Here is a 55,811-nt window from a genome sequence, read left to right as displayed (position 1 = left end):
GCGTAAGGTCGCCCTGTTCGTCCACGGGTGCTTCTGGCACGGCCACGACTGCCCGCGCGGCGCGCGTCAGCCGAAGGCCAACGCCGACTACTGGACCGCCAAGATCGCCCGCAACCGCGCCCGTGACGCCGAGGCCCAGGCCGCGCTGACAGCCCAGGGCTGGCGCCCGCTCACCGTCTGGGAATGCGAACTACGCGACACGTCCGCGCTGGAGGCGCGGCTGAAGCGCGAGCTCGGCTAGCGGCGCTTGAAATCTCCGGCGTTCGGCGTGCCGGCCGGGGCCCGGGCCAGGGCTGCGGCGGCCTGCTCATCGTTGGTCCCTGTGGCCGAAACGGAGACGGCGTCGTCCGCGCTCATGGAATGCCCCCTCGGCCGCCACTTTCGTGCGCCCTCGTGCCTGTTCGGCGAACGTCGTCATCCGCCGGACCGGCCGAGCCTGTTCGCTCCCGCTAGCCAGCGCCCGAACGCGCTCGTAAGGTTTCCAAAAGAGACCCGGGAGGCCGCCTTGAAGCTCTACGATTTCCCCCGTGCGCCCAATCCGCGCCGCGTACGCTGGTTCATGGCCGAGAAGGGCATCGAGGACGAGATCGAGATCGTCTCGGTCGACATCCTGACCGGCGAGCACAAGTCGCCGGAGTACCGGAGCAAGGCCGGCCTCTCGCACGTGCCGGCGCTGGAAATCGACGACCAGACCTGCATCACCGAGTCGGTCGCCATCTGCCGCTATCTCGAGGCGCTGTATCCCCAGCCGAACCTGTTCGGGCGCGATCCCAGGGAGACGGCGCAGATAGAGATGTGGACCCGCCGCTGCGAGATCTACCTGGCCAACCCGCTGATGCTGGCCACCCGGCACACGCACCCGGCCTTCGCCGCCCTGGAGAGCCCCGTGCCGGCGGTGGGCGAGTACAACCAGACCATGGCCGGGCGTTTCCTGAAGGCGCTAGACCGCCAGCTGGAGGGCCGTGAGTTCATCGTCGCTGACCGCTTCACCATGGCCGACCTGGTCGCGGTCACCGGCCTGGACTTCGCCCGGCTGATCAAGTTCCAGCCGCCCGAGACGCTGGCCAACGTCCAGCGCTGGTACGCGGCCATGCGCGAGCGGCCGGCGGCCGTGGCGGGCGGCGAGCGGCGGCGCAACCTGAACCGCCGCACCCAGGCCTTCGAGGCGGGGGGCGCGACCACGGCGGAGTAGGCCAGGCTCAGTCCTTCGGCCGGAATTTCCGGATCACGCCCGAGAAGGTGAACAAGAGCCGCTCGCCGGCGGTGATCTGGCCGCGGACGAAGATCAGCGAGCGGCCGGCGCGGGTGACCTCGCCGGTGGCCTCGACCAGGTCGCCGACGTAGGCCGCGTCGAGGAAGGTGGAGTCGAGCTGCACGGTGACCCCGCGGCTGCCCTCCATCTCCTCGTAGGCCAGCATGAACAGGGCGATGTCCGCGAAGGTCATCAGGCAGCCGCCGTGCATGCGCTGGCCCGAGTTCATGTGCTTCTGCTCGGCGCGGAAGGCGCAGCGGGCCTTGCCGTCCTCGTCCTTCCGGAAGAAGAAGGGCCCGATCAGGCTGTCGAAGGTTTCGTGGGTGTCGAAGTACCGCCAGCCGGCGAACTCGCCCTCCGTCACGGTGACCACCCTGGGCGGGGCTTCGTCGGCCATGAAACGCTCCACTTCCTTCAGCTTACCGCCGTTCACATATTCCGTCGCGAGCCGCCCGTCATGACCCGATCCGTCGAGGACACCATTTTCGAACTGCTGGACGCCAAGGGCGCCGGCAAGACCGTGGGCCCGGAGGACGTCGCCAAGGCGGTCGACCCCGAGGGCTGGCGGCGGATCCTGCCGCAGGTGCGCTCCACCGCCGTGGGCCTGGCGCGCCAGGGGCGCCTCGTGATCACCCGCAAGGGCAAGCCGACGGACCCCGAGACCTTCAAGGGCGTTTACCGCCTGCGGGCGCCCGAAGCGACGGAGCAAGGACCCGGTGAAGCGGAAGAAACCCTCTAGGTTCTTCAAGCTGGCGAAGCGGCAGATCGACATCTTCCGCTTCGCCGTGAACGATCCACGCACGCCGCGGGCCGCGCGCCTCGCGGGCCTCGGCGTGCTGGCCTACATCGCCAGCCCCATCGACCTGATCCCCGACTTCATCCCGGTGCTGGGCCAGGTGGACGACGTGGTGGTGGCGGGCCTGGGCCTCATGGTCATCTGGAAGATGATCCCGAAGGAAGTGCGCCGCGACGCACGCCGGATGGCCGCCGCTTGAGCCTGGAGCAGGTGCTGAAGGAGATCTCGGCCTGCCGCGCCTGCGCCGGGGAGTTCGGGCACGAGCCGCGCCCGGTGGTGATGGTCTCGCGCCAGACGCGCCTGCTGGTCTGCGGCCAGGCCCCGGGACGGCGCGTGCACGAGAGCGGCCAGCCGTTCACCGACCCGTCCGGCGACCGCCTGCGCGACTGGCTCGGCGTGGATTCCGAGACCTTCTACGGCGACCCGCGCATCGGCGTGGCGGCCATGGCCTTCTGCTTTCCAGGAACGAACCCGGCTGGTGGGGATTATCCCCCGCCCAAGCGTTGCGCCGAGCTGTGGCGCAAGCGCTTGCTGTCCGAGCTGAAGGAGGTCGAGTTGACCCTGTTGGTGGGGTGGCACGCCCAGGTCTGGGCGCTGGGACCGACCGCCAAGGCCAACATGACCGAGACCGTGCGGGCCTGGCGTGAGTACGCGCCCGGCGTGGTGCCGCTGCCGCATCCGTCCTGGCGCAACACCAGCTGGCTCAAGAAAAACCCATGGTTTGATCGCGAGATCGTGCCTTACCTGAGAGCAAGGGTGAGCGGTATCTTGACCACATGATTACGCGCCGGCTCGCGATGTTGGCGGGCGCGTCGGCCCTGACGGCCTGCGCGCCCATGGTGCAGTCAGCCCGGCAGCCTCCGCCGGGATTCGACGGGGCGCGGCTGGAGCCGCGGACCTTCGTCAGTTTCGACGGCGCGCGCCTGCCGCTGCGCACCTGGGCGGCCGAGGGCGAGCCCTGGGCGGTGATCGTCGGCCTGCACGGCATGAACGACTACGCCGCCGCCTTCTGGATGGCCGGGCCGTGGTGGGCCAAGCAGGGGATCACGACCTACGCCTACGACCAGCGCGGCTTCGGCCGGGCGCCGGACCGCGGCGTCTGGGGCGGCCGGGCCCTGATGGCCGAAGATCTGCGCACCCTGTGCGGCCTGCTGCGCAAGCGCCACCCGCACGCCACCATCGCGGTCGCCGGCGAGAGCATGGGCGGGGCGGTGGCCATCACCGCCTTCGCCGACCGGCCGCCCGACGCCGACCGGCTGGTGCTGCTGGCCCCCGCGATCTGGGGCTGGTCGGCCCAGCCGGTGATCAACCGCGTCGCCGTCTGGTTCGCGGCCCACACGGTCGGGGACCAGGCGATCGAGCCGCCGCAAACCTTCGCCCGGCGAATCGTGGCCTCCGACAACATGCCGGAGCTGCGCCGCATGGGCCGCGACCCGCTGATGATCTGGGGTACGCGGCCGGACGCGGTCTACGGCCTGATGAACCTGATGGAGCAGGCCCGCGCGAGCCTGCGCTACGTGCGCGCACCCGTGGCCTATCTCTACGGCGAGCACGACGAGATCATTCCGCACCAGCCCACCTTCCAGGCGGCGCACCAGCTGAAGCCTACCGACCGCTCGGCGTATTACGCAAACGGTTGGCACGTCTTGCTGCGCGACTATCAGGCCGAGACCGTCTGGCGCGACGTGGTCGGCTTCCTGCGTGATCCGGCCGCCCCGCTGCTGTCCGGGGCGCCCGCCATTCCCGGCGCGCCCACGCCCCCGAACGGCCCAACTTTTCGCTGATTAGTCGACGAGCGCGGCTTGCGGGCCTCGCTGTGACAGCGTAACCCCCGCGCAAATTCGTTCCACTCTGCCCGAGGCAGCCGGAAATGACCCTGTTCGATTCCCCCGCTTTCGAGAATCACGAAGGCGTACACTCGTTCTACGACGAAAAAACCGGCCTCAAGGCGATCATCGCGGTGCACTCCACCGCGCGCGGCCCGGCCTGCGGCGGCTGCCGCATGTGGCCCTACGCCAGCGCCGAAGCCGCGCTGGACGACGTGCTGAAGCTCTCCTGGGGCATGTCCTACAAGAACGCCGTGGCCGACCTCGAGCTCGGCGGCGGCAAGGCGGTGATCATCGGCGACAGCCGCACCCAGAAGTCGCCGGCCCTGTTCGAAGCCTTCGGCCGCATGGTCGACAGCCTGGGCGGCGCCTACTGGACCGCTGAGGATGTCGGCATCTCGCCGGCCGACCTGGCCTCGGCCCGCCGCACCACCAAGTACGTGGCCGGCCTGGAAGGCACCCCGGCCAGCTCCGGCGACCCGAGCCCGACGACCGCCGAAGGCGTCTTCCGTGGCGCCATGCTGGTCGCCAAGCGCCTGTGGAACGCCACCGACCTGTCGGGCGTGACCGTCGCCGTTCAGGGCGTGGGCCACGTCGGCGGCTACCTGGCCGAGAAGCTGCACGCGGCCGGCGCCAAGCTGGTGATCACCGACGTCAACGAAGCCACCCTGAAAACGGTGGCCGAGAAGACCGGCGCCACCATCGTGAAGCCGGAAGAGATCTTCGACGTCGACGCCGAGATCTTCGCCCCCTGCGCGCTGGGCGGCGCGATCAACGAAAACACCCTGCCGCGCCTGAAGGCCAAGGCCATCGTCGGCGCCGCCAACAACCAGCTGGCCAGCCACGAGATCGGCCGCCGGGTGTTCGAGCAGGGCCTGATCTACGCGCCGGACTACGTCGTCAACGGCGGCGGCATCATCAACGTGGCGGCCGAGATCAACGCGCTGAAGGCCGGCGGCGCCTACGATCCGAAGTGGGTCGAGGGCAAGCTGGCCCGCCTGATGATCACCCTGGACGAAGTCCTGCAGCGTTCGGTCGGCGAAAAGCGCCCGACCCACGAGATCGCCGGCGAAATCGCCCGCGCCCGCATCGCCGCCGCCCGCGACGCGCGCGCCGCGGCCTAAATCCGAGCGGCGCTCGCGCCGTTCCGCGAACCATGGTCTATGGGGCTCTTCCGCAAGGGGGAGCCCCATGCCGCGTCCGGTCCACTTCGAAATCCAGGCCGACGATCCCGTCCGGGCCAAGGGCTTCTACGAGCAGCTGTTCGGCTGGTCGTTCCAGAAGTGGGGCGAGCACGACTACTGGCTGATCAAGACCGGCGAGGATCAGCCGGGCATCGACGGCGGCCTGCTCAAGCGCATGGGCGGCCCGCTGGACCGCCAGACCCCGCATCCGGTGATCGGGTACGTCTGCACCATGGGCGTGGACGACACCGAGGCCTATGTCGTCAAGGCGCTGGGCCTCGGCGGCGAGATCGCCGTGCCGAAGATGGCCGTGCAGGGCGTGGGCTGGCTGGCCTACGTCAAGGACACCGAAGGCAACATCTTCGGCCTGATGCAGGAAGACCCGAACGCGGCGTGACGGTTGCGCCTTCTCCCGGAGGGAGAAGGACGGAGCCCGCGCACCGGAGCGCGTAGCGCGGAGGTCAGCGCGGGAGGATGAGGGGTTATGGACGGCGGCGGCCTTGGCGCAAGGTCCTGTGCGCTCCCGTTTCCCTCACCCTCCCACGCGGCTGTCGCCGCGCGGGCCCCTCCCTCTCCCGACCGGGAGAGGGACCTTAATTTGCAAACACCGCGCAGAAATGCGGGTCGAGGCCGACGTGCACGGTATCGTCCACCTTTGGCGCGCCGCGCGAGGGCACGTGGGCGTGGGCGACGTGCTCGCCGGCTTTCAGGGTCAGCTCGGTCATCGCGCCGCGGAAGCGGGCGGCGGTCACCCGTGCCGGAACCTCGCCGTCCAGCCGCAGGGCCTCGGGGCGGGCCATGACCGTCGCCGCGCCGTCGCCGACCGAGGGCAGGCGGCCGAACGGAGTCACGGCCACGCCGTCGGTGATCTGGGCGGGCAGGGCGTTGGCCTCGCCCAGCAGGCGCGCGGCGGTCATCGAAACGGGCGCGTGGTAGCAGTCGTGCGGGCTGCCGGTCTGCAGGATGCGCCCGGCGTCCATCAGGGCCAATTCGTCACCCATCATCAGCGCCTCTTCGGCGTCGTGGGTGACGATCAGCACGGCGGCGTTGGTGTGTCGCAGGGCGTGCAGCGTGGCGTCGCGCACCTCCGCCTTCAGTCGCCCGTCCAGCCCCGAAAACGGCTCGTCCAGCAGCACCGCCGAGGGCTCGCGCGCCAGCGCACGGGCCAGGGCCACGCGCTGCTGCTCGCCGCCGGACAGGGCCTGCGGATAGGCGCCCGCGCGATCGGCGAGGCGCACGCGCCGCAGCTGGGTCTGGGCGATCTCCTTGCGCTCCCGCGCAGGCTTGCCCTTCAGGCCGAAGGCCACGTTCTGCTCGACCGTCAGGTGGGGGAACAGGGCGTAGTCCTGGAACACGAAGCCCAGGTCGCGGTGCTCGGGCGGGACCTCGACCGGGCCGTCCGACAGCACCCGCTCGCCCGAGCGGATCAGCCCGCCGTCCAGCGGCTCCAGGCCGGCGATCAGGCGCAGCAGGGTGCTCTTGCCGCAGCCGGAGCGGCCCAGCAGGCAGGTGATGCGCCCGCGGTGCAGCTTGAGGTCGGCGCCGTCGACCGCGGTCTTGTCGCCGTACGCGCGACGGACGCCCTCGGCGGAAATGGCGACGCTCATGAAGGGGCTCCGGGCCGCGAGTGGGCCACGCGGCGGGTCAGGACGATCACCGGGCCGATGGCGACCAGCAGGATCAGCAGGGCGGGCCAGGCCGCCTGGGCCAGGCGCTCGTCGGCGGCGTAGTTGTCGGCCAGCACGGCCAGGGTGTCGAAGTTGAAGGGCCGCAGGATCAGGGTCGCCGGCAGCTCCTTGAGCACGTCGACGAACACCAGCAGAGCCGCGGTCAGCAGTGCGCCCTTGGCGATCGGCAGGTGCACGCGGCGCACCGCGCCCGTCTCCGTCTCGCCCAGGGTGCGGGCGGCCCGGCCCATGGAGGGCGTGATCCGCGACAGACCGGCGTCGATCGGCTCCAGCGCCGAGGCCATCAGGCGGGCGGCGTAGGCGTAGAGCAGCAGGCCCACGCCCGCGCCGAAGCCCGACACCGCGCCCTCGAAGCCGCGCCAAAGCCAGCCGGCCGGAGCCAGCAGGCCGATGGCCATGACCGCGCCGGGCGTGGCGTAGCCGAGGCTGGCGAGCCGCGGGGCCAGCGGGTGGCCGCGCGCGCCGAAGGCGATCACCGCGGCCAGCACGACCGTGACCGCCGCGCCGGCCAGGGACAGGCTTAGCGAGTGCGCGGCGGCCAGCAGCAGGCGCGGGGCCTCCGGCACGGCCGACAGACCGCGCCAGGCCAGCCAGCCGGCCGGCAGCAGCAGGCCCAGCGTCAGCAGGGTCAGGCAGAACAGGCTTGCGCCCCAGGCGCTCGCGCCCTTCAGCTCGAGGGTCGGCAGGGCGCGCCAGCGGGCGGCGCCGCTGTCGTGGCCCGCGCCCTTGCGGTTGGCCCGCTCGATCATCAGCAGGACGGCGGCCGCGCCCATCAGCAGCAGGGACAGGCGCGCGGCGGCGACGGTCGAGCCGAACACCGACCAGGCCCGCACCACGCCGGTGGTCAGGGTCTGCACGCTGAGGAAGTTGACCGCGCCATAGTCTGCCAGGGTCTCCATCACCGCCAGCGCCATGCCGGCGGCCAGGGCCGGGCGGGCCAGCGGCAGGGCCACGCGGAAGAAGGCCTGGCGCAGCGAGCAGCCGAGGGTCCGGGCCGCCTCCAGCGCCGCCACCGACTGGTTCACGAAGGCGGTGCGCGCGGTCAGGTAGACGTACGGATAGAAGGCCGCCGACAGCACGAAGGCGGCGCCCGGCAGGCTGCGCATGTTCAGCGGCAGCTCGGTTCCGAACGCCGCGCGGAAGGCGGTGCGGATCGGGCCGGCGGCGTCGAACAGGTCGGCGTAGGCGTAGGCCAGCAGGAAGGCCGGCGCGGCCAGCGGCAGGGCCAGCGCCCAGGCGAAGAAGCTCCGCCCCGGGAAGCGGTGCATCACCACCAGCCAGGCGGCCAGAGCGCCGGCCGAACCGGCGCCAAGCGCGACCAGGGCGGCCAGGACGGCGGAGTTGAGGGCGTAGCGGGCGATCAGCTCAGGGGCGCTGGCGCGCGCCTCGCCGCCGAACACGGCCAGCGCGATCACCGCGACCAGGGGCGTGATCGCCAGCACCGCCGCGACCAGCGCGCCCCATTGCAGCCCGGTCCACGGCTTGGACAGGCGGCGCAGGCGCGTCGGCGAGAGGGGCTGGACGTCGGCCATCCGCCGTCAGCGCCAGCCGGCCTTGTCGAACACGGCCTGAGCCTCCGCCTGGCGGGCGCCGTAGGTCGTGACCGGCATCGGGTCGGCGGTGAAGTTCGAGTACTGGGCGACCAGGGCCGGCGGCTTCACCGAGGCGACGGCCGGGTACTCGTTGTTGGCGCCGGCGAAGATCTCCTGGGCCTCGTCGGTGGCCAGGAACTCCAGGAACTTCACGGCGGCGTCCTTGTGCGGGGCGTAGCGCGCCACGCCGCCGCCGGAGATGTTCACGTGGGTGCCGTGGCCGTCCAGGTTGGGGAAGGAGAGGGCGACCTTCTCGGCGGTGGCCTTGTCGCCGGCGTCGCCCGAGCGGACCAGGCGCAAATAGTAGTAGGTGTTGGTCAGGGCCACGTCGCAGACGCCGGCGCCGATCGCCTTGATCTGCTCGATGTCGCCGCCCTGGGGCGGGCGGGCCATGTTGGCGACCACGCCCTTGGCCCAGGTCAGGGCCTTGTCCTGGCCCCAGCGCTCGATCAGCGCCGACATCAGCGACAGGTTGTAGACGTTGTCCGAGGAGCGGACGCAGACCTTGCCCTTGAAGCGCGGCTCGGCCAGCGCTTCGTAGGTGGCGACCTCTTCGGGCTTCACCTTGGCCTTGTCGTAGGCGATCACCCGCGCGCGGCGGGAGAAGCCGAACCACTCGTTCTGCGGATCGCGCAGGCCGGCCGGAATCTTCTCGTTCAGCACCGCCGACTGGATCGGCTGGAACAGGCCGGCCTGCTCGGCGCGCCACAGGGCGCCGGCGTCGGAGGTCAGGATCACGTCGGCGGGGCTGGCGTCGCCCTCGGCCTTCATGCGCTCGATCAGCTGGTCGGGGCCCATCTCCAGGCGATTGACCTTGATGCCCGTGGCCTTGGTGAAGGCTTTGTAGAGCTCAAGGTCCGCGTCGTAGTGGCGGGCGGTGTAGAGGTTCAGCTCGCCCTTGGTCGGGACTTCGGCCTCCTTGCGCGGGCCGCAGCCGGCCAGCACGGCGAAAGACAGGACGAGCGCGCTCGCCGTCGACAGGGCTTTTCCAAACTGGCGCATGCTCTTCACCTTGGCCCGGCAGGGGAACGGGGCGTTCCTGACACGGTTGCGAACGGCTCGCAATAGCGTGTGACGCAAGCGCGCAGGCCACGGCGGCGCTGGCGTTCGCCTCGCGATGAGAACATATTAAGAACATGGCCGTTCTCGACTTGAAGCGTAAGCTGGAGATCCTCGCCGACGCGGCGAAGTACGACGCGTCCTGCGCCTCGTCCGGCGCCAAGAAACGCACCTCGCTGGACGGCAAGGGCATGGGCTCCACCGACGGCAAGAGCATCTGCCACGCCTTCACCCCGGACGGGCGCTGCGTCAGCCTGCTGAAGATCCTGCTGACCAACTTCTGCGTCTACGACTGCGCCTACTGCGTGAACCGCGTGTCCAGCAACGTGCCGCGCGCCCGCTTCTCGGTGCAGGAGGTCGTCGACCTCACCCTCAGCTTCTACCGGCGCAACTACATCGAGGGGCTGTTCCTCTCGTCGGGGATCATCCGGGATTCCGACTACACCATGGAGCAGTTGGTGCGAGTGGCGCGCAGCCTGCGCGAGGACCACGATTTCCGCGGCTACATTCACCTGAAGCTGATCCCCGAGGCGAGCGCGCACCTGGTGCAGGAGGCGGGGCTCTACGCCGACCGGCTGTCGGCCAATATCGAGCTGCCGCGCGAGGACAGCCTGAAAGCCTTCGCGCCGGAGAAGGACGTCCGCACCATCAAGCAGGCCATGGGCCTGGTGCGCCTCGGACGCGAGAGCGCCAAACCCGATCCGAAAACCAAGGCCCAGCCGAAGCGCTTCGCCCCGGCCGGCCAGTCCACCCAGATGATCGTCGGCGCCGACGCGGCCCGGGACGACGAGATCCTGGCCCGCAGCGAGGCGCTCTACGCCGGCTACGGCCTGTCGCGGGTCTACTATTCGGCCTTCAGCCCGATCCCGGACTCCAGCGCCCGGCTGCCGCTGGCCCAGCCGCCGCTCATGCGCGAGCACCGGCTCTATCAGGCCGACTGGCTGATGCGCTTCTACGGCTTCACCCAGGCCGAGATAGCCGGCTCCAGCGTCGACGGCATGCTGGACCTGGCGGTCGACCCGAAGCTGGCCTGGGCGCTGCAGAACCGCGACCGCTTTCCCGTCGACCTGAACACGGCCGAGCGCGAGGTGCTGCTGCGCGTGCCGGGCCTGGGCGTGAAGAGCGTCGACAAGCTGATCGCCTCGCGGCGCTGGCGGCGGCTGCGGCTGGAGGACGTGGCGCGGGTTTGCGCCTCGATCGCCAGGGTGCGTCCGTTCGTGATCGCCGCCGACTGGTCGCCCGGCGGCCTGACCGACCGGGCCGATCTGAAGGCGAAGCTCGTGGCGGCGAAACCGCCCGAGCCCCAGCAGCTGAGCCTGGCGCTGTGAAGATCGTCCGGCTGGCGCACGAGACCGACTTCGGCGGCTGGCGCCGGGCCGCCCGGGCGCTGCGGTCGGCGGGCGTGTCGCCGGAGGCGGTCGCCTGGACGGCCGGCGAGCAGGCGCAGCTGGGCGAAGAGGTAACGGTCGCCGACGGCGACTGCGCCTTCCCGGTCCCGCGCGAGTTCGTCGAGCTGGCGCGCGATGTGGTCCTGCACCGGGACCCGGCGCGCTTCGCCCTGCTGTACCGGCTGCTCTGGCGGCTTCGGAACGAGCCGGGCCTGATGCACGTCGCGACCGACGCCGACGTGGCGCGGGCCATGGAGCTGCGCAAGGGGGTCGAGCGGGCCGCCTACCGCCTCAAGCAGTACGTCCGCTTTCGCGAGGTCGAGGACGACAAGGGGGCCGCCTACGTCGCCTGGATCGAGCCGGAGCACCGGGTGCTGGCGCGCGCCGCGCCGTTCTTCGTGGAGCGGTTCGCCAACATGCGCTGGGCGGTGCTGACCCCGGACGCGTGCGCCAGCTGGGACGGCGAAGCCCTTAGCTTCTCGCCTGGCGTCAGCCGCGAAGAGGCCCCCGCCGACGACGCCCAGGAGGACGTCTGGCGCGCGTATTTCGCCGCGACCTTCAACCCGGCCCGGCTGAAGGTGAAGGCCATGACCGCCCAGATGCCCAAGTCCCTGTGGCGGAACCTGCCCGAGGCCCAGGTCATTCCCCGACTGATCCAGCAGGCCGCGACGAGGGCCGAGACCATGGTCGGCGCGCCCCACACCGAACCGTCCAAGCGCACCGCCCGGGCGGTGGCCAGGAGCGTGCGCGACGGGACCTTCGACGACGCCTACGTGCCGACCTCGGTCGCGGACGTGTGGACCGCGGTGCAGGCCTGCCGGCGCTGCGATCTCTGGCGCGACGCCACCCAGGGCGTCGCGGGGGAGGGGCCGGCGCGCGCGGCGCTGATGTTCGTGGGCGAGCAGCCCGGCGACCAGGAGGACCTGGCCGGCAAGCCGTTCATCGGGCCGGCCGGGCAGATGTTCGACAAGGCCCTGGCCGAGGCGGGCGTGCCGCGCGCCGAGACCTACGTCACCAACGCGGTGAAGCACTTCAAGCACGAGCCGCGCGGCAAGCGGCGCATCCACGCCAAGCCGAACGTCGGCGAGATCCGCGCCTGCCGCTGGTGGCTGGAAAACGAGCGGCGGCTGGTCCGGCCGAAGGTGATCGTGGCGCTGGGCGCGACCGCCGGGCAGGCCGTGTTCGACCGGCCGGTGTCGGTGTCCAAGGACCGGGGCCATCCGTTCGACCTGGGCGACGCGCAGGGCCTGATCACCGTCCACCCGGCCTACCTGCTGCGCCTGCCCAGCCACGAGGACCGGGCCAGGGCGTGGAAGCTGTTCGTGGCCGACCTGCGCGCGGCGTGGGAGTTAGCGGGCGGCTCTCACGCCGAGGGGGCTTCCTCGGGGGCGTGACGACGGCGGTGGGACAGCCGCCAGCGGGTGACGTCATCGGCGCCGGGCCCTTCCATGACCTTCACGTCTCCCGCGCTCACCGGCTGGCCCGTCTCCTGATCGATGAACCCCGGCCGCACGGCGGCCCCCGTGGCGCGGTTCACGAACCGCAGCGGGGGTTCGGCGGCGCCCGACACGCCCCATCGATCGCCGAGCTCGGCGAGCACCGGCATCAAGGCGGCGATGTCCCGCCCCTTCGAGGTCAGCGCGTATTCGTACCGGTCCGGGCCGGTCTGATACCGCCGCCGCTCGATCAGGCCGGCGCCCTCGAGGTGCTTCAGCCGGTCGCTGAGCGTCGCGTTGGTCACGCCGGAAGATCGCCGGAAATCGTCGTAGCGGCTGATGCCGGCGAGGAGGTCGCGCAGGATCAGCAGCGCCCAGCGATCGCCGATCGCCGACAGCGCGCCGGCGATCGGGCAAACCATCCCCTCGAAACTTTTCGAACGCATCGGCGCCAGCCTTCTTGACTCTGATAATGAGAGTTAAGATATCACATCCCGCCTGGTTGTGAAGGGCTGCCGCATGCCTATGACCGTTGGTCACCCAGGCTTACCCTTTTTCGCCGGCGACGCGTCGTGACCAGCCGAGGGCGCGTCTCGGCGTCGTCAGATCTTGCGAACACGAACGGAGCAATGGACCATGTCATCCCAGAACGTCTCCAGGATTTTCGTCATCGGCGCGACGGGCGCGCAAGGCCTGCCCGTCGTCCGCGGTCTCGTCGGCGACGGCAAATACTCCGTTCTCGCCCTCACGCGCGACGCCGGATCGGCGCGCGCCAAGTCCCTTCTCGACATGGGCGAGGTGTCGATCCTGGAAGGGTCGTTCGCGGATGAAGCCGTTCTGCGGGAGGGGTTTCGCGCGTGCGACGGGGCCTACGTCAACATCGACGGCTTCAACACCGGCGAGAAGACGGAAATGTACTGGGCGATCCGCTGCTACGAGATCGCTCTCGAGGAGGGCGTCAAGTTCTTCGTCTACGGCAACCTGGACTACACCCTGAAGAAGGGCGGCTACGACTCCAGGTTCCGTACCGGCCACTATGACGGCAAGGGCCGCATCGGCGAGTGGATCCTGTTCCAGAACCAGGTGAACCGAGACCGGATGGGCGCGGCCCTCTTCACCACCGGCCCGTACATGGAGATGGTCGTCTCGTCGCGCACGCCCATGACGCCGACCGTCGAGGACGGCGTCGTGACCTGGAGGGTGCCGCTGGGGGACGGCGCGGTCGTGCACGTCGCCCTCGAAGACTGCGCCCACTATGTCCGCTGGCTGTTCGACAACCCGGCGCGCGCGAACGGCATGGATCTCGAGGTCGCGATCGAGCCCGTCCGGTATGCCGATCTCGCCGCCGCCTTCGAGCGGGTGACGGGACATCCCGCCAGATATGTCGACACGAGCCTGGACGACTACTTCAACGGCCCGTTGAAGGCGTCCGCCGACAAGCCCGCCGGATACAACGCCGATCCCGACGACAAGAGCACGATGAGCTTCCGGGACAATTTCACCGGGTTCTGGAACCAGTGGAAGCACGACATCATCAAACGCGACTACGCCCTGCTGGACGAAGTCCACCCAGGCCGGATCAGGACCGTCGAGGAGTGGCTGCGCCGGGAGGAGCAACGGGGGAGAGAGGCCGGCCTGGGCGGGCTGTGGGAGCGGGTTCAGCCCGAGACCCTGCAGAAGCACTCGATCCTCAAGATCGGCGAGGACCAGCGACGCGGCAGGTTGTAAGGGGCGCCGCGGGCACGGCGGCCGACGTCAGATCGCCAACGCCGCCGCGGTGAGCTGATCCTCTTCGGCGGGGTGTCGCAAGCCCCGCCGGATCAGCCGGCGCGAGGCGGCCAGCGCCTGGGCGGCGGCTTCGCCGAGGCTGAGCTCGCGGTAGGAGGCCAGCCGGCCGATGAAGGTCGCGTCCCGCTGGGCCCGCGCCAGGGCGGCGTAGCGGCGGTGCAGGGCCAGGTTCTCAGGCGTCGGCACCGGATAGAACGGGTCGCCGGCGCCGCCGGGCTGTTCGTAGGTGATGCTGGTCTTCGGGTGCACCTGGCCGGTGAGGTGCTTGTGCTCGACGATGCGGCTCCAGGCGGTGTCCTCGGACGGAAACTCGACCACGGCGGCCGGCTGATGCCACTCCTGGTCCAGGGTCTCGTGGCGGAACCGCACCGAGCGGAACGGCAGTTCGCCGAACCGGTGCTCGAAATAGCCGTCCAGCGGGCCGGTGAAGACCAGGTGGTCGTAGACGACCTCGCGGCGCACGTCCTCGAACTCGACGTCGAGCTCCAGGTGGATGCCGTCGTGATCCAGCAGGTTCTCGAACATCAGCCCGAACCCCTTGGCCGGCACGGCCTGGAAGGTGTCGGTGAAATAGCGGTCGTCGTCCCCCAGCCGCACTTCGGCGCGGGCGGCGGCGCGCCTGTGCAGGGCGGAAGGATCGACGCCCCAGCGCTTGCGGGCCCAGCCGCGGAAGACGCTCTCGTAGAGCTCCGGTCCCAGCCGGGCCAGGGCCGCCGCCTCGGCGGTCCGGGGCGCGTGCGCGGGCGTCGTGCGCGCGGCCAGGAAGGCGGCCGCCTCCTGCTCGCCGGCCAGGTCGAGGCCGAACAGGGCGTTCAGGGCTGTGCGGTTGATCGGCGAGGGGACCAGCTTGCCGTCGGTGGAAGTCAGCACCCGCGGCGCGCAGGGCCGCCAGTCGGTGAAGCGCGACAGGTGGTGGAAGACGTCGGAGCGGTCGGTGTGCAGCACGTGCGCGCCGTACTTGCCGACCCGGATGCCGGCCGCGTCCAGGTGGTCGTAGGCGGTTCCGCCCAGGTGCGGGCGGCGGTCGATCAGCAGCACGCGCTTGCCGCCTTCGGCCGCCAGCCGTTCGGCCGCGACCGCGCCGGCCATGCCCGCGCCGACCACCAGCACGTCGTAGTGCGACCGGCGCGCCGACGGGCGCACGGCCGGGGCGGAGACGATCTCGCGCAGGAAGGGGGCCGAGACCGGGCGGCGGGCGGACACCACGCCTTCCACCAGCTCCGCCATGCGCGCGTGGGTGAGATCCCAGCAGCTTTCGGCCAGCGCCGTGTCGGCCGGCGCGCGCCAGGCGCCGCCGTCGGGTTCGGCCGACATGTCCAGCGCGGTCTGGCAGGCCTGGACGAACTTCTCCGGTGTGGCGGCGACGCGCACCGCCTCCAGTTCGCCCCAGTGGCGCACCAGGTCGACCAGCGGCGTGGCCACCACCGGTCGGCCGCCGGCGAGATACTCGGCCGTCTGCGGCGGGCAGGCGAAGCGGGCGGCCGCGCCGCGGGCGAAGGGGATCAGGCCCACGTCCCAGCCGGCCAGGTAGGCGGGCAGGTCGGCGTAGGGCTTCGCGCCGAGGTAGTGCAGGTTGGGCCGGCGCGGCAGCTCCTCGTCGGCCAGGCCGATCACCGGCCCGACCAGCACGATGTTCCACGCCGGACGGGCGTCGGCGACGGCGGCGAGCAGGCCGAGGTCCAGCCGCCGGTCGATCGCGCCGAACCAGCCCAGGCGCGGCCCGGGAATGGCCTGCTGGTCGGCCGGCTCGGGAAGCCCGCCACGCGCGGTCGCGAAGTGGGCGCGGTCGACGGCGGGCGGGAAGGGGTGGACGTCTCGGCGGCGCGCCTTCTTGGCCTCGAACAGGCTCCAGCCGCCGGCGAACACCAGGTCGGCCCGGCCCAAAAGCTCGCTCTCCAGCTCGCGCAGCTCGTCCTCGCCCAGGCGCGAGGCGGCGACCGGATGGGCGCAGTCGTAGATCACCGCCGCCGGGTCGCGATGGCGCGAGAACGGCAGCATGGTCGGCGTGCAGTACCAGAACACCGGGTCGGCCGGGACGTGCTGGTCCAGCAGTTCGTCCAGCAGTTGGCGCAGGATCACGTCGCGGCCCCAGCCGTCGAGGCCCGCGGGCAGGCGCGGGGTGGCCACCGAGACGCCCGGCGCGCCCGAGGCCATGTCCAGCGACGGGCCGCGGTCGGGATCGGCCGGCCGCGGCTCCTCGACCACGTAGACCGGGCGGTTGCGGGCGAAGCGGCTCATCAGATGGCCGGTGCGGCTCTGCACGCGGCCCCAGCGGAGATGGGTGAAGCAGATCAGCGGCGCGGCGCCCGGGGGGCACGCGTCGAGAGTTGGGACGTCATGGGCGGCCGGACGGGCGGATGACGTCGAATCGAGCCAGATCATGTTTTCTCAGCACGTCGCGGCCAGGATACTGGCGGCACAACACGGTCGAAGCCGGACCGGTTCCGCACTTGCGAACGGAAAGCGCTACTGTGCGAACGTCCTGAGAGATACTTTTCGAACCTCCCAGATCACTGCGACTCGTCTCCGAGTTGTCCAGAAAACGTCGTTAGGTAAGTTCTGGCCCGGGCGTTGAGAACTGCGGCTGTGGGATTCTGGTCTCAAAGGAACGGCTACGGCCAAGCGACGTTAAGCTGGACCGGACCTGCGCGTTAAGGCTTTGGTCGAGCTCTGGTATGGGTGCGACATGCAGGCTGCGGACTTCCGCATCGATTCGGGGCCGGACGGCGCGACCCTGGCCCTGACGGGCGACTGGACCGCGACGGCGCTCGGCGGGGCGACGGCGCGCCTGACCCGCGCGCTGCGCGGCCGCGCGCCGGGCGCTATCGACCTTCGCGAGCTCGGTCGCTTCGACACCGCCGGCGCCTTCGCCCTGCTGAAGGCCACCGGCGGCCATGTGGACCCCGCCGATTTCCGCGACCGTCCGGAAGCGGAGCAGATCCTCACCCTGGTCGCCGGCGTCGAGTGCCAGGCGCCGCCCCCGCGCCGGCGGCTGGACCCCGTTCAGGGCTCGCTGCAGAAGATCGGGCGCGGGGTCACCGACTTCGGCGCCGAGTTCTATCGCAACCTGGCCTTCAACGGGCGCCTGGGCCTTGTCGGCCTGCGCACCCTGGTCGATCCGCGCCGGATCCGCTGGGCCGCGTGGTTCAGCCTGGCCGAGCGCGCCGGACTGGACGCCATCCCGATCGTGGCGCTCACCACCTTCTTCATCGGCGCGGTGGTGGCCTTCCTCAGCGCCGACCTGCTGATGACCTTCGGGGCGTCGGTGTTCGCCGTCGAGCTGATCGGCATCGCCGTCCTGCGCGAGTTCTCGGTGGTCATCGCCGCCGTTCTCTTGGCCGGGCGCTCCGCCTCCAGCTTCGCCGCCGAGATCGGCGCGATGAAGATGAACCAGGAGGTCGACGCCATGAAGGTCATGGGCGTCGATCCGTTCGAGGCGCTGGTGATGCCGCGGGTGGCGGCCCTGCTGCTGATGACGCCGCTGCTGACCTTCGTGGGCGACGTGACCGGCCTGATCGGCGGCGCCCTGGTGGTCTGGGCCAAGCTGGACCTCAGCCCCGCCTTCTTCCTGCAGCGCATCGAGGAGAACGTGGGCGCCATGCACTTCTGGGTCGGCATGTCCAAGGCCCCGGTGTTCGCCCTGATCGTCGCGGCCATCGGCTGCCGCCAGGGCATGGCCGTGGGCGGCGACGTGGAATCGCTGGGCCGGCGGGTCACCTCGGCGGTCGTGCAGGCGATCTTCGCCATCATCGCCGTCGATGCGGTGTTCGCGCTCATCTACCTGGAGGCGGGGATTTGAGCGACCCCGGCCTCGATCCCGACGCGCCGCCGGTGGAGGTGCGCGGCCTGGTCAACCGTTTCGGCGATCAGGTCGTCCACAACGGCGTCGACCTGACGGTCGAGCGCGGCGAGGTGCTGGGCGTGGTCGGCGGCTCCGGCACCGGCAAGACCGTGCTGCTGAACAGCATTCTCGGCCTGCACCGGCCCGACGCCGGCGAAATCCGGGTGTTCGGCCGCGAGCTGTCGAGGCTGAAGGCGCGCGAACGCGCCGAGATCGAGGAGCGCTGGGGCGTGCTGTTCCAGCAGGGCGCGCTTTTCTCCGCCCTGACCGTGCGCGAGAACGTGGCCGCGCCGATGGCCGAGCACACCACCCTGCCGCGCGCCATGGCCGACGACCTGGCCGAGATGAAGATCGCTCTGGTCGGTCTCGGCCCGGAGGCGCTGCATCGCCGTCCGGCCGAGCTGTCGGGCGGCATGCGAAAACGCGTGGGCCTGGCCCGCGCCCTGGCGCTGGATCCGGACCTGCTGTTCCTGGACGAACCGACCGCCGGCCTCGACCCGATCGGGGCGGCGGCGTTCGACACGCTGATCCGCGAGCTGGCGACCAACCTGGGCCTGACGGTCTTCATGATCACCCACGACCTCGACAGCCTCTACGCGGTCTGCGACCGGGTGGCGGTGCTGGCCGACGGCAAGGTGGTCGCGGTGGCGCCGCCGCGTGAACTCGAACAATCGACCCATCCCTGGATCAGGGAGTATTTCTTGGGCCCGCGCGGCCGAGCCGCCGCACGCGCCGCAGGGGGAACCCGCTGATGGAAAGAAACGCCCACTACGCGGCGGTCGGCCTGGCCACGCTGGTGCTCCTCGTGGGCATGGCGCTGTTCGCCGTCTGGCTGGCGCGCTTCCAGTTCGCGCGCGACTACGACGTCTACGACGTGCTGTTCCACGGACCGGTGCGCGGCCTGTCGGAAGGCGGCGAGGTGCACTTCAACGGCATCAAGGTCGGCGAGGTGACCGACCTGAACCTCGATCCACGCAATCCGGACCGGGTGATCGCACGCGTGCGCATGACTTCCGACGTGCCGGTGAAGACCGACTCGCGCGCCCAGCTGGAGCCGCAGGGCATCACCGGCGTGAACTACATCCAGATCACCGCCGGCACGCCCGAGGCCAAGCTTCTGAAGGCGCTCTACCCCGAAAACGTGGTGCCGGTGATCCAGAGCCAGCCCAGCCCGATCAGCGAGCTCCTGACCGGGGGCGGCGACGTGCTGGCCCGCGCCATCGACGCGCTCAACCGCGTCAACCGGGTGCTGTCGGACGAGAACATCGCCGCCTTTTCCTCGACCATGGCCCATGCGCAATCGATCAGCGCCGAGTTGGACGAACGAAAGGCCGTGCTGGCCAAGGCCGAGGCGGCCATCGAAAAGGCCGGCGTCGCCGCCGACGAGTTCGCCGCCCTGGCCAAGTCGGGCCGCAGCCTGACCGACGGGGAGGGCAAGCGCGCCCTGGCCAACATCGAAAGCGCCGCGGCTGAGATCAACGCGGCGGCCAAGGACATCCGCGCGGTCACGGCCAAGCTGGAAGGCCCGACCACGGAGTTCGCGACGACCGGCCTGCCCCAGATGACCGCTGCGGCGACGTCGCTGCAGGAGGCGGCCGACACCCTCAACCGTCTGGCCTCCGAAGCGCAGGCCAGCCCGCAGACGCTGATCAGCAAGGCTCCGGCCAAGGAAAAAGAGGTGCCGCGGTGATGAAGAAGCTTTCCCTGCTGGCCCTCGCCGCGGCGTCGGCCGGCCTGGCCGGCTGCGTCAGCCTGCTGCCGAAATCCGAGCCGGTGCAGCTCTACCGCCTGTCGCCGCCCGCCGCGGCGGCGCAGGCCGGCGGCGCGCCCGAGGCGGCCCGCATCGACGTGGCCCTGGCCCCGACCGAGTTTCCGCGGGCGGCGGCCGGTGACCGGATCCTGACCTTCACCGGGCCGGAAGCCGCCTACATCGCCGACGCCCGCTGGGTCGCCCCGGCGCAGATTCTGTTCGTCGAGGCGCTGGACGGCGCCTTTTCGAACCAGGCGCGCAACGTGCGCCTGCAGGCCGGCCGCGGCGAGCACGGCGCGCCGCTGATCCTGGATCTCGACGTGCGCGAGTTCGCGGCCCGCTACGACAACGGCGCCAACGCCGCGCCGACCATCGTGCTGTCCATGGACGCCAAGCTGGTCCGCTTCCCGGACCGCAAGCTGATCGGCGAGCGCACCATCCGCGTCGAGCAACGGGCGAACGAGAACCGGGTGCGGGCGATCGTGCCGGCCTATCAGGCGGCGATGGACCAGGCGCTGGGCGAACTGGTCGGCTGGACCGACGCGACCGCGACCGCAGGCGCGGCGGCGGCCCAGCGCTAGGGCAGGGGAGAGACTCAGCCGGGGCGGCGCACCGTCTCGGCGGTCTGCTCCATCCGCGCCTCGGTTTCGGCGCGGCGGGCGCGGCCTTCCTCCAGCTCGGCGAGCGGCGCCCGCGCGGCCTTCAGGACCGTGGCCTTAGTTTCGGCCAGCGAGACCTGGTCGGGGCGCATGCGCCGGCCGCGGCGAACACCCACCAGGCCCAGCAGTTCGGCCCAGTCGGCGCGCCAGGCGGCGAGCGCCCTGGCGGCCTCGCCCAGGCGGTCGGCCAGCGGCGCGTCGACGTTCTGCACCACCCGCACCAGCGGCAGTTGTCCCACCGCAGCCGCGCGCACGGCGTCCAGTTCGGTCAGGCGCCGGCTCAGACGGCCCACGCGTTCGGGATCGCGCGCCGGGGCGACTTCCGCCACCGCCGCCCCTTCGGCCGCCGGCGCCGGCGCCGCCAACGCCTTGGCGGCTTCGGTCAGGCCGGCGCGCCCGGCGTCGAGATAGGCGTCGAGCTCGAGGATGAAGGTCTTGGCCTGGTCGTGCAGGGCGTTCAGCGCCTTGACCTTGTGGGCCAGGCGTTCGGCCCGCTCCTTCAGGTCGCCTTCCAGGCCCTCGATCATCGCCGCGGCTTCTTCGAAGCCTGCGCGGAACTTCTTCAGGCGGCCGGCGTGGCTGGCGAACAGGCCGCGCGCCTCCAGCGTGGAGGCGTCCAGGGCCTCGATGGTCTTCGCGGCGCGCTGCAGGATCTCGGCGGATTCCGCCACGTCGCGGCCGCGCACCTCGGCCAGCAGCCGCTCCGTGCTGGCGGTGACCTCGCGCCGCGCGCGCTCGCCGAACAGCACCACCGCTTCGGCGTCGTTCAGGTCCAGGCTGTTGCGGATCGCCGCCACCCGCGAAGCGTCGGCGGCGCGCAACACGTCAGGTTTCGGCGCGGTCGCCACAGACATCTTCAGCCTCCCGTGCCGCCGGCCGTCGCCGACCGGCGGTGTCCCCGGGGCGATTATGCCAGCGTTTTTAACGTTTCGGAAACCGTAAAGGCGGCTTCCGTTTTCGCCGCCACTTCGTCCAGCGTCACGCCGGGGGCCAGCTCGATCAACTCGAGGCCGCCGCCGTTCGGCTTCACGTCGAACACGGCCAGGTCGGTGACGATGCGGTTGACCACGCCCGCGCCGGTCAGCGGCAGGGTGCAGCGCTTCAGCACCTTGGACTGGCCGTGCTTGTTGGCGTGTTCCATGACCACGACCACGCGCTTGACGCCGGCCACCAGGTCCATGGCCCCGCCCATGCCCTTCACGAGCTTGCCCGGGATCATCCAGTTGGCGATGTCCCCGTTCTCGGCCACTTCCATCGCGCCCAGGATCGACAGGTCGATGTGGCCGCCGCGGATCATGGCGAAGCTGTCGGCCGACGAGAAATAGACGCTCTCCGGCAGCTCGGTGATGGTCTGCTTGCCGGCGTTGATCAGGTCGGCGTCCTCATCCCCCTCGTAGGGGAAGGGGCCCATGCCCAGCATGCCGTTTTCCGACTGCAGGGTGACGGTCATGCCCTTGGGGATGTAGTTGGCCACCAGGGTCGGAATGCCGATGCCCAGGTTGACGTAGAAGCCGTCGCGCAGCTCCTTGGCGGCCCTTTCGGCCAGTTGGTCGCGCGTCCAGGGCATCAGGCCGTCTCCCGCTTGCGCACGGTGCGCTGCTCGATCCGCTTTTCGAAGGTGCTCTTCACGATCCGGTCGACGTAGATGCCGGGCGTGTGGATCTGGTCGGGCTCGAGCGAGCCGGTCGGCACGATCTCCTCGACCTCGACCACGGTGGTCTTGCCCGCCGTCGCCATCATCGGGTTGAAGTTCCGCGCGGTTTTGCGGAACACCAGGTTGCCGGCCTCGTCGGCCTTCCAGGCCTTCACGATGGCCAGATCGGCGACCAGGCCGGTCTCCATCACGTACTTGCGGCCGTTGAACTCGCGCACTTCCTTGCCTTCGGCGACCAGCGTGCCGACGCCGGTGGCCGTGAAGAAGGCCGGGATGCCCGCGCCGCCCGCGCGGATGCGCTCGGCCAGCGTGCCCTGCGGGTTGAACTCCAGCTCGAGCTCGCCGGACAGGTACTGGCGCTCGAACTCCTTGTTCTCGCCGACGTAGGACGAGACCATCTTCTTGATCTGCTTGGTCCACAGCAGCAGGCCGAGACCGAAGTCGTCCACGCCCGCGTTGTTGGAGATGACCGTCAGCCCCTTCACGCCCGACTCGCGCAGGCCGAGGATCAGGTTTTCGGGAATGCCGCAGAGCCCGAAACCGCCGGACATGACGGTCATGCCGTCGAACACCAGGCCGTCGAGCGCCGCCTTGGCGTCGGGGTACACCTTACGCATCGTGGATCTTTCTCCTGCGCCGCCCGCTGTCCTTAGGGAAAGCCATCCCGCCGCGCAACATGCTGCACTGCGAAGAACGAACACGATCATGGATCGACGGTGTCCGCGCTTGCCGGGACGCGCGCGCGCCCCTAGTGAGTTGGAGACGAACTTGGAGCCGCACCCCCGTGGGCAAGACCGTCTGCATCATCGAGGACGACGAACTGGTCCGCGCCCGCCTGGCCGACGTGCTGAGGGCCACGGGACACGACGTGTTCGAGGCGGACTCGGCCGAGCGGGGGATCGAGCTGATCCGCACCCGCAAGGCGGACGTGGCGGTGGTGGACATTCTGATGCCCGACCGCGACGGGCTGGAGGCGATCGGCCAGCTGCGCCGCACGCGTCCGGATCTGCGGATCGTGGCCATTTCGGGCGGGGGACGTGTGGGGCCGCAGATCTATCTGGATCTGGCCCGCCAGATCGGCGCCGACGCCAGCCTGACCAAGCCGATCTCCGAGGCGGACCTTGAGGCCGCGGTGACCGGCGATGCAGCGGCACCCCGCACCTGATCGCTCCCGCGCGCCGGGAGCCCGCGCCGCCGCCGTTCTCGGCGTCGTGCTCGCGGCCTTCCTGACCGCCACCGGCGTCTGGCTGTTTCACGAACTCGAGCAGGCCCGCGCGCTGAAGAACGCGCTGCACGCCGACATCGAGCACCGGCGCGTGCTCGGCGAAGCGCAGCAGTATCTGGAGAGCGCCGAAAGCGCCGAGCTCAACTACGCCCTGACCGGCCAGCCGGCCTTCCGACGCGAGTTCGAGGTCAAGGCTGAGCACCTGGTCGCCCACTGGCGCACCCTGGCCACGAGCCTCGCCGCAGAGCCGGCGCAAAAGCAGCGCCTCGACGCCCTGCACGCCCTGGTCACCGAGCGGCTGGAGAACATGCGCGAGGTCATGCGCCTGCGCGACCAGCAGGGCCAGCCGGCCGCCCAACGCTCGGTCGCGAGCGGCGCGGGCGAGGACCTGATGCGGCGCACCCGGGCGGGCATGGACGCCATCACCCAGGTCGAAGATGCGACCATCACCCGGGGCCTGCGCGAGCAGAGCCGCAGCGCCGACCGGATCGAGTGGATCGTGGTGGTCCAGTTCCTGGGCCTGGGCGTCGGCGCGGCGGTCATCGTCTTCCTGGTCCGCCGCTATGAACGCACCCGCAAGGCGCTGCTGTACTCGATCGAGAGCCAGTACGAGCGCCAGCGCGCGGTGTTCGACGCCGCCACCGACGGCATCCTGCTGGTCACTCAGGAAGGCGTGATCGAGAACGCAAACCCGGCGGCCGAGCGGCTGTTCGGCTATGACGAGGGCGAGCTGGACGGCGTCGACACCCGTCGAATCCGGCCGCCGCACGAGGGCGACGAGGCGCTCAGCATCCTGTGGTCGGCCGAGAACGTCGGACGCGGCGGCTACCGCCGCGACGTCACCGGCCAGCGCAAGGACGGCTCGACCTTCCCGATGGAGGTGTCGGTCACCTACGCCCACCTGCCCGAGGGCGAGCGCGCGGTGATCTTCATCCGCGACATCTCCAGCCGCCGCGAGGTCGAGCGCCTGAAGGACGAGTTCGTCTCGACCGTCAGCCACGAGCTGCGCACGCCCCTGACCTCGATCGCCGGCTCGCTGGGCCTGGTCGCCGGCGGCGCCGCGGGTCCTTTGCCGGAGAAAGCCGCTCGCCTGATCGGCATCGCCCAGTCCAACAGCCAGCGGCTGGTGCGCCTGATCAACGACATGCTGGACCTGGAGAAGCTGGAGTCCGGCACCCTGCCGTTCCTGATGGCGCCGATCGACCTGGCCGAGACCGCCACCCGCGCCATCGACGCCATGCGCGGCTACGCCGACCAGTTCGGGGTCGAACTGGCGCTGGAGCCCGGTCCGTCGGTCAAGGTGCGGGCCGACTCCGACCGCCTGGTGCAGATCCTCAACAACCTGATCTCCAACGCGGTGAAGTACTCGCCCCGCGGCGACGCCGTGCGCGTGAAGGTGGCGCGCGAGGGCGGCAAGGCGCGGGTCAGCGTGGTCGACGCCGGGCCGGGCATTCCGGCCGCCTTCCGCGACCGCATCTTCACCCGCTTCGCACAGGCCGATGCGTCGGACGCCCGCGGCAAGGGCGGCACGGGCCTGGGCCTGCACATCGCCAAGGGCATCGCCGAGCGCCACGGCGGGCGGCTGTGGTTCGAGAGCCCCGAGGGCGGCGGCACCGCCTTCCACCTCGACCTTCCGGCCCTGGACGACGTGCCCGAGCAGCCGCGCGACCGCGTGCTGCTGGTCGAGGACGACGCCCTGGCCTCGGCCATGCTGCAGGCGACGCTGGAGGACGAGGGGCTGAAGGTCGACACCGCCGACACCCTGGCCGACGCCCGCAAGATCCTGGCCGACGGCCGCCACGGCGCCCTGGTGCTGGACCTGCGCCTGCCCGACGGCGACGGCATGGACCTGGTGCGCGAGCTGCGCACCCGGCCCGAGACCCGCGGCATGCCCGTGGTGATCGTCTCCGGCGAGAGCGCGCGGGGCCGCGCCCGCGACGTGCGCGCGCTGGAGGTGACCGACTGGATCGAGAAACCGGTCGACCCTGACCGGCTGGCCGACCTGGTGCGCAACACCGTCGGCCAGGCCGCGCCCGGCGCGACCGTGGTGCTGCACGTTGACGACGACCCCGACATCCGCGAGATCGTGGCCACGGCGCTTCGCGACTGCTGCGAGGTGCTGTCCGTGGCCGGCCTGGCCGAGGCGCGCGCCTGCCTGGCCGAGCGCAAGCCCGACCTGGTGATCCTCGACCTCGAACTGCAGGACGGCTCGGGCCTGGACCTGCTGCCCGAGCTGAAGGACGAGGACGACAAGCCGATTCCGGTGGTGGTGTTCTCCGCCCAGGACACCTCGGGCGATCTCAGCGCGTCGGTTGCGGCCGTGCTGGTCAAGTCGCGGACCTCGCTGGCCGACCTGGTCAGCGCGGTTCATGACGTGGTCCGGGAGGAGGGCTCCGAGTGAAGATCCTCTACGTCGACGACGAGCCGGACATCCGCGACGTTGCGGTGATGGCGCTGGAGATCGACCCGGACCTCGAGGTCAAGTCGGCCTCCTCCGGCGGCGAGGCCCTGTCCATGCTGGACGAGAGCGGCTACCGCCCCGACGTCGTGTTGCTGGACGTGATGATGCCGGTGATGGACGGCCCGGCCGTGCTGGAGGCCCTGCGCAAGCGCCCGGAACACGCCGAGACCCCGGTCGTTTTCATCACCGCGCGCGCCCAGGCCCATGAGACGGCGCGCTTTCTGTCGCTGGGAGCGGTCGGCGTGATCACCAAGCCCTTCGACCCCATGACGCTGGCCCTCGAACTGCGCGCCATCCTGTCGCGCGCCGCCGGGTGAGCGAGCTCGAGGACCGGTTCGAAGCTTTGAAGCGGCGGTTCGCGGCGCGCTGCGTTGAGGACCTGCCGGTGATCGAACGCGCCCTGGCCGACCCGAAGGCGGTCTCGGCCGAAGACCTGCGCTTCGTCGTCCACCGCCTGTCCGGCGCCGCCGGCACCTTCGGCTTCGCCGAGCTCAGCGCCGCCGCCGGCGAAGCCGACGACCTGCTGGTCGCCGACAAGTCCGTGCCGCCGGACGTGCTGGGCCGTGTGGTGGAGCTGACCGGGGCGGTGGTGCGGGCGTGCGGGTGAGGGCGGGCCCGAAATCCTCGTCCTTCGACAAGCTCAGGATGAGGATTTCTACGGCGCTCTGAGTAGCCATCATCCTGAGCTTGTCGAAGGACGAGGGCGGCTGCTCAGCCCGCCGCCACCGTCTTCATGGACACGCTCGGGTCGGCCAGCTTGGCGACGTCCACCGGCGTGCGCCTGGCGATGAGCTGCTTGCCGGCCATGAACTCGGGCGGGGCGTTGACCGCCTCGACCGCCAGCACGCGCTCGCCGGCCAGGTGGAAGACGGCGAACTTCGCCTCGGCCGGATCGCCGCGCACGACCAGCCGGTCGTCGCCGATCGCCAGGCCGGCCATCTGGAGCTTCAGGTCGTACTGGTCCGACCAGAACCACGGCACCTCGCTAGCCGGGGCCGCGTGGCCGGCGATGGCGGCGGCGGCCTGCTTGGCCTGCTCCAGCGCGTTGGGCACGCTCTCCAGCCGCGCGCGGGCCTCGTAGAGGGGCAGGGGGCGGCGGGTGCAGTCGCCGATCGCGAAGATCGCCGGATCCGACGTGCGCGCCTCCAGGTCGACGACGATCCCGCCGTCGCAGGTCAGGCCGGCGCTGCGCGCCAGGGCGTCGTTGGCGGCGGCGCCGATGCCGACCAGCACCGCTTCGCCCATCACCGCCCGGCCGTCGGCCAGGCGCACGGCGCGTCCCTGCGCCTCGATGGCGGTCACCGCCGCGCCGGTCAGGATCTCGACGCCCCTGGACCGGTGGTAGGCTTCGAAGAACTTCGACAGCGGCTCGGAGGCGACCCGCGCCATCACCCGCGCCTCACGCTCCACCACGACCGCCTCGCAGCCGAGCGCGCGGGCCGAGGCCGCGACCTCCAGGCCGACATAGCCGGCGCCCACCACGATCAGCCGCGCGCCCGGCGTCAGTCGCGCCTTGAGCTTGTCGGCGTCGGCGGCGGTGCGCAGCTCCAGCAGGGCGGGGTGGTCGCCGCCCGGGACCGGCAGCTTATGGGTCACCGAGCCGGTGGCCAGCACCAGCTGGTCGTAGGAGACCGGTTCGCCGTTCGAGAGGCGCACCAGCTTCAGCCGCCGGTCGATCTCGACCACGCGCTCGCCCAGCCGCAGGTCGACCCCGGCCTCGGCGTAGAACTCCGAGGGGCGCAGCAGCAGGCTGTCGAAATCCGCCTCGCCCTTCAGCCAGGCCTTCGACAGCGGCGGGCGCTGGTAGGGGACCAGCGGCTCCTCGCCGATCAGGACGATTTCGCCCTCGAAGCCGAACTGGCGCAGGAAGGCCGCGACCGACCCGCCGGCGTGGCCGGCTCCGACGACGACGACCCGGCTCAAGCGGCCAGCTCCGGCAGCTCAGGCTCGATCCCGGCCGCGCGGCACGCCGAGGTGTAGGTGTTGAGCAGCAGGCAGGCGATGGTCATCGGCCCGACGCCGCCCGGCACCGGGGTGACCGCGCCGGCCACCGCGGCGGCCTCCTTGAAGTCGACGTCGCCGACCACGCGGGTCTTGCCCTCGGCCGCCTTCACCGGGTCGAGCGAGGGCACGCGGTTGATGCCGACGTCGATCACCGTCGCGCCCGGCTTGATCCAGTCGGCCTTGACCATCTCGGGGCGGCCGACGGCGGCGACCAGGATGTCGGCCTCGCGGCAGACCGCCGGCAGGTCCCTGGTGCGCGAGTGGGCGATCGTCACCGTGCAGCTCTCGCCCAGCAGCAGCTGGGCCATCGGCTTGCCGACGATGTTGGAGCGGCCGATCACCACCGCGCGCTTGCCGGTCAGGTCGCCGTGCAGGTCCTTCAGCAGCATCAGGCAGCCCAGCGGGGTGCAAGGCACCAGGCCCGGCAGGCCGGCGGCCAGGCGGCCGACGTTGATGATGTGGAAGCCGTCGACATCCTTGTCCGGGTCGATGGCGGCCAGCACCTTGGTGGCGTCGATGTGCGCCGGCAGCGGCAGCTGCACCAGGATGCCGTGAATGTGCGGGTCGCCGTTCAGGGCGTCGATCAGCGACAGCAGCTGTTCCTCGGTGGTCGAGGCGTCCAGCCGGTGGGTGTCGGAGCGCATGCCCGCTTCGTGGGTCTGCTCGCCCTTGTTGCGCACGTAGATCTGGCTGGCCGGATCCTCGCCGACGATCACGACGGCCAGGCCGGGCTGCAGGTTATGGCGGAGCTTCAGGGTTTCCACGGCGCGGGCGATGCGGGCGCGCAGCGCCGCGGCGTAGGCCTTGCCGTCGATGACGCGGGCGGTGGGGGCGGTGTCGGACATGCGCCGGGTATAGCGGGCCGGGCGCGTTCGGAAAACGCCAAGATGCTGGGCCGTGTGGCGTCCGCCGCGGCCGACGTCGTGAATCTTTTGTTCACCAAATCGGATTCGGATGATTCGCATGTCACGTGAGTGCGAACCGTCCGACGTAGAGCTTCTGGGCGCCAGCCTGCTCCTTCTCGAGGAGCTGGGCGAGGCCGCCCTCAGCCGTCACAGCCACACCCTGGACTGGGCGCTCAGCGGCCTGGGCCTGGACGCCGCCAACGACCGCAGTCCGGGGGAAATGCTGGCGGCGTTCGTCACCCTGGCACGCACTCGGGTGGCCGACCGGGCGTTCGAGGCCGCCATGGCGGCGGGGGCGATGGCCTAGGCGGTAGCCCGATTCTGGAGCGTCGTCATTTGGCGGCGCTCTGTACGGGAGGTGGCGGCGGCGTGCCTACGGCCGGAACGCCGCGATCTCGGCGACAAGCGTCTTGAGAAGTCCCTGCATGGCCTCGGCCTTGGCCGGGTCGAAGGTCTCCGGCGTCGCCTCGTGCATGTAGGCGGCCTGGACCAGTTCGAACTGGACGGCGTGCACGCCCTCGGCCGGCTTGCCGTAGTTGCGGGTGGTCCAGCCGCCCTTGAAGCGTCCGTTCACCACCCAGGTGAAGGCGTCTTGAGCCCCGAGCACGCCCGCCAGACGCTCGGTCAGGGCGGGCGAGGCGCTGGCCCCGTCAGCGGTGCCGACGTTGACGTCGGGCAGGCGGCCTTCGAACAGCATCGGAATCTCGGCCCGGATCGAATGGGCGTCGAGCAGCAGGGCGTAGCCGTGCTTCGCCTTAGTCGCCTCCAGCGCCGCCGAGAGCTGGGCGTGGTAGGGCCGCCAGTAGGTCTCCAGCCGCCGCGCCGTTTCCGCCTGGTCCGGCTCGCGGTCGGCCTGGTAAAGCGGCTCGCCGTCGAAGGTGGTCATGGGCAACAGGCCGGTCTCGAACCGCCCCGGATAGAGCGGGGTGTTCTCCGGCGCGCGGTTCAGGTCGACCACGGTGCGCGAGTGGGTGGCGATCACCGTGGTGACGTCGGCCTCGTCGAGGAAGCCGTACAGCTTGTCGATGTGCCAGTCGGTGTCGAGCACCCGCCGCCCCAGGTCCGTGAGGCCCTCGGCGATGTCCGGCGGCACGTGGGTGCCGACATGCGGCATGGCCACGACCAGCGGGCCGGAACCCTCACGGAAGCGGAACGGCGGGACGCTCATGGATCAGGACTCCGAAGGCAGCAGGGCGCCGGCGATGGAGCGGAACCAGCCGGACCGCACGATCGCCGAGGCGCGCTCGATGTCGGGGGCGAAGTAGCGATCCTGCTCGTACGGCGCCACCTGCGAGCGGACTTCGGCGTGGGTCCGCTCGACCGGGGCGGAGCTGCGCAGCGGCCGCAGGAAGTCCAGACCCTGGGCGGCCGACAGCAGTTCGATCGCCACCACGCCGGCGGCGTTGTCGGCCATGTCGAGCAGCCGGCGCGCGCCGTGGGCGGCCATGGACACGTGGTCCTCCTGGTTGGCCGAGGTCGGCACCGTGTCGACCACCGCCGGGTGGGCCAGCATCTTGTTTTCCGACACCAGGGCGGCGGCGGTGACCTGGGCGATCATGAAGCCGGAGTTCAGCCCGCTCTCACGCACCAGGAAAGCCGGCAGGCCGCTCATCTTCGGGTCGACCAGGATCGAGGTCCGGCGCTCGGAGATGTTGCCGATCTCGCAGAGCGCCATGGCGATCATGTCGGCGGCGAAAGCCACCGGCTCGGCGTGGAAGTTGCCGCCCGACAGCACTTCGCCGGTGTCGGCGAACACCAGCGGGTTGTCGGTCACGCCGCAGGCCTCGGTCTCCAGCATGCGGGCGGCCGAGCGCAGCACGTCCAGCACCGCGCCCATCACCTGCGGCTGGCAGCGCAGCGAGTAGGGATCCTGCACCTTGCCGCACTCGTGACGGTGCGACTCGCGGATTTCCGAGCCGGCGATCAGGCCGCGCAGCATGGCCGCGACGTCGATCTGGCCGGGCTGGCCGCGCAGGGCGTGGATGCGCGGATCGAACGGGGTGTCCGAGCCCTTCAGCGCGTCGACCGACATGGCGCCGGCGGCGAGCGCCGCGGCGAACACGTCCTCGGCCGCGAACAGGCCGGCCAGGGCCACGGCGGTGGAGAACTGGGTGCCGTTCAAGAGCGCCAGGCCTTCCTTCGGGCCCAGCACCATCGGCTTCAGGCCGGCGATCGCGAGAGCTTCGACGGCCGGCAGGATGCGGCCGTTCACGCGCGCCTCGCCCCAGCCGATCAGCACCGCCGACAGGTGGGCCAGCGGCGCCAGGTCGCCCGAGGCGCCGACCGAGCCCTTGGCCGGGATGCAGGGATAGACTTCCGCATCCAGCAGCGCCTTGAGCGCCAGCACCGTCTCGCGCCGCACGCCCGAGGCGCCGCGCGACAGCGAGGCCATCTTCAGCACCGTCATCAGCCGCACGATGGCGTCGGGCAGCAGGGCGCCGACGCCGCAGGCGTGGCTCAGCACCAGGTTCTTCTGCAGGGTCTCCAGGTCTTCGCGGGCGATGCGGGTGTTGGCCAGCAGGCCGAAGCCCGTGTTGATGCCGTACACCGTCGCGCCGCTGTCGATGATGTTCGCCACCGCCGCCGCGCCGGCGTCGAGCGCGCCCAGCGCGGAGGGGGCGATCTCGACGCGGACCGGGGCGACCAGAACCTGGCGCAGCTGGGCCAGCGAGAGGGAGCCGGCCCCCAGGGTGATCACGTTGGCCATGCTCAGCCCTCCAGCGACGGCAGTTTCAGGCCCTGCTCGCGGGCGCATTGCTTGGCGATGTCGTAGCCGGCGTCGGCGTGGCGCATCACGCCGGTGCCGGGATCGTTCCACAGCACGCGTTCCAGCCGCTTGGCCGCTTCCGGGGTGCCGTCGGCGACGATGACCACGCCCGAGTGCTGGGAGTAGCCCATGCCCACGCCGCCGCCATGGTGCAGCGACACCCAGGTGGCGCCGCCGGCGGTGTTCAGCAGGGCGTTCAGCAGCGGCCAGTCGGAGACGGCGTCCGAGCCGTCCATCATGGCTTCGGTCTCGCGGTTGGGGCTGGCGACCGAACCGCTGTCCAGGTGGTCGCGGCCGATCACGACCGGGCCCTTCAGCTCGCCCGAGGCGACCATCTCGTTGAACATCAGGCCGGCGCGGTGACGGTCGCCCAGGCCGATCCAGCAGATGCGCGCGGGCAGGCCCTGGAAGGCGATCCGCTCCTTGGCCATGTCCAGCCACTGGTGCAGGTGCTTGTTCTCGGGGAACAGCTTCTTCATGGCCGCGTCGGTCTTGTAGATGTCCTCCGGATCGCCGGAGAGGGCGGCCCAGCGGAACGGGCCGACGCCGCGGCAGAACAGTGGGCGGATGTAGGCCGGCACGAAGCCCGGGAAGTCGAAGGCGTGCTCCAGGCCCTCGTCCTTGGCCACCTGGCGGATGTTGTTGCCGTAGTCCAGCGTCGGGATCCCCGCCTTCCAGAAGTCCAGCATGGCCTGCACGTGGGCGACGATCGACTTGCGCGCGGCCTTCTCGACGGCGGCAGGATCAGAAACGCGCTTCTCTTCCCACTCGGCGACGGTCCAGCCGGCCGGCAGGTAGCCGTTGACCAGGTCGTGGGCGCTGGTCTGGTCGGTGACGATGTCGGGGCGCACGCCGCGCTTGACCAGCTCGGGCAGGATCTCGGCGGCGTTGCCGAGCAGGCCGACCGACAACGGCTTCTTGGCCTTCACGCTCTCGTCGATCAGGCGCAGGGCCTCGTCGAGGTCCTCCACCGCGACGTCGAGGTAGCGGGTCTCAAGGCGCTTTTCGAGGCGCGAACGCTGGCACTCGATCGCCAGGCACGAGGCGCCGGCCATGGTCGCGGCCAGGGTCTGGGCGCCGCCCATGCCGCCGAGGCCCGCGGTCAGGATCCACTTGCCCGACAGGTCGCCGCCGTAGTGCTGGCGGCCCGCCTCGACGAAGGTCTCGTAGGTGCCCTGAACGATGCCCTGGGTGCCGATGTAGATCCACGAGCCGGCCGTCATCTGGCCGTACATCATGAGCCCCTTGCGATCGAGCTCGTTGAAGTGGGCCCAGTCGGCCCACTTGGGCACCAGGTTGGAGTTGGCGATCAGCACGCGCGGGGCGTCCGGATGGGTACGGAAGATCCCGACCGGCTTGCCCGACTGGACCAGCAGGCTCTCGTCGGCCTCCAGCGTCTTCAGCGAGGCGACGATGCGGTCGAAGGCCTCCCAGTTGCGGGCCGCCTTGCCAATGCCGCCGTAGACCACCAGGTCTTCCGGCCGCTCGGCCACCTCGGGGTCGAGGTTGTTCATCAGCATGCGGAGCGCGGCTTCCGCGCCCCAGGTCTTGCAGCTCATCTCCGGGCCGCGCGGGGCCCGGACGGTGCGGACGTTGCCGAGGGTCTTGGTCATGCTCATTCCTTAGTCGGCCGCGAGCCGGCGCACGGTTTCGGCGTAGGCGCGGGCGGTCTGTTCGGATTGCGGGTGGCGGCCGGCGTCGGTGACGCGGCGGCCCTTGATCCAGGTCTCGCGGATCGGCGAGGGCCCGGCGTTCGAAACGAAGACGAAGCTGTCGATCAGGGCGTCGCCCGAGCGGCCGCCGATCAGCGGCGCGTCGGCGTCCAGCACCACGAAGTCGGCCAGCTTGGCCGGCGCGATCGCACCCGTCGGCGCGCCGCCGCCCCGGTCGTCGGCCGTGGCCGCGTCCAGCCACAGGCGCGCGCCCGGATAGGGCTGCGAGGGCGTGGCGGCCAGGCCGCGCTTACGGTGACGCAGGCGCCGCGCGTACTCGAACCAGCGCAGCTCCTCGCGCGGGTCGATGGAGACGTGGCTGTCGGTGCCGATCCCGAAGGCGCCGCCGGCCGCGAACCAGCCGTCGACGTCGAAGAAGCCGTCGCCGAGGTTGCCCTCGGTGGTCGGGCAGACCACCGCCACCGCGCCGCTCTCGGCCGTGCGGCGGGTCTCCTCTGGAGTCATGTGAGTGGCGTGCACCAGCCGCCAGCGGTCGTCGAGGCCGACATTGTCCAGCAGCCACTCGACCGGGCGGGCGCCCGACCAGGCCAGGCAGTCGTCGACCTCCTTGGTCTGCTCGGCCACGTGGATATGGACGGGCAGGGTGGCCGGCACGGTCTTCAGCACCTCGGCGATCTGCTCGGGCGTGGCGGCGCGAAGGCTGTGGACGCTGACGCCCAGGTCGAAATCCTCGCGCGCCGCCTCGACGCCCAGCGCCTCGATCTGCGCCAGGTAGGCGTCGGTCGACTGGATGAAGCGGCGCTGGCCGTGCTTGGGCGGCTGGCCGCCGAAGTTGCTGTGCGAATAGAGCACCGGCACCAGGGTCAGCGCGATGCCGGCGGTCTTGGCCGCGCGGATGTGGGCGCGGGCGGTCTCCAGCGGGTCGGCGTAGGCCCTGCCGTCGGCGTCGTTGTGGACGTAGTGGAACTCGCAGACCCGGGAATAGCCGGCCTCGACCATCTCGACGTAGAGCCGGGCGGCCACCGCCTCCAGGTCCTCCGGCGTCATCCGGTCGAGGAAGCGGTACATCACCTCGCGCCAGGACCAGAAGTCGTCGCCCTCGGCCCCGCGCCGCTCGCCCAGGCCCGCCATGCCGCGCTGGAAGGCGTGGCTGTGCAGGTTGGGGACGGCGGGCAGGATCGGGCCGGGCAGGCGGGTCGCGCCGTCCGGGCTCGCGCCCTCGGTGACGGCGGTGATCAGGCCGCGCTCGTCGACCTCGATCAGCACGTTCTCGGCCCAGCCGTGCGGCAGGCGGGCTTGCGGCGCGAACAGACGCATTCGGGAATCCAGCTTGTATAGGCAAGTTTCAGGCTAGCGGCGCGCGAGACGTGGTGCAAGCGGTCAGCCCCAATAACATTCGTCACCCTCGGGCTTGTCCCGAGGGCCCAGGGTGGCGGCTGCACGGCATTCGCAGCTTGAGCGTCCGCGTGTCTCCTCGCCCGTGGAAGCGGCGGATCGCTGGGCCCTCGGGACGAGCCCGATGGGGACGACGATGGGAAGGTCGCTTGCACTCCGTTGCTCGGTCCGCTTGTATAGGCAGGTTGTCCATGGAGTCGCTTCGGTTGCGCGAACCCACCTCCAGCCTGCAGGGCGAAATCCGCGCCTTCGTGCTCGGGAAGATCGTCGGCGGCGAATGGGCCCCCGGCGCGCGGGTGCCGTCGGAGACCGAACTGGTCGCCCGGTTCGGGACCAGCCGGATGACCGTCCACCACGCCCTCAAGGCGCTGACCGCCGAAGGGTATCTGCGCCGGGTGAAGGGGCTGGGCACCTTCGTGGCGCCGCCGCGGGCGCACGTGCTGCACGCCCGGCTGACCGACGTCGCCGACGAGATCGCCGAGCGGGGCGGACGCCACCGCTGCGAGGTGCTGGACCATGACGTGCGCTGCGCCTCGGCCGCCGAGGCGGCCCTGTTCCAGCTGCCGCCGGGCGAGCGCCTGCTGCACGCGCGCCTTCTTCACTTCGAGAACGACACGCCGCTGCAGATCGAGGACCGCCTGATCGACCCGGCCCGGGTGCCGGGCGTCGAGGACCTGGATCCGGCGGCCGAAAGCTATTTCGCCTTCCTGATGGGCAAGGTCCCGTATCCGGCTGGCCGCGCCGTGGTGCGCGCGGTGATGCCGCCGATGGAGACGCGTTTCCTTTTGCGCATGGGCCCCGAGGAGCCGGCGCTGGAGGTCGAGCGGGTCACCCGCGCGCCCGACGGGGCTGTATTGACCGTGGCGCGCCTGATCTATCCGGGCACGCGTTACGTGCTGTCGGGCGAGATCGCCCCGCCGGTCGGTCGCGCCGGAGATATTGCCGGAGACGACGAATGACCTACGACCGCCTGCTGATCGACTGCCGCGCCGCCACCATGGTCCCGGGCGCGCCCTACGGGGCCATCGACAAGGCCGCCGCGCTGATCCGCGACGGGAAGATCGCCTGGATCGGCCCGCAGGCCGAGCTGCCGGTCGACGTGAAGGCGCGCCAGACCGATCGGCTGGACGGGCGCTGGATCACGCCGGGCCTGATCGACTGCCACACGCACCTGGTGTTCGGCGGCGACCGCGCCGACGAGTTCGAGATGCGCCTGAAGGGCGCCACCTACGAGGAGATCGCCCGGGCCGGCGGCGGCATCGTCTCCACCGTCAACAAGACCCGCGGCGCCTCCCAGCCGGAGCTGCTGGACGAGGCGCTGGCGCGTCTGGACGGCCTGAAGCGCGACGGCGTCACCACGGTCGAGATCAAGAGCGGCTACGGCCTTGAGCACGAGGCCGAGCTGAAGATGCTGCGCGTCGCCCGCGAGGTCGGCCGCGTCGGTGGGGTGCGGGTGTCGACCAGCTACCTCGGCCTGCACGCGCTGCCGCCGGAGTATAGGCAAGACCGCACGACCTACGTCGACCTGGCGATCGACGAGATCCTGCCGGCCGCGCACGCGGAAGGCCTGGTCGACGTGGTCGACGCTTATTGCGAGCCGATCGCCTTCAGCGCCGAAGAGGTCGCGCGGCTGTTCGGAAAGGCCCGCGCGCTGGGCCTGCCGGTGAAGCTGCACGCCGACCAGCTGTCCGACGGCGGCGGCGCGGCCCTGGCCGCCCGCTACGGCGCCCTGTCGGCCGACCACGTCGAGCACACGTCGGAGGAGGGCGTCCGTGCGATGGCCGCCGCCGGCGTCGTCGCCGTCCTGCTGCCGGGCGCCTTCACCATTCTGCGCGAGAAAACCCCGCCGCCGATCGAGGCCTTCCGCAAGGCCGGGGTGGTCATGGCGGTGGCCAGCGACTGCAACCCCGGCACCTCGCCGGTGGCCTCGCTGCAGACCTGCCTGACCCTGGCCTGCGTGCAGTTCCGCCTGACCCCGGAAGAGGCGCTGGCCGGCGCCACCCGCCACGCCGCCAAGGCGTTGGGGCTGCAGGCTGAGATCGGCACGCTGGGGGCCGGCAAGGCGGCCGACGTCGCGGTCTGGAATATCGAGACCCCGGCCGAGCTCAGCTACTGGATCGGCAAGCCGCTGTTGGATCGCGCGTATCTGGCGGGCGAGCCGCGCGCCTGACAGAAAAGATCGTCACCCTCGGGCTTGTCCCGAGGGCCCAGCCGTCCGTCGCACGACGCGGGCCGACGATCGCCCCCCTGCCGCCTGAACCCTGGGCCCTCGGGACAAGCCCGAGGGTGACGACGTGGGGGCGGGCGAGTGGAGAAGGATCGTGTAGTGCTTGAGGCTTAGAGAGCAGCGAGTCGCCCCGTGACTACTTCCACCGACATCCTGATCATCGGCGGCGGCCACAACGGCCTCGTCTGCGCCTGGTACCTGGCGAACGCCGGCCTGAAGGTGACGGTGCTGGAGCGCCGCTCGGTGGTCGGCGGGGCGGCGGTGACCGAGGAGTTCCACCCGGGCTTCCGCAACTCGGTGGCCAGCTACACGGTCAGCTTGCTGAACCCCAAGGTCATCCGTGACCTCGACCTGCCCGGCCACGGGCTGCAGGTGGTCAAGCGCAAGCTGGCCAACTTCCTGCCGCTGAACGACCGCGAGTACCTGGCCATGGGCGGCGACCGCACCAAGGCCGAGGTCGCCAAGTTCTCGCAGAAGGACGCCGACCGGCTCGACGCTTACGGCGAGCGGCTGGACGCCATCGCCGACGTGCTGCGCGACATCGTCCTGCAGACCCCGCCCAACATGGTCGAGGGCGGCTGGATGCAGGCCCTGCCGGAGCTCTTGAAGTCCGCCTCGCTCGGCAAGCGCATGGCCGGGCTGGACCTGACCGCCCGGCGCGACCTGCTGGCCCTGTTCTCGCAGTCGGCCGGCGACTGGCTGGACGGCTGGTTCGAAAGCGACCCGATCAAGGCCGCCTACGGCTTCGACGGCGTTGTCGGCGCCTTCAACAGCCCCTACACGCCGGGCTCGGCCTACGTGCTGCTGCACCACGTGTTCGGCGAGGTGAACGGCGAGAAGGGGGCCTGGGGCCACGCCATCGGCGGCATGGGCGCCATCACCCAGGCCATGGCCTCGGCCTGCCGCGCCAAGGGCGTGGAGATCCACACCGACAGCGCTGTCAGCGAGATCCTGACCGAGAACGGCCGCGCCGTTGGCGTGGTCACCGCCGCCGGCGACACGCTCCGCGCCCGCGCCGTGGTGTCGAACCTGCACCCCAAGCTCACCTTCGAGAAGCTGCTGGATCCGGCCCTGCTGCCGGCCGACTTCCGCGAGCGCATGGCCCGCTACCGCTCCGGCTCGGGCACCTTCCGGATGAACGTGGCCCTGTCGGAGCTGCCGAAGTTCTCGGCCCTGCCGGAGGCCGGCGACCACCTGACCGCCGGCATCATCATCGCCCCCTCGCTGGCCTACATGGACCGCGCCTTCATGGACGCGCGCCGGGACGGCTGGTCGAAGGAGCCGATCGTCGAGATGCTGATCCCGTCCACCCTGGACGACAGCCTGGCGCCGGCCGGCCAGCACGTGGCCAGCCTGTTCTGCCAGCACGTCGAGCCGCAGCTGTCGGGCGGCCGCTCCTGGGACGCCCACCGGGACGAGGTGGCCGACCTGATGATCGCCACGGTCGACAAGTACGCGCCGGGCTTCAAGGCCTCGGTGCTGGGCCGCCAGATCATGTCGCCGCTGGACCTGGAGCGGACCTTCGGCCTGGTCGGCGGCGACATCTTCCACGGCCAGCTCGGCCTGGACCAGCTGTTCAGCGCCCGCCCGGTGCTGGGCCACGGCAGCCACCGCGCGCCGGTGCAGGGGCTCTACATGTGCGGCTCGGGCACCCACCCGGGCGGCGGCGTCACCGGCGCGCCGGGCCACAACGCGGCGCACGAGATCCTGAAGGACTTCAAGCGCTGGGCGTGACCGGCGGCAGCCTCCAGATCACCACCCGCTCGTCGTCGACCACCCGCTGGCCGATCCGGTCGAGACGGGCGATGAGGCGCGGGTTGAAGTCGACCAGCTTGCGGCCCTGGCTGTCGGTGGCGTCCCGGGTCACGCCGAACCAGTCGGCCCCCTCCGCGCGCAGGCGCTCGAGCGCTGCGATGGCCCCGCGGTCTTCCTGGAGCCGGCGCCAGTCGCCGCTGCCCCCGCCGGGCGGAAAGACCCAGCCGCGACGGCGGCTGTAATAGATCCCGATCGGGTCGCCGATGCTGGTGACGGCGGTGACCACGAGATCGTCGGGCCCGGCGATACGCGCGAGCTCCTGGCCGAGATGGCGCGAGGTCTCCGAATAGGGCCGCTTCATCATGGCCACGGCGTTGAAGCTGGCCCAGGTCAGCAGGACCGCGGCGGCGGCGATCCGTGCGCGGGCGGGCCAGGTGTGGAGCGCGCCGTCGAACGCGCGCACCGTGGCGACCAGCCCGCGGCCGGCCAGGCCGGCGAAGGGCGGCGCGAAGATCATGAGATTCCAGGGATTGCTGGTGATCTCGCGAGCCGCGAGCACATAGAAGCCGGCGCACCCGAGCAGCCAGGCGTGGAAGATCCAGGGCGCGCCGCGCGTGGTCTTCGGCGCTCCGGTGAACAGGCCCACGGCCGCCAACAGGGCGAAGGGAAAGGTCAGAAACCAGATCCGGATCTCGTGCGCCGCTTGCGGAATGAAGAGCAGCGCCCGCACGTCTTCGCCGAAGTGGTCCCAGAAGAAGCCGGCCCCGGCCACGTGATAGGGCGGCGTGTGGGTGCCGAGCCAGACCGCCCAGCTGAAGTAGGCGACCGGCGCCACGGCCGCGGCGGCCAGAGCGGCGACCAGGTGCAGGACGCGTTCTCGGGTCATGGCGCCGCGTCGGCTCAAAAGGCTGGCGCAGGCGTAGGCGGCCGGAACCAGGACCACCGCGCCGGGCGGTTTGGCCAGCACGGCCATCGAGACGAGGGCGGCCGCCAGCGGCAGCTGCCAGGGCCGTTCGTTCTGCAGCCAGGCGACCAGGGCCCAGAGCCCGCTCAAGGCGAAGGCCAGCATGGCCGGGTCGGGGAGGAAGGAGGAATCGACCATCACCGCGCCTGGCATCAGCGCCAGCGTCAGGGCCGCGGCGTGGGCCTGGGCGCGCCCGAACAGCCGATCGACGAGCCTGTGCAGGGCGACCACGCTCCACAGGCCGAAGCCGGCCGCCACCGCGCGGCCGAACCAGTCGTGCCAGCCGAAAACGGCGTAGAGGAGGGCGGTGATGTAGCTGATCACCTGGAACTCGCGGCCCTGGTAGCTGGGGCCGGGGCCGGTCCAGCTGACTTCGGGAAACAGGACGTTCCAGTTCCGCTGATGGAAGTTGTCGGCCATCATGGCCGTACTCGCCTCGCGCCAGCTGAAGGCGTCGGTCAGCGGCTGGGTCACCGAGTAGAAGCGCAGGAGCGCCGCCACCAGGACGATGCCGGCCAGCGGCAGGGCGGCGTCGCGAAGGCCGTTCCGCCGCGTCCCCGGTTCAGTGCGCCAGGCCCCCACTACGTCCAGAACGCCACGCGGAAGGTACATGGCCGCCTCCGCCGTTTGCGGCCTCCGTAACCGGGGGTGGCCAGCATTGTTCCTGACACCGGTGACGGTTGGGATTAAAGCGGGGCGATCGGCCGCCTTGAGCCGTGCGCGCGTAGGCGCCATTCGGGCGGCCTCCAGCGAGGCGTTGATGACCCGATCCCTGCTCACCGGCCTGAAGCGCGGCCTCAAGCACCGCTGCCCGAATTGCGGGGAGGGGCGGCTGTTCACCGGCTATCTGAAGGTGCGCGGGACCTGCGAGGCGTGCGGGCACGAGAACGGCCGTTATCCGGCCGACGACGCGCCGCCCTACTTCACCATCCTGATCGTCGGCCACCTGTTCATCGCGCCGGTGCTGCTGTTCGACTTCGTGTGGACCGCCTCGCCGGTGCTGGTGGTGGGCACGGTGGTGCCGGCCCTGGCCGTGGTGACCCTGACCCTGCTGCCGTTCGTCAAGGGCGCGGTGGTCGGCGCCCACTGGGCGACCGGGACGGTGAAGCCGCTGCAGTAGCGATCAGCGGCGCAGGTCGTCTGGCGCGCGCACGCGGCGGAAGCGCGCCTCCACGAAGCCGTAGAGGCCGAAGGCGATGAGCCCGGCCCCCGCCGCCGCCAGCAGCCCGGAGCCGAAGGGCAAGGCCTCCAGGGCCTGCAGCGCGCCGCCAAGGCCGCGCGCCTCGGCCGCTCGGGCGTTCAGCGCCGCCCTGAGCAGGAACCCGCCGAACAGCAGGAAGGCGCCGCCCCGCGCGGCGTAGCCCGCCTTCGCCAGGCGCGCGACCCGCCGGGCCGTCGCGCCTTCGAGGCGAAGGTCGTCGCGAAAGTCATGGCGGAATGCGTGGCCGACATTGGCGACGCCGGCGGCGAGCACGAACAGGGCGACGCCCGCGACGATCAGTTCTCCGAGCGGCAGGGCCATGATCCGCGCGGTGGTCTCTCGGGTTTCGGCGTCCTCGCTACGGAACGATTCGAGCCCGTCGATGGCGCTGAAGGCGGACCAGGCGAGGGCGCCGTAGATCACCGCGCTAAGGCCCTGGCCGGCCCGGACGGCCAGCGCCTTGATGTCCGAGCCGCGACGGTCGGCGTCCAGCACGCATTGAGCCAGGCGCCAGGCGGTGAAACCCCACAGGCCGACGCCCACCGTTCCCAGCCAGAGCGCGCCCAGCGGCCAGCGGGCGAAGGCGCCCAGAACCCCGTGCGTCCCGACCGCGTCGCCGCGCAGCTCGAAGGCCGCGAACAGGGCGAAGGCACCGACGACGAGATAGACGAAGCCGCGGGCCGCGTAGCCGAAGCGGGCGGAGGCTTCGAAGAGTTCGGCGCGCGAACGGGGACGGCGAAGGCCCATGGCGGCTTAACGCGCCGTCGGCCCTCGCCGTTCTCAGGTCTAGAGCAGCACGCTCGCGCCCGTGTCCGCCGTGCCGACGTTGCGCCGGAACAGGGCGAACAGCTCGCGGCCGACGCCGTGCTGGTGGGGGCTGAGGTCGGCCTCGACCACCGGGCGGGCCATCAGCTCCGCGTCGGGGACTTTCACTTCGATCAGGCCGGCCTCGGCGTCGACTCGCACGACATCGCCGTCGCGCACGCGGCCGATCGGGCCGCCGTCCTCGGCTTCGGGCGTGACATGGATGGCCGACAGCACCTTGCCCGAGGCGCCGGACATGCGCCCGTCGGTGACCAGGGCCACGCGATGGCCGCGGTCCTGCAGGGCGCCCAGCACCGGGGTCAGCTTGTGCAGCTCGGGCATGCCGATGGCGCGCGGGCCCTGGAACGGCAGGACGGCGACGAAGTCGCGGTCCAGCTCGCCGGCCTTGAAGGCGGCCTCCAGCGCGGCCTGGCTGGTGAACACCCGCGCCGGCGCCTCGATGGTCCAGTGGTCCGGCTTCACGGCCGAGACCTTCACCACGCCGCGCCCCAGGTTGCCGGCCAGCAGCCGCAGGCCGCCTTCCGGCGAGAACGGGTCGGAGACCGGACGCAGGACGTCGAGGTCGAGCGAGGTCGCGGGCGGCTCAAGGAAGACCAGCTGGCCGTCGCGGAGCGCCGGCTCCTTGGCGTGATTGCGCAGGCCTTCGCCCCAGATGGTCTTGACGTCGTCGTGCATCAGGCCGGCGTCGAGCAGCTCGCGCATGACGAAGCCCATGCCGCCGGCGGCGTGGAAGTGGTTCACGTCGGCCGAGCCGTTCGGATAGACCCGCGCCAGCAGCGGCACCACGGCCGACAGGTCGGCGAAGTCCTCCCAGTGCAGCTCGACACCGACGGCGCGGGCCATGGCGACCAGGTGCAGGGTGTGGTTGGTCGAGCCGCCGGTGGCGCACAGGCCGACCACGGCGTTGACCAGGGCCTTGGCGGTCGCGACCTCCCAGAACGGCCGGTGGTCGGCTCCCAGCGCGGTGGTCTTGGCCGCGCGCACGGTGGCCGCCTCGGTCAGGGCCTTGCGCAGCGGCGTGTTCGGATTGACGAAGGCCGCGCCCGGGACATGCAGGCCCATGGCCTCCATGCACATCTGGTTGGTGTTGGCGGTGCCGTAGAAGGTGCAGGTGCCGGCCGAGTGGTAGGAGGCGGACTCCACCTCCAGCAGTTCGGTGCGCGTGGCCAGGCCTTCGGCGTAGCGCTGGCGGACCTTGGCCTTCTCGGCGTTGGGGATGCCGGACGGCATGGGGCCGCCGGGCACGAACACGATCGGCAGGTGGCCGAAGGGCGCCGCGCCCATGAACAGGCCCGGCACGATCTTGTCGCAGATGCCCAGCAGCAGCACGCCGTCGAAGGCGTCGTGGCTGAGCGCCACGCCTGTGCCCAGCGCGATGGCGTCGCGGCTGAACAGCGACAGCTCCATGCCCTCGTAGCCCTGGGTGACGCCGTCGCACATGGCCGGCACGCCGCCGGCCACCTGGGCCACCGCGCCGGCCGAGCGTGCGGCGTGGCGGATGATCTCGGGATAGTGCTCGTACGGCTGATGGGCCGAGAGCATGTCGTTGTACGCGGTGACCACGCCGAGGTTCGGCCAGACCGGGGCCTTCAGCTCCGGCTTGTCCTCCCCGGAAGCGGCGAAAACGTGGGCGAGGTTGGAGCAGGCCAGGCGCGTGCGCGCGGGCGTGTCGCGTCGCGCCGCCTGCATGCGCGCCTCGTACTCGGCGCGGCGGCCGCGGCTGCGCGCCTCGATACGGGCGGTGACTTCGGCCAGGACGGGATGAAGCGGCACTACGGGCTCCAGAAGAATTCGGGGCGTACGGGAAGGGCGTGCAATACGCCACGGATCGGAGGATCGCACGGGTCGCCGTTTTTGACGGCGTCCTCGGCGATGGCCTTCTTGGCCTCGCCGGTGATCATGATGTTGCAGCAGCGCGTGCGCGCCAGCCGCGGGACGGTCAGGGTCAGGCGAGCGAACGGCGCCTCGGGGGGCAATTCGGCCGGGGTGATCCGCAGCACCGCCCGCTGGCCGTGCGGGTCCATGGCGGCCTCCAGCTCGTCCGCGCCGGGGAACAGCGAGGCGGTGTGGCCGTCCGCGCCCATGCCCAGCAGCACGGAGTCGAACTCCGGCATCTTGGCGATCGCCGCTTCGTCTTCCAGCGGCACGAAGTTCGCGCCCTTGGACCGGAAGGGCTCCAGCAGGCCCTCGTTGCGGGCCGGATGGCCCGCGGGCGCGATGCGCTCGTCGGTCAGGGTGACCACCACCTTGCCCCAGTCCAGCCTCGGATGCTCGACCAGCCGCGCGTAGGCGGGGGCCGGAGTCGAGCCGCCGGCGAAGGCGACGAAGGCTCGGCCGCGCCGCTCGATGGCTTCCAGCAGGGTGTGGGCGACGGACTCGGCCACGGTCTCGGCCAGGGCTTCGCGATCGCTGCGCACCGTCCAGACAGGGATCATGGCTCCTCCGCCCAGGCTCGACCGTCCTTGGCCGGCAGCACCAGGGCCGCGGTCGGGCCCCAGCTGCCGGCGGGATAGGGTTTGGGGGTGACGCCATGGGCGCGCCAGCCCTCGAGGATGCCGTCGATCCACGCCCAGGCGGCCTCGATCTCGTCGCGGCGCACGAACAGCGAGGAGTTGCCGCGCAGGATGTCCAGCAGCAGGCGCTCGTAGGCGATGCGCCGCCGCTCGCGCGAGAAGGCCTCGGCCAGCGACAGGTTCAGCGCCACGGGCTTGAGCTTCATGCCCTCCAGACCCGGCTGCTTGTTCATCATGGTCAGGGTCACGGTCTCTTCCGGCTGCAGCCGGATGACCAGGCGGTTCGGCTTCAGCTGGGGCGACAGCTCGTCGGTGAAGATCGAGTAGGGCACCGGCTTGAACTGCACCACGATCTCGGTGAGACGCTGCTGCATGCGCTTGCCGGTGCGCAGGTAGAACGGCACGCCGGCCCAGCGCCAGTTGTTGATCTCCGCCCGGATGGCGACGAAGGTCTCGGTCGTGCTGTCCTGGTTGGCGCCTTCCTCTTCGCGGTAGCCTGGGGCCGGCTTGCCGCCGACGACGCCGGCGGAGTACTGGCCCGGCACGGTCACGGCCTCGACGTTGGCGGCGGTGATCGGATTGAGCGACCACAGCACCTTCACCTTCTCGTTGCGCACCGCCGAGGGCGTGAAGCTGGCCGGCGGCTCCATGGCCGTCAGGCAGAGCAGCTGCAGCAGGTGGTTCTGCACCATGTCGCGGAGCGCGCCTGCGGTGTCGTAGTAGCCCCACCGGCCCTCCACGCCGACGGTCTCGGCGATGGTGATCTGCACCGAGTCGATGGCGCTGGCGTTCCACAGCGGCTCGAGGATCGAGTTGCCGAAGCGCAGGGCGACCAGGTTCTGGACGGTTTCCTTGCCGAGGTAGTGATCGACCCGGAACACCTGGTCCTCGTCGAACGCCGCTGCGATGGCGTCGTTGACCTGCCTGGCCGAGGCGAGGTCCTTGCCGATGGGCTTCTCGACCGCCAGGCGGGAGCGGGCGTCGACCAGGCCGCGGGCCTTCAGATCGGCGCACACCGGCGCGAACAGGTCCGGCGCGGTGGAGATGTAGTAGATCACCCCGCCCGGGGTGTCGCCGAGCACCGCCTTCAGATCGTCGAAGGTCTCCGGCCTGGCCACGTCGACCGGCGTGTATGTGATCCGTTCGGCGAAGCGCCGGTACACGTCGGTGTCGCAAAGCGCGGCGTTGGCGGAGGCCTCGATCGCCTTGGCCACGTCCTTGCGGAATTCCTCGGTGTCGTGCTTGGCGCGGGCCGCGCCGATGATGCGCAGGTCCGGCGGCAGCAGGCCGTCGACGTGCAGCGCGTAAAGCGACGGCCACAACATCCGGCGCGCCAGGTCGCCGGTGGCGCCGATCAGGACAAAAGCGGACGGGGGCGGAGCGTCGATGTTTGCGGGCATCTCTGAGAGTCGGGTTCGGGGAGGAGGGGACCCTCTCAGCTACCACGGTTCTGAGCAAGCCGATCCTCCGGCGAAGGCGGTTTCGGCGGTTTGCCCTGGTCGGCGAAGCGGCGCTCGAACCAGCCGACGAAGCGGGTCTTGATGTCGTCGACCAGGGTGAACACCACCGGCACGTACAGCAGGCTGAGGAAGGTGGAGGTGATCAGGCCGCCGATCACGGCCACCGCCATGGGCGCGCGGAACTCGACGTCGGCGCCCAGGCCCAGCGCCACCGGCAGCATGCCGGCGGCCATGGCCACGGTGGTCATCAGGATCGGCCGGGCGCGCTTGTGGGCGGCGTCCATCAGGGCGTCGTGGCGGTCCATGCCGCGCTTGCGGGCCTCCAGGGCGTACTCGACCAGCAGGATCGAGTTCTTCGCGGCGATGCCCATCAGCATGAGGATGCCGATCAGGGCCGGCATGGACAGGGTCCGCCCGGTCAGCAGCAGCAGGCCGAAGGCTCCGCCGATGGCGAGCGGCAGGGCGGCCTGGATGGTGAAGGGGTGGGCGAAGCTGCGGAACAGCAGCACCAGCACGGCGTACATCAGAAGGATGCCGGTCGAGATGGCGAAGACGAAGCCCATGACCATCTCGTTCAGGTTCTCGACGTCGCCGGCCGGCTCTTCCTCCACGCCCGCGGGCAGGTTCTTCAGCGCCGGCAGTTGGTGGACCTTGGCGTTGGCCTCGCCCAGGGTCAGGCCTTCCAGCTCGGCCTGGATGGTGGCGGTGCGGCTGCGGTCCAGCCGGTCGATCTGGGACGGCCCGGCGCCGAAGCGCAGGTCGGCCACCGCGCTCAGCGGCACGGCCGGCCCGGCCGAGGTCGGCACCCGCAGATTCTCCAGCGCGCCGAGGTCGTCGCGGTCGCGGTCGTTCAGGCGCACGCGGATCGGCACCTGGCGGTCGCCCAGGGTGAACTTCGGGAGCACCTGCTCGACGTCGCCGATGGTCGAGACCCGCACGGTCTGGGACAGGTCGGCGGCCGACACGCCCAGGCGCGCGGCCTGGTCGGATTTGGGCGTGACCAGGATTTCCGGGCGGGCCAGGGCGGCGGAGTTGACCACGTTGGTCAGGCCCGGCATGGCCCGCATCTCGGTCTCCACCTTGCGCGCGGCCCGGGCCAGGGCGTCGCCGTCGTCGCTGGTCAGGGCGATGGACATGCTCGGCGTCGAGTCGGCGCCGAAGCGGATGCGCGCGCCGGGGATGTCTCGCGACTGCTCGCTCAGCTCCCGCTCGATCTGCTGCTGGGTCAGCTTGCGGTCGTGGCGGCCGACCAGGTCCATGGTGATCGAGGCGCGGCGCACGTCGGCCAGGCCGCCGCCGCCGCCTCCGCCGCCGGTGGCCGCCTGGCCCGAGCCGATCAGGGCGTAGACCGCCGTCACCTCGGGACGGGCCAGCATGCGCCGGGTCAGGGTCTGCACGACCCTGTCGGTCTCTTCCAGAGTCGCGCCGGGCGGCAGCTCGACCGAGGCGGTCGAGTAACCCTGGTCGCCGGCCGGGATGAACTCGCCGGGCAGCAGCGGCAGCAGGCACAACGAGCCGATGAAGACGGCGATGCCGGCGCCCATGGCCACCTTGCGGTGGCCCAGCGACCAGTGCAGCGCCTTCAGATACCGGCCCATCCAGAACGGGTCGCGGTTGGGCTTCTCGGGATGGGCGCGCAGCAGATACGCGCCCATCAGGGGGGTGAGCAGGCGCGCCACCACCAGGGAGAACAACACCGAGACGCAGGCGGCCAGGGCGAACGACTTGAAGAACTGGCCGACCACCCCGCCCATGAAGCCGACGGGCGCGAAGACGGCGACGATGGTGAAGGTGGTCGCGACCACCGCCAGGCCGATCTCGTCGGCGGCTTCCAGCGCGGCCGGGTAGGGCGCTTTGCCCTCGCGCATGTGGCGGACGATGTTCTCGATCTCGACGATGGCGTCGTCGACCAGGATGCCGATGGTCAGGGACAGGGCCAGCAGGGTGACCACGTTGAACGACTGGTTCAGCGGCGCCAGCACCGCGAAGGTCGGGATCAGCGACATGGGCATGGCCACCGCCGCGATCAGGGTGGCGCGCCAGTCGCGCAGGAACACCCAGACCACGATCACCGCCAAGAGGGCGCCCAGGCCCAGCGCCTCCATGGAGGCGTAGTAGCTCTCCTCCACGAACTGCACGGTGGAGGTGACCTCCTCGATGGTCACCTCCTTGTGCCTGGCGTCGAGTTCCTTCACCGCGTCGCGCACCTTGCGGGCGAGGGCGACCTCGCTGCCGTCGCGGGTGCGCAGCATGGAGAAGCCGACCACCTCCTCGCCGTTGAAGCGGGCGCGGCCGCGCGCCTCGGTCCAGGCGTCTTCGATGCGGCCCAGGTCGCCCAGCCGCACGTTGCGCCCGTTGGGCAGGTCGATGCGCATCTCGCGCAGCTCGTCGACGCTGCGGGCGCCGCCGAGGGTGCGCAGCGCCCGTTCCTCGCCGGCCAGGGTGGTGCGCCCGCCCGGCAGGTCGGCGTTGAAGCGGTCCAACTGCTGGCTGACGGCCGCGGCCGTGACGCCCTGGGCGGCCAGGCGGTCGGCGTCCAGCTCGACGCGGATCTCGCGCTGGACCCCGCCCTCGCGGGTGACCTGGGCGATGCCGGGTATGGCCAGCAGGGCCTTGGACACGTCGTTGTCGACGAACCAGCTGAGCTGTTCGGGGTTCATGCCTGGCCCGCGCACGACGTAGGTGATCAGCGGCGAGCCGGTAATGTCGATGCGGGTGACGGTCGGCTCCGGCACGTCGGCCGGCAGGTCGGCGCGCACGCTGGAGACGGCGTTGCGCACGTCGTTGGTGGCCCGCTCCAGGTCGGTGCCGAGCTCGAACTCGACGGTGGTGACGCTGACCCCGTCGCCGACGGTGGAGCGGATGTGGCGCACGCCGTTGAGGCCCGTCAGGCCGTCCTCGATGATGCGGGTGACCTGGGTCTCCAGTTCGTTGGGCGCGGCCCCGGGCTGGGCGGCGGTGACCGACACGGCCGGGAATTCGACGTCGGGGAAGTTGTTCACCCGCATCGTCATGAAGCCGGCGATGCCGGCGATGGTCAGGATGATGAACAGCAGCGCCGTCGGCACCGGGTTGCGGATGGCCGCGGCGGAGATGTTGCGGAACATCAGGCCCTCGCCGGAGCCGGGGCGACGCCGATCCGCACCCGGTCGCCGTCGGCCAGGAAGCCCGCGCCCTGGACCGCCACGCGCTCGCCGGCCTTGAGCCCGGCGGTGATCTCGACCCGGCCTTCGGCGCGGGCGCCGGTGGTCACCGAGCGGAAGCGGGCCCGCTCGTCGGCGCCGATTACGAACACGCCGGCCTTGTCCTCGCGATAGACCACCGCCGCCAGCGGGACGGTCAGGGCCGGCTGGGCGCCCACGTCGATGCGGGCGCGGGCGAACATGCCCGGGCGGAAGGCCGAGCGGGCGGGCAGGGCGACGCGGGCCAGGCCGAGCCGGGTCTGCGGATCGACCTGCGGGGTGACGATGCGGACCGCGCCGGCCACGGTTCCGGCCTGGGCGCCGCTCACCTGGGCGGCTTGGCCGGGGCGGACGAAGCCCAGGTCGGCCTCCGGCACCTCGGCGTTGAGCTCCAGACGGCCGTCGCGGACCACGCGGAACAGCTCGGTCCCGGCGGCGACGATCTGGCCCTTCACCACCGCGCGCGCGCTGACCAGGCCGGCCACGGGCGCGCGGATCACGGTCTGGTCGAGGCGGGCGGCGGTCTCGGCGCGCGAGGCGATCGCCGCGGCGAGGTCGGCCGAGGCGGTGCCCTGCTCGGCGGTGCGGGCGTCCAGGTCGGCGGCGCTGAGATAGCCGCGGCGGTTCAGCTCGCGCGAGCGCTTGAGGTTGGCCTCGGCCTCGGCCAGACGGGCGCGGGCGCTGGCCACCGCGGCGGTCTGCTGGCGCAGCTGGGCCTGCAGCACCTCGTCGTTCAGCTTCACCAGGGTCTGGCCCTGTCCGACATAGTCGCCTTCGTCGGCGTTGACGGCGACGGCGGTCAGGCCGCCGGTCTCGGCCGCGACGGGGACCTCGCGCCAGGGAGCCACCGTGCCGGAGGCGTCGACCACCCGTGGCAGGGCTTCGTTGCGGACAGCTTCGGCGGTGACGGTGAGGACCGCGCGGGGCTCGGCCCTCTTCTCCTCGCCCTTGTGACAGCCGGAAAGCGCCGCGGCGAGAACGATCGCCACGGCGCTCCAGCGAAGGGTTCGAAGACAACGCACCTGGTTTTCCGTCCCGGCCCGGCGGTCACTGAAGCTGATCGCTCAACGACGCCGAGCGGGGGCGGTTCCGGCGCGCGGCCGCTCACACCTGGTGGGCGGCGGTGGTGGTGTCGATGCGGTCGGCCGCCGGCTTGGCCACGGTGCTCAGCAGGCGGTAGCGGAACAGGGCCGCGCCTATGCCAGCGCCGATCGCCGGGGCGACGAAGAACAGCCACAGCTGCTGCAGGGCTTGGCCGCCGACCAGCACCGCCGGCCCGAAGCTGCGGGCCGGATTGACCGAAACGCCGGTCACGTGGATGCCGACGATGTGGATGACGGCCAGCGAGAGGCCGATCGCCAGACCCGCCGAGCCGGTGACGGCCCAGTCGCTGGTGGCGCCCAGGATCACGATCACGAACAGAGCGGTCATCACCGTCTCGAACAGGAAGGCCTCGCCCAGCGAGTAGCCGCCGGCGTAGTCCGGGCCCCAGCCGTTCTGGCCCAGGCCGCCCGCGGTGCCCCCGGCGATGGCCGCGACCAGGGCCGCGCCGGCCAGCGCGCCGGTGAACTGGGCGATCCAGTAGAGGCTCATCTCCCGCGCGGTCATGCGCCCGGTGATGAACATGGCCAGGCTGACCGCCGGGTTGATGTGGCATCCCGAGATCGGGCCGATGGCGTAGGCCATGGCCAAGAGGGCGAAGCCGAAGGCCAGGGCGATGCCGAGCTGGCCGACCTCCTCGCCGCCCAGGACCGCCGCCCCGCAGCCGAAGAGTACGAGTGCGAGCGTCCCGATGAACTCCGCAAAAAACCGGCTCATGAAACAGCCTCCGTCGATGCGCGTTGGGAATTGCGCTTCCGGGATAATGCGCTCGTCAGCCGGCCGTTCGCTCCGGAGAACCCCTGACGCCGTCTCAGGATCGGCCCGATAACAACCGGGCCGGAGGCTCCCCACATCCTTGTCCTGTATGGCGTTGGTGAGCACGCCCATGCGTTGGTTGCTTACGATTGGCGTCCTGGCCGCCGCGGGCTGGTGGCTGGCGCGACTGGCTTCGGCGGTGCCTCCGGACGCCCTCGAGCCGCCGGGCGTGAGCTGGACGATGTACGACTGCGACGGCGACCGCCGCTTCGCCGCGCGGCTGGGGGAAGCGGGCACCGAGGTCTGGTTCCCCAACGGCGAGCACGCCGTCATCCCCGACGGCGGCAGTCGACCCTATGCGGGCGGGATGCTGTCGGTGGACGGTCCGACCACGACCTTCGCCAAGGGTGGGGCGCGGATCGACTGCGAAACCCGTTCGGCGGCTCTGGAAATCGAACTCGGCCCGCCGCCGGCCCCCGCCGCGGAAGCGCCCGCCGCCAGCGGCTAGCCCCCCCTCCTGGCCCCGAGCGCCTTGGCCCTTAGCGTCTAGGGCGAACTTCCAGCCTGCGTCAGGGGGACACCCGATGCCCGGGGCTCCTGCGATGTGGTCTCGTCGATGGTGGCGGTCGTCTTTTGCGGCGACGGCCTTTGGTTGCAGTCGGCGGGCGAGGGCTGAACGTGTTCGAGAAGACCCCACGGCGTGAGCAGCAGCCAAATCGGCTCTCGGCTGGTTTCTCTCACGAGGCCGAACCGAGGTCCCCTTTGATGACGCGCATTCTCATCGCCGATGATCACGAGGTCGTCCGGCGCGGCGTGCGCGCGGTGCTGGAGGCGCGCCCCGGCTACGAGATCGTGGCGGAGGCCTGCGACGGCGGCGTGGCGGTCGACGAGGCGATCGACAAGAAGCCCGACGTCGCCATCCTGGACTTCTCGCTGCCGGTGCTGAACGGCCTGGACGCCACGCGCAAGATCCGGTCCGGCTCGCCGCACACCGAGATCCTGATCTTCACCATGCACGACAGCGAGACCATCATCCGCGACGTGCTGCAGGCCGGCGCGCGCGGCTATCTGCTGAAGAGCGACGCCGACACCCAGCTGGTTTCGGCGGTCCAGGCCCTGGCGCGGCACCGGCCATTCTTCTCCTGGCGGGTGTCGGAGGCGCTGCTGGAGGACTTCCTCGAACGCTCCGAGCATCACAACCCGACCGGCTCGCTGACCCCGCGCGAGCGGGAGGTCGTGCAACTGATCGCCGAGGGCAACAGCAACAAGCAGATCGGCCGGCTGCTGAACGTCAGCGTCAAGACGGTTGAGACCCACCGGGCCTCGGCGATGCGCAAGCTGGGCGTGTCGTCGACCGCCGACCTGGTGCGCTACGCCGTGCGCAACCACCTGGTCATTCCGTGACGTCCTCCGCCAGTCCGCGAGCCGGTTGAATCGGAAACACGGCGCGCACCAGGGCGCCGCGACGTCCTTTGCCGATGTGCAGGGCGCCGCCGCACTCGGCCACCCGCGCGGTCATGCCGGGAATGCCGACGCCCAGATCGGGGCCGCCCTCCAGGCCTCGCGGAAAACCATCGCCGTCGTCCTCGACGGTGAGCAGCAGGCGGTCGGACTTCAGCTCCAGGGTCAGCCAAGCGCGGGTCGCGCGGGCGTGGCGGTGCACGTTGGACAGCGACTCCTGGACCACCCGCAGCAGGTTGCGCTGGATCAGGTAGTCCAGGCCGTCGACTCCGCTGGAGACGTTCAGGCTGATCTTCAGGTCCGAGCGGCGCGAGAACCCCTCGACGAACCGGCGCAAGGTGTAGCCCAGGCCGTCCGCGCCCAGGTGCGGCGGATGCAGCAGGTAGCTGAACACCCGCAGCTCTTTCTGGGCCTCCTCGAGCGAGGCGCGCACGTCGGCGATGATCGGGTCGACCCCGTCCAGGTGGCCGGCGATCTCGGCCAGCCGGGCGACCCCCAGGCTGAGGGCGACCAGGTGCTGGCCGGTCGAATCGTGCAGCTCGGCGGCGATCTTGCGCCGCTCGTCCTCCTGGATAGCCAGCAGCTGGCGGGTCAGGTGGTTCACGGCCAGGTGCGCCTGGTGGACCTCGGTGACGTCCTCGTGGGCGACCACGAAGCGCACCGCGCCGTCGTGGTCGAAGCGGGAGACGCGCAGCTGGAACCAGCGAGGCGGCGCGGTCTCCACCCGGTAGGTGTGGTAGAAGCTGCTCCGCTGGCCAGCCTGCATGGCCTCCAGCCCGGCCAGCACCCTGGCCGCGTCGGTCGACGTCGGCGCCGCGGCCCGGCAGGCCTCGACATAGCTGACGCCCACGCCTGCGCCGCCGACCCGGTCGGTGTTGCGCTCCGCGAAGCGGCGCCAGGCGCGGTTGACCGCGATCACCACGCCGGCCTCGTCCAGGATGGCGACATGCGCCGACAGGCTGTCCAGCGAGCGCTGCAGCAGCCACTTGGTCTCTTCCAGCTCACGCCGGCGCAGCCGCGCCTCGGTGATGTCGCGGAAGAACACGCTGGCGCCGCCGGCCAGCGGGTAGAGATGCAGCTCCATCCAGCGCCCCGGATACAGGGTCGAGGCGACCTCGCCGTGTTCGGGCCGCTCGGTGTCCAGCACGCGGGCGACGGCGTCGATCAGTTCGCTCGACTGGCCGAAGCGTTCCAGGAAGGGGATGCCGATGAAGTCCCGGCCGATCGGGTCGGCGAACCAGCGTTCGGCCCGAGGGTTGGCGCTGGTGACCCGCCCGTTGTGGTCGAGGGTGAAGTAGCCGTCGGATATGCCGGCGAGCAGGCTCTCGAGCTGGCCGTTCAGGCGGGCCAGTTCCTCGGCCGAGCGTTTCACATGGTCGATGTCGGTGGCCGCGCCGAACCACTGCATGCCGCCCTGGCCGTCAGGCATGGCGCGCGCGCGCACCAGGTGCCAGCGCCAGCGGCCGCCGGTGTCGCGCAGCCGGCACTCGTACTCGAAGGGCGCGAGCGGTCCGCGGACCGCGCGCCAGACCTCGCGCACCGCTTCCAGGTCGTCGGGGTGCACGACGCCGATCCAGCCGTCGCCGAGCGCGGCCTCGACGGGGATGCCCGTCCGCTCGGCGAAACGCCCGTTCAGGTAGGTCAGGCGCCCGCGCCCGTCGGCGGAAAACAGGACGTCAGGCACGGTCTCGGCCATGGCCGACAGGCGCGCCTCGCGCTCGGCCAGCGCTTCGCGCGTGCGGACGTGCTCGGTGATCTCCCGCCCCGAGCCCAGCAGGAGGACGATTTCGCCACGGGAGTCGCGGATCGGCACCAGGGTGGTCTCCCAGGTGCGCTCGCCGGTGGGCAGGGTCAGGGTCTCCTCATAGCGCAGCGCTTCGCCGCCGCCGACGCAGGCGCGGTAGCGCTCGCTGACCGCCGCCGCCGCGGCCGGCGGTAGGCAGTCCTCGGGACGGCGCCCGATCAGGTCCGTCGCGCGCAGCCCGGTCAGGCGCTCGTGCGCCGGATTGATGCCGCCGAACAGGAATTCGCCGGCCGGCGTGACCCGCACCGTGAACAGGGCTTCCGGAACCAGGGTCCAGTAGCTTTCGTGCACCGGGGTCAGCTCTTCCACCACCGTGGTCGCATGGGTGAGGGAGGACGTCCGCCGCCGCTCCGGCTTCGCTGTGGGGGCGGCGCCCTGACGTTGAGAACTCGAGTCGCGAGGCTTTACAGTTCTTCGGTAAAGCTTGTGGCCTTCAATACCCGTGTCGGCCATGCGTACGGTCTCCGATAAGCGCAGAACAACCGGCCGTGATCGGTATTAGTGCTTAAGAGCACTCTGGTTGGTCTGAGAAGCTGTGGGGGCGGGTCCGGGTTCCGTTTCGGCCGGCGCTCGCTCAGGGCGCGCCTGCGCCCACGCCGGGGAAACCCTGATTGGCGTGCGTGGGCGGCGCGCCTATGCCCGGCGGCGAGTGTCGCAACGAGGGCGTGGCCGTGACCGAGGCGGGCGAAGGCGGGAAGGAGCAGCCGGCCCGGACGCGGCACGTTTCCGAGCACATGGCCAACGAGCGCACCTACCTGGCCTGGCTGCGCACCTCGGTGACGTTGATGTCGTTCGGCCTGGTGCTGAACCGGTTCGCCGCCGAGCTCGGCGCCGTGCGCCGCGCGGCGGGGCTGCACGCCATTCTGACCCTGCCGGCGGAGCACGTCGGGGTCGGCATGGTCGGGGCCGGCATGGTGCTGATCCTCGGCGCCGCCGTCCGTTACGCCCAGGTCCGCCACGGGATCGACACCGGCGAGTATCGGCCGCTGACGCGGGCGGCGTGGATCATCGCTCTGGCCGTGCTGGTCGGCGGGGTGACCTGCCTGGTGTGGATGTATCGGCGCAGCTAGGGCAGGGCGTTGCCGGGAAGATCCTTGAGAATCCGCTCCGCCACCCGGTCCAGCGCCTCCTGGGTGCCGTCCTCCTTGCCGAACACCGGGGCGGTGTACAGCGCCTGCCAGACCAGGCGGCCGGTCGGGCGGTCGTAGACGTCCACCATCAGCGAGCCCGACGTGTAGGTGGTCGAGGCCAGGGTCGTGGTCGGCGCGCCGTAGGCCCCCCACGCCCAGCCGGGGGCGTCGCAGCCGCCAGGGCCGCAGTTGACGCCGCCGGGGCCGCCGAAGCCGGCGCTGCCGGTGACGCGCGAGACGGTCTGACCGGGGACGAAGCCCTGCATCACGCCGATGCGGTAGGCGATCTCCAGCTGGGCGTCGGAGTTCGCCGAGGCGTGGGTGTAGCCCTTTTCGGTCAGCGCCTTGTCGAGCGCCGCGCGCATGCGTTTCTGCAGCTCGGGCGTGTCGATGCGCGGATCGCGCGCCGCCGCCATTTCGTCGGAGACGTTCTTCCAGGCGTAGGCCGCGCCAGGGGTGACTCCGGTGGAGTCGGCGGCCAGCACCTTCACCTCGGGAGCGGGGTCGCCGCCCGTGGCGCATCCGGCCAGCCACAGGGCGGCGATCGCGGCGGTCGCGCAGAGCCTGAGTTTCATCGTCGATCCCTCGCGGTCGGGGCGCGCCTGAGCGCCGGGTTGGGGCGCTTAGTAGGGCGGGTTCACCACCGTGTACTGGACCGAGCTGCCGTAATACTGCGGCTGGTACCAGGTGCCGTTGCAGTACGAGTAGCTGATGCCGGTGTAGTAGATGGACTGGCAGGACGGCGGCACCGAATAGACCACCGAGCCGATGGCCGCGGCGGTGACGGCCGCGGCCGTGCCGTAGGCCACGCCGGCGGCCACGGGGTGGCCGTACCAGCCGCCGCCCCAGCCCCAGTCGTTGTCCCAGCCGCCGTCGACGTCGACGTCGATGTCGTTGCCGATGTTGACGTCGCCGTTGCGCACGCGGTCGCGGTCGACGTTGGTGCGGTTGCCGCCCTGGTAGCGGTCGCCGCCCTGGACGCGGTTGCGGTCGCCGCCGGCGTAGCGGTCGCCGCCGCGGTTGATCTGGCCGCCGGCCCCGCCCGCCGCCGGGCGCTGCCCCGCCGCCGGCCGCTGTCCCGCCTGGGCG

The 55,811-nt window shown here is 71.2% G+C and carries 53 protein-coding genes and 1 pseudogene (1 of these 54 running past the window's edge); 28 read left to right on the top strand and 26 right to left on the bottom strand.

The genetic code is table 11. The features are described from left to right. Window positions 1-241: the 3' portion of a very short patch repair endonuclease gene (locus H8B08_RS17175; RefSeq protein WP_187451418.1), read on the top strand. The gene continues 167 nt to the left of window position 1, outside the view; 241 of the gene's 408 nt are visible here — the last part of the coding sequence; the start codon falls outside the window, past its left edge; it ends in the stop codon at window positions 239-241. Window positions 242-505: 264 nt separating this feature from the next. Then, window positions 506-1,192 carry a glutathione S-transferase family protein gene (locus tag H8B08_RS17170; RefSeq protein WP_187451417.1) on the top strand — a complete coding sequence of 229 codons (687 nt, stop codon included), beginning with the start codon at window positions 506-508 and terminating at the stop codon, window positions 1,190-1,192. Between the two features lie 7 nt (window positions 1,193-1,199). Here H8B08_RS17170 and H8B08_RS17165 read toward each other — a convergent pair whose 3' ends face one another. Then, window positions 1,200-1,649: a PaaI family thioesterase gene (locus H8B08_RS17165; protein WP_187451416.1), complete on the bottom strand. Its 450-nt coding sequence runs from the start codon at window positions 1,647-1,649 to the stop codon at window positions 1,200-1,202. Window positions 1,650-1,709: 60 nt separating this feature from the next. On the opposite strand from H8B08_RS17165, the gene H8B08_RS17160 reads away from it, so the two are divergent. From H8B08_RS17160 to H8B08_RS17135, 6 genes are all read left to right on the top strand, one after another. Then, a complete protein-coding gene (locus H8B08_RS17160; RefSeq protein ID WP_187451415.1) occupies window positions 1,710-1,991 on the top strand; it encodes a DUF3253 domain-containing protein in 282 nt (93 codons plus the stop codon). After that, window positions 1,969-2,247: a YkvA family protein gene (locus tag H8B08_RS17155; RefSeq protein ID WP_187451414.1), complete on the top strand. Its 279-nt coding sequence runs from the start codon at window positions 1,969-1,971 to the stop codon at window positions 2,245-2,247. Before H8B08_RS17160 ends, H8B08_RS17155 begins: the two co-directional genes overlap by 23 nt. Beyond that, entirely contained in the window at window positions 2,244-2,828 is a 585-nt protein-coding gene (locus tag H8B08_RS17150) for a uracil-DNA glycosylase family protein (RefSeq protein WP_222934560.1), read from the top strand. The genes H8B08_RS17155 and H8B08_RS17150 overlap by 4 nt, the downstream gene beginning before the upstream one ends. A 56-nt stretch (window positions 2,829-2,884) precedes the next feature. Beyond that, on the top strand, window positions 2,885-3,832 hold the full coding sequence (locus H8B08_RS17145; protein WP_255500923.1) for an alpha/beta fold hydrolase: 948 nt from the start codon (window positions 2,885-2,887) through the stop codon (window positions 3,830-3,832). An 86-nt stretch (window positions 3,833-3,918) separates the two neighbouring features. Next, window positions 3,919-4,998 (top strand): Glu/Leu/Phe/Val dehydrogenase, encoded by a 1,080-nt coding sequence (locus H8B08_RS17140; RefSeq protein WP_187451412.1) that lies wholly within the window; start codon window positions 3,919-3,921, stop codon window positions 4,996-4,998. Between the two features lie 67 nt (window positions 4,999-5,065). Beyond that, complete coding sequence (locus H8B08_RS17135) at window positions 5,066-5,455, top strand: VOC family protein (RefSeq protein ID WP_187451411.1); 390 nt, start codon at window positions 5,066-5,068, stop codon at window positions 5,453-5,455. A 196-nt stretch (window positions 5,456-5,651) separates the two neighbouring features. Here H8B08_RS17135 and H8B08_RS17130 read toward each other — a convergent pair whose 3' ends face one another. The 3 genes from H8B08_RS17130 to H8B08_RS17120 are packed head-to-tail and all read right to left on the bottom strand — an operon-like array spanning window position 5,652 to window position 9,340. Further along, window positions 5,652-6,665 (bottom strand): ABC transporter ATP-binding protein, encoded by a 1,014-nt coding sequence (locus tag H8B08_RS17130; protein WP_187451410.1) that lies wholly within the window; start codon window positions 6,663-6,665, stop codon window positions 5,652-5,654. Next, entirely contained in the window at window positions 6,662-8,278 is a 1,617-nt protein-coding gene (locus H8B08_RS17125) for an iron ABC transporter permease (protein WP_187451409.1), read from the bottom strand. Before H8B08_RS17125 ends, H8B08_RS17130 begins: the two co-directional genes overlap by 4 nt. Before the next feature lie 6 nt (window positions 8,279-8,284). Then, window positions 8,285-9,340 carry a Fe(3+) ABC transporter substrate-binding protein gene (locus H8B08_RS17120; protein WP_187451408.1) on the bottom strand — a complete coding sequence of 352 codons (1,056 nt, stop codon included), beginning with the start codon at window positions 9,338-9,340 and terminating at the stop codon, window positions 8,285-8,287. Window positions 9,341-9,474: 134 nt separating this feature from the next. On the opposite strand from H8B08_RS17120, the gene H8B08_RS17115 reads away from it, so the two are divergent. Both H8B08_RS17115 and H8B08_RS17110 read left to right on the top strand, forming a co-directional pair. Next, window positions 9,475-10,725: a putative DNA modification/repair radical SAM protein gene (locus H8B08_RS17115; RefSeq protein WP_187451407.1), complete on the top strand. Its 1,251-nt coding sequence runs from the start codon at window positions 9,475-9,477 to the stop codon at window positions 10,723-10,725. Then, the gene (locus H8B08_RS17110; protein ID WP_187451406.1) at window positions 10,722-12,179 is read left to right on the top strand and encodes a UdgX family uracil-DNA binding protein; all 1,458 of its coding nucleotides are present in this window, start codon (window positions 10,722-10,724) and stop codon (window positions 12,177-12,179) included. The genes H8B08_RS17115 and H8B08_RS17110 overlap by 4 nt, the downstream gene beginning before the upstream one ends. Here H8B08_RS17110 and H8B08_RS17105 read toward each other — a convergent pair. Further along, complete coding sequence (locus tag H8B08_RS17105; RefSeq protein ID WP_187451405.1) at window positions 12,149-12,667, bottom strand: helix-turn-helix domain-containing protein; 519 nt, start codon at window positions 12,665-12,667, stop codon at window positions 12,149-12,151. The two genes, H8B08_RS17110 and H8B08_RS17105, sit on opposite strands and share 31 nt — an antisense overlap. Before the next feature lie 190 nt (window positions 12,668-12,857). Between H8B08_RS17105 and H8B08_RS17100 the strand changes: the two genes are divergently transcribed. Further along, a complete protein-coding gene (locus H8B08_RS17100; protein ID WP_187451404.1) occupies window positions 12,858-13,949 on the top strand; it encodes an NmrA family NAD(P)-binding protein in 1,092 nt (363 codons plus the stop codon). A gap of 27 nt (window positions 13,950-13,976) precedes the next feature. Here the strand turns inward: H8B08_RS17100 and H8B08_RS17095 are convergent, their stop codons facing one another. Then, the gene (locus tag H8B08_RS17095; protein WP_222934559.1) at window positions 13,977-16,391 is read right to left on the bottom strand and encodes a UDP-galactopyranose mutase; all 2,415 of its coding nucleotides are present in this window, start codon (window positions 16,389-16,391) and stop codon (window positions 13,977-13,979) included. A gap of 304 nt (window positions 16,392-16,695) precedes the next feature. Here H8B08_RS17095 and H8B08_RS17090 point away from each other — a divergent pair, with 304 nt between their 5' ends. Genes H8B08_RS17090 through H8B08_RS17075 form a run of 4 tightly spaced genes read left to right on the top strand, consistent with a single transcriptional unit; the run spans window position 16,696 to window position 20,181 of the window. Then, window positions 16,696-17,808: an ABC transporter permease gene (locus tag H8B08_RS17090; RefSeq protein ID WP_187451403.1), complete on the top strand. Its 1,113-nt coding sequence runs from the start codon at window positions 16,696-16,698 to the stop codon at window positions 17,806-17,808. Beyond that, a complete protein-coding gene (locus tag H8B08_RS17085; protein WP_187451402.1) occupies window positions 17,805-18,602 on the top strand; it encodes an ABC transporter ATP-binding protein in 798 nt (265 codons plus the stop codon). The genes H8B08_RS17090 and H8B08_RS17085 overlap by 4 nt, the downstream gene beginning before the upstream one ends. After that, complete coding sequence (locus H8B08_RS17080) at window positions 18,602-19,540, top strand: MlaD family protein (RefSeq protein WP_187451401.1); 939 nt, start codon at window positions 18,602-18,604, stop codon at window positions 19,538-19,540. The genes H8B08_RS17085 and H8B08_RS17080 overlap by 1 nt, the downstream gene beginning before the upstream one ends. Beyond that, complete coding sequence (locus tag H8B08_RS17075) at window positions 19,540-20,181, top strand: ABC-type transport auxiliary lipoprotein family protein (protein WP_163263129.1); 642 nt, start codon at window positions 19,540-19,542, stop codon at window positions 20,179-20,181. The genes H8B08_RS17080 and H8B08_RS17075 overlap by 1 nt, the downstream gene beginning before the upstream one ends. Before the next feature lie 14 nt (window positions 20,182-20,195). Here H8B08_RS17075 and H8B08_RS17070 read toward each other — a convergent pair whose 3' ends face one another. The 3 genes from H8B08_RS17070 to H8B08_RS17060 are packed head-to-tail and all read right to left on the bottom strand — an operon-like array spanning window position 20,196 to window position 22,530. Then, window positions 20,196-21,113 carry a toxic anion resistance protein gene (locus H8B08_RS17070; protein ID WP_187451400.1) on the bottom strand — a complete coding sequence of 306 codons (918 nt, stop codon included), beginning with the start codon at window positions 21,111-21,113 and terminating at the stop codon, window positions 20,196-20,198. A gap of 53 nt (window positions 21,114-21,166) precedes the next feature. Continuing rightward, window positions 21,167-21,826: a 3-oxoacid CoA-transferase subunit B gene (locus H8B08_RS17065; protein WP_187451399.1), complete on the bottom strand. Its 660-nt coding sequence runs from the start codon at window positions 21,824-21,826 to the stop codon at window positions 21,167-21,169. Next, complete coding sequence (locus H8B08_RS17060) at window positions 21,826-22,530, bottom strand: CoA transferase subunit A (RefSeq protein ID WP_187451398.1); 705 nt, start codon at window positions 22,528-22,530, stop codon at window positions 21,826-21,828. The genes H8B08_RS17065 and H8B08_RS17060 overlap by 1 nt, the downstream gene beginning before the upstream one ends. Before the next feature lie 167 nt (window positions 22,531-22,697). On the opposite strand from H8B08_RS17060, the gene H8B08_RS17055 reads away from it, so the two are divergent. The 5 genes and pseudogenes from H8B08_RS17055 to H8B08_RS19390 all read left to right on the top strand — a co-directional run. Next, complete coding sequence (locus tag H8B08_RS17055; RefSeq protein ID WP_187451397.1) at window positions 22,698-23,078, top strand: response regulator; 381 nt, start codon at window positions 22,698-22,700, stop codon at window positions 23,076-23,078. Continuing rightward, window positions 23,056-25,539: a response regulator gene (locus H8B08_RS17050; protein WP_187451396.1), complete on the top strand. Its 2,484-nt coding sequence runs from the start codon at window positions 23,056-23,058 to the stop codon at window positions 25,537-25,539. The genes H8B08_RS17055 and H8B08_RS17050 overlap by 23 nt, the downstream gene beginning before the upstream one ends. Next, the gene (locus H8B08_RS17045) at window positions 25,536-25,916 is read left to right on the top strand and encodes a response regulator (protein ID WP_187451395.1); all 381 of its coding nucleotides are present in this window, start codon (window positions 25,536-25,538) and stop codon (window positions 25,914-25,916) included. Before H8B08_RS17050 ends, H8B08_RS17045 begins: the two co-directional genes overlap by 4 nt. Continuing rightward, window positions 25,913-26,206: an Hpt domain-containing protein gene (locus H8B08_RS17040; protein ID WP_187451394.1), complete on the top strand. Its 294-nt coding sequence runs from the start codon at window positions 25,913-25,915 to the stop codon at window positions 26,204-26,206. Before H8B08_RS17045 ends, H8B08_RS17040 begins: the two co-directional genes overlap by 4 nt. A gap of 13 nt (window positions 26,207-26,219) precedes the next feature. Next, a pseudogene (locus tag H8B08_RS19390) lies at window positions 26,220-26,312 on the top strand (hypothetical protein); the annotation flags it as partial. On the opposite strand, the gene H8B08_RS17035 reads toward H8B08_RS19390, so the two are convergent. Further along, window positions 26,311-27,522, bottom strand: a complete 1,212-nt coding sequence (locus H8B08_RS17035) for an NAD(P)/FAD-dependent oxidoreductase (protein ID WP_187451393.1) — start codon at window positions 27,520-27,522, stop codon at window positions 26,311-26,313. The pseudogene H8B08_RS19390 and the gene H8B08_RS17035 overlap by 2 nt on opposite strands. Further along, the gene (gene folD, locus H8B08_RS17030) at window positions 27,519-28,448 is read right to left on the bottom strand and encodes a bifunctional methylenetetrahydrofolate dehydrogenase/methenyltetrahydrofolate cyclohydrolase FolD (RefSeq protein ID WP_187451392.1); all 930 of its coding nucleotides are present in this window, start codon (window positions 28,446-28,448) and stop codon (window positions 27,519-27,521) included. Before folD ends, H8B08_RS17035 begins: the two co-directional genes overlap by 4 nt. Window positions 28,449-28,566: 118 nt before the next feature. On the opposite strand from folD, the gene H8B08_RS17025 reads away from it, so the two are divergent. Continuing rightward, window positions 28,567-28,815 carry a hypothetical protein gene (locus H8B08_RS17025; protein ID WP_187451391.1) on the top strand — a complete coding sequence of 83 codons (249 nt, stop codon included), beginning with the start codon at window positions 28,567-28,569 and terminating at the stop codon, window positions 28,813-28,815. A gap of 66 nt (window positions 28,816-28,881) precedes the next feature. Here the strand turns inward: H8B08_RS17025 and hutG are convergent, their stop codons facing one another. Genes hutG through H8B08_RS17005 form a run of 4 tightly spaced genes read right to left on the bottom strand, consistent with a single transcriptional unit; the run spans window position 28,882 to window position 34,265 of the window. Beyond that, complete coding sequence (gene hutG, locus H8B08_RS17020) at window positions 28,882-29,676, bottom strand: N-formylglutamate deformylase (RefSeq protein ID WP_187451390.1); 795 nt, start codon at window positions 29,674-29,676, stop codon at window positions 28,882-28,884. Between the two features lie 3 nt (window positions 29,677-29,679). Then, window positions 29,680-31,215 (bottom strand): histidine ammonia-lyase, encoded by a 1,536-nt coding sequence (hutH, locus tag H8B08_RS17015; protein WP_187451389.1) that lies wholly within the window; start codon window positions 31,213-31,215, stop codon window positions 29,680-29,682. A 2-nt stretch (window positions 31,216-31,217) separates the two neighbouring features. Further along, the gene (gene hutU, locus H8B08_RS17010; protein ID WP_187451388.1) at window positions 31,218-32,888 is read right to left on the bottom strand and encodes a urocanate hydratase; all 1,671 of its coding nucleotides are present in this window, start codon (window positions 32,886-32,888) and stop codon (window positions 31,218-31,220) included. Between the two features lie 9 nt (window positions 32,889-32,897). Further along, entirely contained in the window at window positions 32,898-34,265 is a 1,368-nt protein-coding gene (locus tag H8B08_RS17005; RefSeq protein WP_187451387.1) for a formimidoylglutamate deiminase, read from the bottom strand. A gap of 284 nt (window positions 34,266-34,549) precedes the next feature. Between H8B08_RS17005 and H8B08_RS17000 the strand changes: the two genes are divergently transcribed. The 3 genes from H8B08_RS17000 (at window position 34,550) to H8B08_RS16990 (ending at window position 38,304) form a co-directional block, all read left to right on the top strand. Beyond that, window positions 34,550-35,302: a UTRA domain-containing protein gene (locus H8B08_RS17000; RefSeq protein ID WP_187451386.1), complete on the top strand. Its 753-nt coding sequence runs from the start codon at window positions 34,550-34,552 to the stop codon at window positions 35,300-35,302. After that, window positions 35,299-36,513 (top strand): imidazolonepropionase, encoded by a 1,215-nt coding sequence (gene hutI / locus H8B08_RS16995; RefSeq protein WP_187451385.1) that lies wholly within the window; start codon window positions 35,299-35,301, stop codon window positions 36,511-36,513. The genes H8B08_RS17000 and hutI overlap by 4 nt, the downstream gene beginning before the upstream one ends. Window positions 36,514-36,702: 189 nt before the next feature. Continuing rightward, window positions 36,703-38,304 (top strand): phytoene desaturase family protein, encoded by a 1,602-nt coding sequence (locus H8B08_RS16990; RefSeq protein ID WP_370545515.1) that lies wholly within the window; start codon window positions 36,703-36,705, stop codon window positions 38,302-38,304. Here H8B08_RS16990 and H8B08_RS16985 read toward each other — a convergent pair. Further along, window positions 38,288-39,901, bottom strand: a complete 1,614-nt coding sequence (locus H8B08_RS16985; protein WP_187451384.1) for a glycosyltransferase family 39 protein — start codon at window positions 39,899-39,901, stop codon at window positions 38,288-38,290. The genes H8B08_RS16990 and H8B08_RS16985 overlap by 17 nt on opposite strands. A 148-nt stretch (window positions 39,902-40,049) precedes the next feature. Between H8B08_RS16985 and H8B08_RS16980 the strand changes: the two genes are divergently transcribed. Then, on the top strand, window positions 40,050-40,409 hold the full coding sequence (locus tag H8B08_RS16980; RefSeq protein WP_187451383.1) for a DUF983 domain-containing protein: 360 nt from the start codon (window positions 40,050-40,052) through the stop codon (window positions 40,407-40,409). Between the two features lie 3 nt (window positions 40,410-40,412). Here the strand turns inward: H8B08_RS16980 and H8B08_RS16975 are convergent, their stop codons facing one another. The 7 genes from H8B08_RS16975 to H8B08_RS16945 form a co-directional block, all read right to left on the bottom strand. Next, a complete protein-coding gene (locus H8B08_RS16975; protein ID WP_187451382.1) occupies window positions 40,413-41,237 on the bottom strand; it encodes a DUF1206 domain-containing protein in 825 nt (274 codons plus the stop codon). 39 nt (window positions 41,238-41,276) lie between these two features. Continuing rightward, the gene (gene edd / locus H8B08_RS16970; RefSeq protein WP_187451381.1) at window positions 41,277-43,088 is read right to left on the bottom strand and encodes a phosphogluconate dehydratase; all 1,812 of its coding nucleotides are present in this window, start codon (window positions 43,086-43,088) and stop codon (window positions 41,277-41,279) included. After that, window positions 43,088-43,750, bottom strand: a complete 663-nt coding sequence (locus tag H8B08_RS16965; RefSeq protein ID WP_187451380.1) for a 6-phosphogluconolactonase — start codon at window positions 43,748-43,750, stop codon at window positions 43,088-43,090. Before H8B08_RS16965 ends, edd begins: the two co-directional genes overlap by 1 nt. Beyond that, window positions 43,747-45,228, bottom strand: a complete 1,482-nt coding sequence (gene zwf / locus H8B08_RS16960) for a glucose-6-phosphate dehydrogenase (protein WP_187451379.1) — start codon at window positions 45,226-45,228, stop codon at window positions 43,747-43,749. The genes H8B08_RS16965 and zwf overlap by 4 nt, the downstream gene beginning before the upstream one ends. A 35-nt stretch (window positions 45,229-45,263) precedes the next feature. Beyond that, window positions 45,264-48,395, bottom strand: coding sequence for an efflux RND transporter permease subunit (locus H8B08_RS16955; protein ID WP_187451378.1), 3,132 nt, complete (start codon window positions 48,393-48,395; stop codon window positions 45,264-45,266). Further along, on the bottom strand, window positions 48,395-49,459 hold the full coding sequence (locus H8B08_RS16950) for an efflux RND transporter periplasmic adaptor subunit (RefSeq protein ID WP_370545514.1): 1,065 nt from the start codon (window positions 49,457-49,459) through the stop codon (window positions 48,395-48,397). The genes H8B08_RS16955 and H8B08_RS16950 overlap by 1 nt, the downstream gene beginning before the upstream one ends. 115 nt (window positions 49,460-49,574) lie before the next feature. Continuing rightward, window positions 49,575-50,288 (bottom strand): aquaporin, encoded by a 714-nt coding sequence (locus H8B08_RS16945; protein WP_187451376.1) that lies wholly within the window; start codon window positions 50,286-50,288, stop codon window positions 49,575-49,577. Window positions 50,289-50,457: 169 nt separating this feature from the next. On the opposite strand from H8B08_RS16945, the gene H8B08_RS16940 reads away from it, so the two are divergent. Beyond that, window positions 50,458-50,835, top strand: coding sequence for a hypothetical protein (locus H8B08_RS16940; protein WP_187451375.1), 378 nt, complete (start codon window positions 50,458-50,460; stop codon window positions 50,833-50,835). Between the two features lie 257 nt (window positions 50,836-51,092). Further along, window positions 51,093-51,731, top strand: a complete 639-nt coding sequence (locus tag H8B08_RS16935) for a response regulator transcription factor (protein ID WP_163260011.1) — start codon at window positions 51,093-51,095, stop codon at window positions 51,729-51,731. Here H8B08_RS16935 and H8B08_RS16930 read toward each other — a convergent pair. Beyond that, window positions 51,721-53,904, bottom strand: a complete 2,184-nt coding sequence (locus tag H8B08_RS16930) for a PAS domain-containing protein (RefSeq protein ID WP_187451374.1) — start codon at window positions 53,902-53,904, stop codon at window positions 51,721-51,723. The genes H8B08_RS16935 and H8B08_RS16930 overlap by 11 nt on opposite strands. A 308-nt stretch (window positions 53,905-54,212) precedes the next feature. Between H8B08_RS16930 and H8B08_RS16925 the strand changes: the two genes are divergently transcribed. Next, a complete protein-coding gene (locus H8B08_RS16925) occupies window positions 54,213-54,662 on the top strand; it encodes a DUF202 domain-containing protein (RefSeq protein ID WP_187451373.1) in 450 nt (149 codons plus the stop codon). Here H8B08_RS16925 and H8B08_RS16920 read toward each other — a convergent pair. After that, entirely contained in the window at window positions 54,659-55,297 is a 639-nt protein-coding gene (locus H8B08_RS16920) for a DUF4136 domain-containing protein (RefSeq protein ID WP_187451372.1), read from the bottom strand. The two genes, H8B08_RS16925 and H8B08_RS16920, sit on opposite strands and share 4 nt — an antisense overlap. A 48-nt stretch (window positions 55,298-55,345) precedes the next feature. Then, a partial coding sequence (locus H8B08_RS16915; RefSeq protein ID WP_187451435.1) for a hypothetical protein occupies window positions 55,346-55,811 on the bottom strand: 466 nt, incomplete at its 5' end.

It is taken from the genome of Caulobacter sp. 17J80-11, assembly GCF_014349105.1.
Lineage (GTDB): Bacteria > Pseudomonadota > Alphaproteobacteria > Caulobacterales > Caulobacteraceae > 17J80-11.
Note: the sequence above shows the minus strand (reverse complement) of the source record. Positions and strands in the feature narration are given on the sequence as shown.

Coding starts and splice junctions, on each gene's coding strand:
- H8B08_RS17165 (WP_187451416.1), bottom strand. CDS start 1,649: ATGGCCGACGAAGCCCCGCCCAGGGTGGTCACCGTGACGGAGGGCGAG.
- H8B08_RS17160 (WP_187451415.1), top strand. CDS start 1,710: ATGACCCGATCCGTCGAGGACACCATTTTCGAACTGCTGGACGCCAAG.
- H8B08_RS17145 (WP_255500923.1), top strand. CDS start 2,885: ATGGTGCAGTCAGCCCGGCAGCCTCCGCCGGGATTCGACGGGGCGCGG.
- H8B08_RS17140 (WP_187451412.1), top strand. CDS start 3,919: ATGACCCTGTTCGATTCCCCCGCTTTCGAGAATCACGAAGGCGTACAC.
- H8B08_RS17135 (WP_187451411.1), top strand. CDS start 5,066: ATGCCGCGTCCGGTCCACTTCGAAATCCAGGCCGACGATCCCGTCCGG.
- H8B08_RS17130 (WP_187451410.1), bottom strand. CDS start 6,665: ATGAGCGTCGCCATTTCCGCCGAGGGCGTCCGTCGCGCGTACGGCGAC.
- H8B08_RS17125 (WP_187451409.1), bottom strand. CDS start 8,278: ATGGCCGACGTCCAGCCCCTCTCGCCGACGCGCCTGCGCCGCCTGTCC.
- H8B08_RS17120 (WP_187451408.1), bottom strand. CDS start 9,340: ATGCGCCAGTTTGGAAAAGCCCTGTCGACGGCGAGCGCGCTCGTCCTG.
- H8B08_RS17115 (WP_187451407.1), top strand. CDS start 9,475: ATGGCCGTTCTCGACTTGAAGCGTAAGCTGGAGATCCTCGCCGACGCG.
- H8B08_RS17105 (WP_187451405.1), bottom strand. CDS start 12,667: ATGCGTTCGAAAAGTTTCGAGGGGATGGTTTGCCCGATCGCCGGCGCG.
- H8B08_RS17100 (WP_187451404.1), top strand. CDS start 12,858: ATGTCATCCCAGAACGTCTCCAGGATTTTCGTCATCGGCGCGACGGGC.
- H8B08_RS17095 (WP_222934559.1), bottom strand. CDS start 16,391: ATGATCTGGCTCGATTCGACGTCATCCGCCCGTCCGGCCGCCCATGAC.
- H8B08_RS17090 (WP_187451403.1), top strand. CDS start 16,696: ATGCAGGCTGCGGACTTCCGCATCGATTCGGGGCCGGACGGCGCGACC.
- H8B08_RS17080 (WP_187451401.1), top strand. CDS start 18,602: ATGGAAAGAAACGCCCACTACGCGGCGGTCGGCCTGGCCACGCTGGTG.
- H8B08_RS17075 (WP_163263129.1), top strand. CDS start 19,540: ATGAAGAAGCTTTCCCTGCTGGCCCTCGCCGCGGCGTCGGCCGGCCTG.
- H8B08_RS17070 (WP_187451400.1), bottom strand. CDS start 21,113: ATGTCTGTGGCGACCGCGCCGAAACCTGACGTGTTGCGCGCCGCCGAC.
- H8B08_RS17065 (WP_187451399.1), bottom strand. CDS start 21,826: ATGCCCTGGACGCGCGACCAACTGGCCGAAAGGGCCGCCAAGGAGCTG.
- H8B08_RS17060 (WP_187451398.1), bottom strand. CDS start 22,530: ATGCGTAAGGTGTACCCCGACGCCAAGGCGGCGCTCGACGGCCTGGTG.
- H8B08_RS17050 (WP_187451396.1), top strand. CDS start 23,056: ATGCAGCGGCACCCCGCACCTGATCGCTCCCGCGCGCCGGGAGCCCGC.
- folD (WP_187451392.1), bottom strand. CDS start 28,448: ATGTCCGACACCGCCCCCACCGCCCGCGTCATCGACGGCAAGGCCTAC.
- H8B08_RS17025 (WP_187451391.1), top strand. CDS start 28,567: ATGTCACGTGAGTGCGAACCGTCCGACGTAGAGCTTCTGGGCGCCAGC.
- hutG (WP_187451390.1), bottom strand. CDS start 29,676: ATGAGCGTCCCGCCGTTCCGCTTCCGTGAGGGTTCCGGCCCGCTGGTC.
- hutH (WP_187451389.1), bottom strand. CDS start 31,215: ATGGCCAACGTGATCACCCTGGGGGCCGGCTCCCTCTCGCTGGCCCAG.
- hutU (WP_187451388.1), bottom strand. CDS start 32,888: ATGACCAAGACCCTCGGCAACGTCCGCACCGTCCGGGCCCCGCGCGGC.
- H8B08_RS17005 (WP_187451387.1), bottom strand. CDS start 34,265: ATGCGTCTGTTCGCGCCGCAAGCCCGCCTGCCGCACGGCTGGGCCGAG.
- hutI (WP_187451385.1), top strand. CDS start 35,299: ATGACCTACGACCGCCTGCTGATCGACTGCCGCGCCGCCACCATGGTC.
- H8B08_RS16985 (WP_187451384.1), bottom strand. CDS start 39,901: ATGTACCTTCCGCGTGGCGTTCTGGACGTAGTGGGGGCCTGGCGCACT.
- H8B08_RS16980 (WP_187451383.1), top strand. CDS start 40,050: ATGACCCGATCCCTGCTCACCGGCCTGAAGCGCGGCCTCAAGCACCGC.
- H8B08_RS16975 (WP_187451382.1), bottom strand. CDS start 41,237: ATGGGCCTTCGCCGTCCCCGTTCGCGCGCCGAACTCTTCGAAGCCTCC.
- H8B08_RS16965 (WP_187451380.1), bottom strand. CDS start 43,750: ATGATCCCTGTCTGGACGGTGCGCAGCGATCGCGAAGCCCTGGCCGAG.
- zwf (WP_187451379.1), bottom strand. CDS start 45,228: ATGCCCGCAAACATCGACGCTCCGCCCCCGTCCGCTTTTGTCCTGATC.
- H8B08_RS16955 (WP_187451378.1), bottom strand. CDS start 48,395: ATGTTCCGCAACATCTCCGCCGCGGCCATCCGCAACCCGGTGCCGACG.
- H8B08_RS16945 (WP_187451376.1), bottom strand. CDS start 50,288: ATGAGCCGGTTTTTTGCGGAGTTCATCGGGACGCTCGCACTCGTACTC.
- H8B08_RS16940 (WP_187451375.1), top strand. CDS start 50,458: ATGCGTTGGTTGCTTACGATTGGCGTCCTGGCCGCCGCGGGCTGGTGG.
- H8B08_RS16935 (WP_163260011.1), top strand. CDS start 51,093: ATGACGCGCATTCTCATCGCCGATGATCACGAGGTCGTCCGGCGCGGC.
- H8B08_RS16920 (WP_187451372.1), bottom strand. CDS start 55,297: ATGAAACTCAGGCTCTGCGCGACCGCCGCGATCGCCGCCCTGTGGCTG.